This is a genomic window from Escherichia sp. MOD1-EC6021 (genome assembly GCF_002965245.1).
Lineage (GTDB): Bacteria > Pseudomonadota > Gammaproteobacteria > Enterobacterales > Enterobacteriaceae > Escherichia > Escherichia coli_F.
This window is the reverse complement of record NZ_PTRU01000025.1, coordinates 1-55,874: the sequence shown is the minus strand read 5'-3', so window position 1 is coordinate 55,874 and position 55,874 is coordinate 1. Positions and strand designations below refer to the sequence as shown.

General features: G+C 48.7%; 45 protein-coding genes and 8 pseudogenes. 27 read left to right on the top strand and 26 right to left on the bottom strand.

Annotation, left to right across the window (positions count from 1 at the left end; translation table 11 throughout):
- Window positions 1–140, bottom strand: a pseudogene (locus tag BEB54_RS22055) (IS4 family transposase); the annotation flags it as partial.
- A gap of 34 nt (window positions 141–174) precedes the next feature.
- A complete protein-coding gene (locus tag BEB54_RS22050; RefSeq protein ID WP_001143760.1) occupies window positions 175–3,180 on the bottom strand; it encodes a Tn3-like element Tn3 family transposase in 3,006 nt (1,001 codons plus the stop codon).
- A 163-nt stretch (window positions 3,181–3,343) separates the two neighbouring features.
- Here BEB54_RS22050 and BEB54_RS22045 point away from each other — a divergent pair, with 163 nt between their 5' ends.
- Both BEB54_RS22045 and BEB54_RS22040 read left to right on the top strand, forming a co-directional pair.
- On the top strand, window positions 3,344–3,901 hold the full coding sequence (locus tag BEB54_RS22045) for a recombinase family protein (RefSeq protein ID WP_001235713.1): 558 nt from the start codon (window positions 3,344–3,346) through the stop codon (window positions 3,899–3,901).
- Between the two features lie 182 nt (window positions 3,902–4,083).
- Entirely contained in the window at window positions 4,084–4,944 is an 861-nt protein-coding gene (locus tag BEB54_RS22040) for a broad-spectrum class A beta-lactamase TEM-1 (protein ID WP_000027057.1), read from the top strand.
- Between the two features lie 133 nt (window positions 4,945–5,077).
- Here the strand turns inward: BEB54_RS22040 and BEB54_RS22035 are convergent.
- Both BEB54_RS22035 and BEB54_RS22025 read right to left on the bottom strand, forming a co-directional pair.
- A pseudogene (locus BEB54_RS22035) lies at window positions 5,078–5,350 on the bottom strand (IS4 family transposase); the annotation flags it as partial.
- Between the two features lie 69 nt (window positions 5,351–5,419).
- A pseudogene (locus BEB54_RS22025) lies at window positions 5,420–6,351 on the bottom strand (IS3 family transposase); the annotation flags it as partial.
- A 77-nt stretch (window positions 6,352–6,428) separates the two neighbouring features.
- On the opposite strand from BEB54_RS22025, the gene BEB54_RS22020 reads away from it, so the two are divergent.
- On the top strand, window positions 6,429–7,352 hold the full coding sequence (locus BEB54_RS22020; protein ID WP_001118619.1) for an IS5-like element IS903B family transposase: 924 nt from the start codon (window positions 6,429–6,431) through the stop codon (window positions 7,350–7,352).
- A 56-nt stretch (window positions 7,353–7,408) separates the two neighbouring features.
- Here the strand turns inward: BEB54_RS22020 and BEB54_RS22015 are convergent.
- Both BEB54_RS22015 and BEB54_RS22010 read right to left on the bottom strand, forming a co-directional pair.
- Window positions 7,409–7,615: pseudogene (locus tag BEB54_RS22015) on the bottom strand (transposase); the annotation flags it as partial.
- A 30-nt stretch (window positions 7,616–7,645) separates the two neighbouring features.
- The gene (locus tag BEB54_RS22010) at window positions 7,646–8,269 is read right to left on the bottom strand and encodes a recombinase family protein (protein ID WP_000904897.1); all 624 of its coding nucleotides are present in this window, start codon (window positions 8,267–8,269) and stop codon (window positions 7,646–7,648) included.
- A gap of 125 nt (window positions 8,270–8,394) precedes the next feature.
- Here BEB54_RS22010 and BEB54_RS22005 point away from each other — a divergent pair, with 125 nt between their 5' ends.
- Window positions 8,395–11,280 carry a Tn3 family transposase gene (locus tag BEB54_RS22005; RefSeq protein ID WP_001138082.1) on the top strand — a complete coding sequence of 962 codons (2,886 nt, stop codon included), beginning with the start codon at window positions 8,395–8,397 and terminating at the stop codon, window positions 11,278–11,280.
- A 223-nt stretch (window positions 11,281–11,503) separates the two neighbouring features.
- On the opposite strand, the pseudogene BEB54_RS22000 reads toward BEB54_RS22005, so the two are convergent.
- Window positions 11,504–11,889 (bottom strand): annotated as a pseudogene (locus BEB54_RS22000) (hypothetical protein).
- A gap of 230 nt (window positions 11,890–12,119) precedes the next feature.
- Here BEB54_RS22000 and BEB54_RS21995 point away from each other — a divergent pair.
- Together BEB54_RS21995 and BEB54_RS21990 are read left to right on the top strand one after the other, a co-directional pair.
- Window positions 12,120–13,520, top strand: a complete 1,401-nt coding sequence (locus BEB54_RS21995; protein WP_105277013.1) for an ISNCY family transposase — start codon at window positions 12,120–12,122, stop codon at window positions 13,518–13,520.
- A 206-nt stretch (window positions 13,521–13,726) separates the two neighbouring features.
- The gene (locus tag BEB54_RS21990; protein ID WP_001544475.1) at window positions 13,727–15,079 is read left to right on the top strand and encodes an SIR2 family NAD-dependent protein deacylase; all 1,353 of its coding nucleotides are present in this window, start codon (window positions 13,727–13,729) and stop codon (window positions 15,077–15,079) included.
- A 198-nt stretch (window positions 15,080–15,277) separates the two neighbouring features.
- On the opposite strand, the gene hipA is transcribed toward BEB54_RS21990, so the two are convergent.
- The 5 genes and pseudogenes from hipA to BEB54_RS21965 form a co-directional block, all read right to left on the bottom strand.
- On the bottom strand, window positions 15,278–16,600 hold the full coding sequence (gene hipA / locus BEB54_RS21985) for a type II toxin-antitoxin system serine/threonine protein kinase toxin HipA (protein WP_105277012.1): 1,323 nt from the start codon (window positions 16,598–16,600) through the stop codon (window positions 15,278–15,280).
- On the bottom strand, window positions 16,600–16,866 hold the full coding sequence (hipB, locus tag BEB54_RS21980) for a type II toxin-antitoxin system antitoxin HipB (protein WP_001296726.1): 267 nt from the start codon (window positions 16,864–16,866) through the stop codon (window positions 16,600–16,602). Before hipB ends, hipA begins: the two co-directional genes overlap by 1 nt.
- Window positions 16,867–17,080: 214 nt before the next feature.
- Entirely contained in the window at window positions 17,081–22,501 is a 5,421-nt protein-coding gene (locus BEB54_RS21975) for an ECSE_1600 family autotransporter (RefSeq protein ID WP_105282281.1), read from the bottom strand.
- A 529-nt stretch (window positions 22,502–23,030) separates the two neighbouring features.
- Window positions 23,031–24,623, bottom strand: a complete 1,593-nt coding sequence (lsrK, locus tag BEB54_RS21970) for an autoinducer-2 kinase (RefSeq protein WP_105277011.1) — start codon at window positions 24,621–24,623, stop codon at window positions 23,031–23,033.
- A 78-nt stretch (window positions 24,624–24,701) separates the two neighbouring features.
- Window positions 24,702–25,085 (bottom strand): annotated as a pseudogene (locus BEB54_RS21965) (sugar-binding domain-containing protein); the annotation flags it as partial.
- A gap of 1 nt (window position 25,086) precedes the next feature.
- Between BEB54_RS21965 and lsrD the strand changes: the two are divergent.
- From lsrD to tam, 5 genes and pseudogenes are all read left to right on the top strand, one after another.
- Window positions 25,087–26,007 (top strand): annotated as a pseudogene (gene lsrD, locus BEB54_RS21960) (autoinducer 2 ABC transporter permease LsrD); the annotation flags it as partial.
- Between the two features lie 11 nt (window positions 26,008–26,018).
- Window positions 26,019–27,041, top strand: a complete 1,023-nt coding sequence (lsrB, locus tag BEB54_RS21955; protein WP_088541886.1) for an autoinducer 2 ABC transporter substrate-binding protein LsrB — start codon at window positions 26,019–26,021, stop codon at window positions 27,039–27,041.
- A 26-nt stretch (window positions 27,042–27,067) separates the two neighbouring features.
- Window positions 27,068–27,943, top strand: a complete 876-nt coding sequence (gene lsrF / locus BEB54_RS21950; RefSeq protein ID WP_000774178.1) for a 3-hydroxy-5-phosphonooxypentane-2,4-dione thiolase — start codon at window positions 27,068–27,070, stop codon at window positions 27,941–27,943.
- Between the two features lie 23 nt (window positions 27,944–27,966).
- Entirely contained in the window at window positions 27,967–28,257 is a 291-nt protein-coding gene (gene lsrG / locus BEB54_RS21945; protein WP_000558527.1) for a (4S)-4-hydroxy-5-phosphonooxypentane-2,3-dione isomerase, read from the top strand.
- A gap of 56 nt (window positions 28,258–28,313) precedes the next feature.
- A complete protein-coding gene (gene tam, locus BEB54_RS21940) occupies window positions 28,314–29,072 on the top strand; it encodes a trans-aconitate 2-methyltransferase (RefSeq protein WP_001286550.1) in 759 nt (252 codons plus the stop codon).
- Window positions 29,073–29,075: 3 nt separating this feature from the next.
- On the opposite strand, the gene BEB54_RS21935 is transcribed toward tam, so the two are convergent.
- From BEB54_RS21935 to sad, 6 genes are all read right to left on the bottom strand, one after another.
- On the bottom strand, window positions 29,076–29,990 hold the full coding sequence (locus tag BEB54_RS21935; RefSeq protein ID WP_039021838.1) for a bestrophin family protein: 915 nt from the start codon (window positions 29,988–29,990) through the stop codon (window positions 29,076–29,078).
- Window positions 29,991–30,186: 196 nt separating this feature from the next.
- A complete protein-coding gene (gene uxaB / locus BEB54_RS21925; RefSeq protein ID WP_105282279.1) occupies window positions 30,187–31,638 on the bottom strand; it encodes a tagaturonate reductase in 1,452 nt (483 codons plus the stop codon).
- A gap of 227 nt (window positions 31,639–31,865) precedes the next feature.
- Window positions 31,866–33,284: a sensor domain-containing diguanylate cyclase gene (locus tag BEB54_RS21920; protein ID WP_123057639.1), complete on the bottom strand. Its 1,419-nt coding sequence runs from the start codon at window positions 33,282–33,284 to the stop codon at window positions 31,866–31,868.
- 138 nt (window positions 33,285–33,422) lie between these two features.
- A complete protein-coding gene (locus BEB54_RS21910; protein WP_105272076.1) occupies window positions 33,423–33,782 on the bottom strand; it encodes a DUF4186 domain-containing protein in 360 nt (119 codons plus the stop codon).
- The gene (gene glsB, locus BEB54_RS21905; protein ID WP_000257402.1) at window positions 33,782–34,708 is read right to left on the bottom strand and encodes a glutaminase B; all 927 of its coding nucleotides are present in this window, start codon (window positions 34,706–34,708) and stop codon (window positions 33,782–33,784) included. The genes BEB54_RS21910 and glsB overlap by 1 nt, the downstream gene beginning before the upstream one ends.
- 63 nt (window positions 34,709–34,771) lie before the next feature.
- Window positions 34,772–36,160, bottom strand: coding sequence for a succinate-semialdehyde dehydrogenase (gene sad, locus BEB54_RS21900; RefSeq protein ID WP_105277009.1), 1,389 nt, complete (start codon window positions 36,158–36,160; stop codon window positions 34,772–34,774).
- A 100-nt stretch (window positions 36,161–36,260) separates the two neighbouring features.
- On the opposite strand from sad, the gene ptrR reads away from it, so the two are divergent.
- The 3 genes from ptrR (at window position 36,261) to ydeA (ending at window position 39,673) form a co-directional block, all read left to right on the top strand.
- On the top strand, window positions 36,261–37,142 hold the full coding sequence (gene ptrR / locus BEB54_RS21895) for a putrescine utilization regulator PtrR (RefSeq protein WP_105282278.1): 882 nt from the start codon (window positions 36,261–36,263) through the stop codon (window positions 37,140–37,142).
- Between the two features lie 77 nt (window positions 37,143–37,219).
- Window positions 37,220–38,335 carry a putative protein YneK gene (gene yneK / locus BEB54_RS21890; protein WP_105277007.1) on the top strand — a complete coding sequence of 372 codons (1,116 nt, stop codon included), beginning with the start codon at window positions 37,220–37,222 and terminating at the stop codon, window positions 38,333–38,335.
- Window positions 38,336–38,482: 147 nt separating this feature from the next.
- Window positions 38,483–39,673 carry an L-arabinose MFS transporter gene (gene ydeA, locus BEB54_RS21885; RefSeq protein ID WP_000210785.1) on the top strand — a complete coding sequence of 397 codons (1,191 nt, stop codon included), beginning with the start codon at window positions 38,483–38,485 and terminating at the stop codon, window positions 39,671–39,673.
- 24 nt (window positions 39,674–39,697) lie between these two features.
- Here ydeA and marC read toward each other — a convergent pair whose 3' ends face one another.
- Window positions 39,698–40,363: an NAAT family transporter MarC gene (gene marC, locus BEB54_RS21880; protein ID WP_000885028.1), complete on the bottom strand. Its 666-nt coding sequence runs from the start codon at window positions 40,361–40,363 to the stop codon at window positions 39,698–39,700.
- Window positions 40,364–40,574: 211 nt separating this feature from the next.
- Between marC and marR the strand changes: the two genes are divergently transcribed.
- The 3 genes from marR to marB are packed head-to-tail and all read left to right on the top strand — an operon-like array spanning window position 40,575 to window position 41,663.
- On the top strand, window positions 40,575–41,009 hold the full coding sequence (gene marR, locus BEB54_RS21875) for a multiple antibiotic resistance transcriptional regulator MarR (RefSeq protein WP_000843424.1): 435 nt from the start codon (window positions 40,575–40,577) through the stop codon (window positions 41,007–41,009).
- A 20-nt stretch (window positions 41,010–41,029) separates the two neighbouring features.
- Window positions 41,030–41,413 (top strand): MDR efflux pump AcrAB transcriptional activator MarA, encoded by a 384-nt coding sequence (gene marA, locus BEB54_RS21870; protein WP_000091199.1) that lies wholly within the window; start codon window positions 41,030–41,032, stop codon window positions 41,411–41,413.
- A gap of 31 nt (window positions 41,414–41,444) precedes the next feature.
- Window positions 41,445–41,663 carry a multiple antibiotic resistance protein MarB gene (marB, locus tag BEB54_RS21865; RefSeq protein WP_000803539.1) on the top strand — a complete coding sequence of 73 codons (219 nt, stop codon included), beginning with the start codon at window positions 41,445–41,447 and terminating at the stop codon, window positions 41,661–41,663.
- Window positions 41,664–41,693: 30 nt separating this feature from the next.
- On the opposite strand, the gene eamA is transcribed toward marB, so the two are convergent.
- Window positions 41,694–42,593, bottom strand: a complete 900-nt coding sequence (eamA, locus tag BEB54_RS21860; protein WP_105277006.1) for an O-acetylserine/cysteine exporter — start codon at window positions 42,591–42,593, stop codon at window positions 41,694–41,696.
- Window positions 42,594–42,787: 194 nt separating this feature from the next.
- Between eamA and ydeE the strand changes: the two genes are divergently transcribed.
- From ydeE to mgtT, 3 genes are all read left to right on the top strand, one after another.
- Window positions 42,788–43,975, top strand: coding sequence for an efflux MFS transporter YdeE (gene ydeE / locus BEB54_RS21855; RefSeq protein ID WP_103253598.1), 1,188 nt, complete (start codon window positions 42,788–42,790; stop codon window positions 43,973–43,975).
- Between the two features lie 126 nt (window positions 43,976–44,101).
- The gene (gene mgtS / locus BEB54_RS21850; RefSeq protein ID WP_000901367.1) at window positions 44,102–44,197 is read left to right on the top strand and encodes a protein MgtS; all 96 of its coding nucleotides are present in this window, start codon (window positions 44,102–44,104) and stop codon (window positions 44,195–44,197) included.
- The gene (gene mgtT / locus BEB54_RS29440; protein WP_212734532.1) at window positions 44,197–44,301 is read left to right on the top strand and encodes a hypothetical protein; all 105 of its coding nucleotides are present in this window, start codon (window positions 44,197–44,199) and stop codon (window positions 44,299–44,301) included. Before mgtS ends, mgtT begins: the two co-directional genes overlap by 1 nt.
- A 114-nt stretch (window positions 44,302–44,415) precedes the next feature.
- Here mgtT and dgcZ read toward each other — a convergent pair whose 3' ends face one another.
- Entirely contained in the window at window positions 44,416–45,306 is an 891-nt protein-coding gene (gene dgcZ, locus BEB54_RS21845; RefSeq protein WP_000592808.1) for a diguanylate cyclase DgcZ, read from the bottom strand.
- Window positions 45,307–45,560: 254 nt separating this feature from the next.
- Window positions 45,561–45,953, bottom strand: a complete 393-nt coding sequence (ydeI, locus tag BEB54_RS21840) for a YdeI family stress tolerance OB fold protein (RefSeq protein ID WP_000671737.1) — start codon at window positions 45,951–45,953, stop codon at window positions 45,561–45,563.
- Between the two features lie 275 nt (window positions 45,954–46,228).
- On the opposite strand from ydeI, the gene BEB54_RS21835 reads away from it, so the two are divergent.
- Complete coding sequence (locus BEB54_RS21835) at window positions 46,229–46,747, top strand: 2-oxo-tetronate isomerase (protein WP_001024558.1); 519 nt, start codon at window positions 46,229–46,231, stop codon at window positions 46,745–46,747.
- Window positions 46,748–46,791: 44 nt separating this feature from the next.
- On the opposite strand, the gene dcp is transcribed toward BEB54_RS21835, so the two are convergent.
- Entirely contained in the window at window positions 46,792–48,837 is a 2,046-nt protein-coding gene (gene dcp / locus BEB54_RS21825; protein WP_105277031.1) for a peptidyl-dipeptidase Dcp, read from the bottom strand.
- Window positions 48,838–48,973: 136 nt separating this feature from the next.
- Between dcp and ydfG the strand changes: the two genes are divergently transcribed.
- The 3 genes from ydfG (at window position 48,974) to ydfZ (ending at window position 50,875) form a co-directional block, all read left to right on the top strand.
- Complete coding sequence (gene ydfG / locus BEB54_RS21815; RefSeq protein ID WP_000636571.1) at window positions 48,974–49,720, top strand: bifunctional NADP-dependent 3-hydroxy acid dehydrogenase/3-hydroxypropionate dehydrogenase YdfG; 747 nt, start codon at window positions 48,974–48,976, stop codon at window positions 49,718–49,720.
- 88 nt (window positions 49,721–49,808) lie between these two features.
- On the top strand, window positions 49,809–50,495 hold the full coding sequence (gene rspR, locus BEB54_RS21810) for a DNA-binding transcriptional regulator rspR (protein ID WP_000215540.1): 687 nt from the start codon (window positions 49,809–49,811) through the stop codon (window positions 50,493–50,495).
- A gap of 176 nt (window positions 50,496–50,671) precedes the next feature.
- Window positions 50,672–50,875 carry a putative selenium delivery protein YdfZ gene (gene ydfZ, locus BEB54_RS21805; protein ID WP_000214712.1) on the top strand — a complete coding sequence of 68 codons (204 nt, stop codon included), beginning with the start codon at window positions 50,672–50,674 and terminating at the stop codon, window positions 50,873–50,875.
- 35 nt (window positions 50,876–50,910) lie between these two features.
- Here the strand turns inward: ydfZ and BEB54_RS21800 are convergent, their stop codons facing one another.
- A complete protein-coding gene (locus BEB54_RS21800; protein ID WP_105277004.1) occupies window positions 50,911–52,371 on the bottom strand; it encodes a mannitol dehydrogenase family protein in 1,461 nt (486 codons plus the stop codon).
- Window positions 52,372–52,460: 89 nt separating this feature from the next.
- A pseudogene (ydfJ, locus tag BEB54_RS21790) lies at window positions 52,461–53,744 on the bottom strand (MHS family MFS transporter YdfJ); the annotation flags it as partial.
- A gap of 603 nt (window positions 53,745–54,347) precedes the next feature.
- Between ydfJ and BEB54_RS28675 the strand changes: the two are divergent.
- The 3 genes from BEB54_RS28675 (at window position 54,348) to BEB54_RS21775 (ending at window position 55,672) form a co-directional block, all read left to right on the top strand.
- A complete protein-coding gene (locus BEB54_RS28675; protein ID WP_120795384.1) occupies window positions 54,348–54,461 on the top strand; it encodes a YnaM/YnfT family protein in 114 nt (37 codons plus the stop codon).
- 68 nt (window positions 54,462–54,529) lie between these two features.
- Window positions 54,530–54,763, top strand: a complete 234-nt coding sequence (ydfK, locus tag BEB54_RS21780; protein WP_000836765.1) for a cold shock protein YdfK — start codon at window positions 54,530–54,532, stop codon at window positions 54,761–54,763.
- A 318-nt stretch (window positions 54,764–55,081) separates the two neighbouring features.
- Window positions 55,082–55,672, top strand: a complete 591-nt coding sequence (locus BEB54_RS21775) for a recombinase family protein (protein WP_000087133.1) — start codon at window positions 55,082–55,084, stop codon at window positions 55,670–55,672.
- 97 nt (window positions 55,673–55,769) lie between these two features.
- Here the strand turns inward: BEB54_RS21775 and BEB54_RS21770 are convergent.
- On the bottom strand, window positions 55,770–55,874 hold a 105-nt coding region (locus tag BEB54_RS21770; protein WP_172953787.1), incomplete at its 5' end, for a tail fiber assembly protein.

Below are 55,874 nucleotides of genomic sequence, written 5' to 3'. Positions count from 1 at the left end.
TCTGAAAGCGGGAACGCTTTCTCATAAAGAGTAACAGAACGACCGTGTAGTGCGACTGAAGCTCGCAATACCATAAGTCGTTTTTGCTCACGAATATCAGACCAGTCAACAAGTACAATGGGCATCGTATTGCCCGAACAGGGGGTCTGACGCTCAGTGGAACGAAAACTCACGTTAAGCAACGTTTTCTGCCTCTGACGCCTCTTTTAATGGTCTCAGATGTCCTTTGGTCACCAGTTCTGCCAGCGTGAAGGAATAATGGCCGAGCATATTGATATGTCCGTGGCAAAGCGGGGAGAGGCGTGCGATATCTTCATCATTCAGTGTTTCACCCTGCGCCCGGAGATGATCCAGGGCTGCCTGCATATAAATAGTGTTCCATAACACGACGGCGTTAGTGACCAGCCCCAGTGTGCCCAGTTGATCTTCCTGACCGTCGGTATATCGTTTTCTTATCTCACCTTTTTGACCGTGACAGATGGCTCTGGCAACGGCATGGCGACTTTCTCCCCGATTAAGCTGGGTCAGAATGCGCCGGCGGTAATCTTCATCATCAATATAATTAAGCAGATACAGCGTTTTGTTGATGCGCCCCACTTCAATGATTGCCTGAGTCAGTCCGGAAGGACGTTCACTTTTCAGCAATGAACGGACCAGCACTGAAACCTGTACTTTGCCCAGCTTCAGGGAGCCAGCGGTCCGGATCATTTCGTCCCACTGAAGGACTATTTTTCGGGGATCTGATTGCCCTCTGGCAATATCATTCAGCACGCCATAGTCGGCATCATGGTCCATTCGCCAGAAAACCGAAGCACCGGCATCAGCCAGGCGTGGAGAAAACTGGTATCCCAGCAGCCAGAAAAGGCCAAAGACAAGTTCGCTGGCACCTGCTGTATCGGTCATAATTTCGGTTGGATTCAGCCCGGTCTCCTGTTCCAGAAGACCTTCCAGCACAAAGATAGAGTCCCTCAGCGTCCCCGGTATAACGATGCCATGAAAGCCGGAATACTGATCGGACACAAAGTTGTACCAGGTGATCCCTCTGTTATTACCAAAGTATTTGCGGTTCGGTCCGGCATTGATTGTTCTGACTGGCGTAACAAAGCGCATTCCATCTGCAGATGCCACTTCTCCTCCACCCCATATCTGTGCCAGTGGCAGCGTTGCCTGAAAATCAACCAGTCTGGCATTAGCGCTGGTGATAGTTTCAGCCCGCAGATAGTTCGCTTTTGTCCAGTTCAGCCGGTGTCGGGTCAGTGCAGGAACATTTGATCTGATCAGTGGTTCCAGACCGATATTGCAGGCTTCAGCCATCAGCACGGCGCTGATGCTGACGGGCAGATCATCAACTCTGGCACTGGCTTCACTAGCATGGAAAAACTCATCAGCAAATCCGGTATGGGCGTTAATTTCGAGCAGCAACTCCGTTAAATCCACCGGAGGGAGTAGATCACTGATCATTTTGCTCAGTCGTTTCAGACTGTCCGGCTCATCAAGACTGGCGAGGGGAGAAATTGTCAACCGGGGCTTCGGGCCAGAAACATCGAGTTCGACAGCCTCATTTTCGCAAAGACGTGCAGCAACCTGTCTGTAACGACTATCAAGCTGATGACCCAGAGATTTTATTGCTTCCTGCGGGTCTGTCGGGTGCCCCAAAGAACGATAAACCTTAATCCGGTTTGCCTGCCAGTCAGCACCCTGTAGTAATCTTGCACGAGGATCTCCCCACCGGTTACTGCCGGTAACGTAGACATCCCTCCGCCTCAGACTATCCTGCAGTTTACTGAGAAAGCAGAGCGTGTATCCCCTGCGGGTGATATGTTTTTCCTTGTTAATCACCAGCCGTTTCCATGACCGACTGATAATTTCCGTTGGTGCGTCGTCAAAAAACTGCCGCCGTGAGCTGAACTCCCGGCTGAGGTAGTCACAGGCATTCAGAGTGGTAACCCCGGCAGGTGCGGATGAAAATTTAACGGTATTCAGCAGATGGGGCAGGAAACGACGAACGCGCCCGTACTGCTCCACCATTTCTTCATGAAAATTATCGTCTGAGGGCCGGGCAATTTCACGGACAAGCGTGATGATTTCAGCCAGCTTTTGCCTTGGGATGTAGCTGAACACCTCAGCACGAATCGATTCGTCCGGTGTTTCTTCTTTCAGCAGGTACGAACATGCGCTGGCGAGCGCCAATGCAGATTTATCCAGATCCTTCAGCGAGCGGAGCCGTTTTTTCTGCCCAATCTTTCTGGCGTCACGGATGATAACGGCCAGCATGGCGTCCAGAACGTCCAATGCATCATCCAGCGCCAGCGTTTCCCATGCAAGGACAAAGGCAACCAGAACCGCCATCCTTTTCTGCGGTGACATCCTGGCAATATTGAACACCGAAGTCATACCAGCATAACGTGCGAGATTTTTCAGGCGCACAGCCGGGAGTGTACTCAGGTTTTCAGCATGCAGGCCAAAATCGTTCAGAGTTTTCCAGCGTTCAATTGCTTCATTAAACGCCGGACCACTGATGGTCACAGGGCCCTTTTTCAGTGATTCCAGTAAAGACAGGCGGCTGCAATCAGTTGGCCCCAGCAGCATCTCCAGCTGTGAACGCTGTTCGGCTGACGGTATCAGTGCCAGTTTGTTCCACAGGCGCAACGTCGCCTTTTCCCTTACCTCTGAAATCAACCGGGTCAGCGTAGTGGCTCCGGGGAGAATAATACGATGTTGCATAAGCCACCCTGTCGCCAGATCGAAAAGCAGGCCAGGACGTTCGTTGCTTATCCAGCTCCGGGTATATAAAAGACGGGTAAGGCGAAATGTCCAGGGCCAGGCAAATTCACGATACTGATAGTGCTGACGTATCAGCGCTGCATGCTCACGGCGGGTATTTTCCCTCTGACCGTATTCTGCAAGAACGGTGATATCACGAATCCCGAGCTGTCTGGCGGTAAAATGCCGGACGCCGGAAGGAATATGATTCATATCGGTGAGGAAGGTGCCCAGAAAACGGACACATCCAATTTGCAGGGCAATGCCCAGACGGTTGTGATCACCTCTGCTTTTTCCGATAAATTCCTTGTCTGCTTCATCAAGGTGAAAATATCGTGCCAGCTGAAGCTCATCCGGTTCACCGGTGAATCTGCCATAGCTTTCAGTCTGCTCAGTGGTCAGAAAGTCAACGGGCATATCGGCCTCCCTGCCTGACGGGCATTTAGTAACATTTTTCCAACCGTACGAAATGTTATAAATTATCGGACATCGTAAAACTGTTACATTAATATGTCTATTAAATCGTAAATTTGTAATAATAGACATGAGTTGTCCGATATTCGATTTAAGGTACATTTTTATGCGACTTTTTGGTTACGCTCGGGTCTCAACCAGTCAGCAGTCTCTTGATCTTCAGGTCAGAGCACTCAAAGACGCAGGTGTGAAAGCAAACCGTATATTTACCGATAAGGCATCCGGCAGTTCAACAGACCGGGAAGGGCTGGATTTGCTGAGGATGAAGGTGGAGGAAGGTGATGTCATTCTGGTTAAGAAGCTCGACCGTCTTGGCCGCGACACTGCCGATATGATCCAACTGATAAAGGAATTTGACGCTCAGGGCGTGGCAGTCCGGTTCATTGATGACGGGATCAGTACCGACGGTGATATGGGGCAAATGGTGGTCACCATCCTGTCGGCTGTGGCACAGGCTGAACGCCGGAGGATCCTAGAACGCACGAATGAGGGCCGACAGGAAGCAAAGCTGAAAGGAATCAAATTTGGCCGCAGGCGTACCGTGGACAGGAACGTCGTGCTGACGCTTCATCAGAAGGGCACTGGTGCAACGGAAATTGCTCATCAGCTCAGTATTGCCCGCTCCACGGTTTATAAAATTCTTGAAGACGAAAGGGCCTCGTGATACGCCTATTTTTATAGGTTAATGTCATGATAATAATGGTTTCTTAGACGTCAGGTGGCACTTTTCGGGGAAATGTGCGCGGAACCCCTATTTGTTTATTTTTCTAAATACATTCAAATATGTATCCGCTCATGAGACAATAACCCTGGTAAATGCTTCAATAATATTGAAAAAGGAAGAGTATGAGTATTCAACATTTTCGTGTCGCCCTTATTCCCTTTTTTGCGGCATTTTGCCTTCCTGTTTTTGCTCACCCAGAAACGCTGGTGAAAGTAAAAGATGCTGAAGATCAGTTGGGTGCACGAGTGGGTTACATCGAACTGGATCTCAACAGCGGTAAGATCCTTGAGAGTTTTCGCCCCGAAGAACGTTTTCCAATGATGAGCACTTTTAAAGTTCTGCTATGTGGTGCGGTATTATCCCGTGTTGACGCCGGGCAAGAGCAACTCGGTCGCCGCATACACTATTCTCAGAATGACTTGGTTGAGTACTCACCAGTCACAGAAAAGCATCTTACGGATGGCATGACAGTAAGAGAATTATGCAGTGCTGCCATAACCATGAGTGATAACACTGCTGCCAACTTACTTCTGACAACGATCGGAGGACCGAAGGAGCTAACCGCTTTTTTGCACAACATGGGGGATCATGTAACTCGCCTTGATCGTTGGGAACCGGAGCTGAATGAAGCCATACCAAACGACGAGCGTGACACCACGATGCCTGCAGCAATGGCAACAACGTTGCGCAAACTATTAACTGGCGAACTACTTACTCTAGCTTCCCGGCAACAATTAATAGACTGGATGGAGGCGGATAAAGTTGCAGGACCACTTCTGCGCTCGGCCCTTCCGGCTGGCTGGTTTATTGCTGATAAATCTGGAGCCGGTGAGCGTGGGTCTCGCGGTATCATTGCAGCACTGGGGCCAGATGGTAAGCCCTCCCGTATCGTAGTTATCTACACGACGGGGAGTCAGGCAACTATGGATGAACGAAATAGACAGATCGCTGAGATAGGTGCCTCACTGATTAAGCATTGGTAACTGTCAGACCAAGTTTACTCATATATACTTTAGATTGATTTAAAACTTCATTTTTAATTTAAAAGGATCTAGGTGAAGATCCTTTTTGATAATCTCATGACCAAAATCCCTTAACGTGAGTTTTCGTTCCACTGAGCGTCAGACCCCAACAGATAAAGCTAGCATGCCAACGGTATACAGCGAGTCGCTCTTTGTGGAGGTGACGATTACCTAACAATCGGTCGATTCGTTTGATGTTATGTTTTGTTCTCGCTTTGGTTGGCAGGTTACGGCCAAGTTCGGTAAGAGTGAGAGTTTTACAGTCAAGTAATGCGTGGCAAGCCAACGTTAAGCTGTTGAGTCGTTTTAAGTGTAATTCGGGGCAGAATTGGTAAAGAGAGTCGTGTAAAATATCGAGTTCGCACATCTTGTTGTCTGATTATTGATTTTTCGCGAAACCATTTGATCATATGACAAGATGTGTATCCACCTTAACTTAATGATTTTTACCAAAATCATTAGGGGATTCATCAGAGCCGAGTGTTGAATGTCTTCGGCGTGGATTATAAAAGCCATTTATATATTCGAAGATTGCAATCTCAATATCTCGCCTTGTTTGCCAGTGTCTGCGCCAAATCAACTCAGCCTTTAATGATTTAAAGAAGCTTTCTACTGCGGAGTTATCAAAACAATTGCCTTTCCCGCTCATGGACGGCAGCAATTGATGTTTGAGCAGTAGCTTTTGATATTCATGAGCGCAATATTGGCTCCCACGGTCTGTGTGTTGAATACAACCCGGTGGTGGTTTGCGTAAAGCCAACGCCATATTCAGTGCCCTTAATGCAAGATCCTGCTTTAATCGATCACCTGTTGCCCAGCCAATCACGCGACGGGAATACAGGTCAAGGATAACAGCAAGATAGACCCATCCTTCTCTGGTCCAAACATAAGTGATATCGCCTGCCCATTTCTGGTTGGGTGCGCTTGCGCTAAAGTCTTGTTTTAATAGGTTCGGTGCAATGTTGAAGGTATGATGACTATCCGTTGTCCGTTTGAATTTACGCGTTCGAACAACTGTAATGTTATTCTGGCGCATCAAACGTCCAACCCGACGCTGCCCAACCTGCAGGCCCAGCGCTTTCAACTCTTCTGTCATACGCGGCCTACCATAGCTCCCCAAACACAACCGATGCTGCTCACGTATATGCGCTAGAAGTATAAGATCACGACGCTGGCGCAGTGATGGAGGACGGCGTTTCCATGCGCGTAAACCACGATCTGTTACGCCCATCAAACGACATATGCGTGAACGTGAGAGAGAGCCACGGTAATCCGTAATAAACTGAAATCTCACAGCTTTTGTACTGCGAAAAATATTGCTGCCTTTTTTAATATCTCCCTCTCCTCCCGAAGGATACGGTTCTCTTTGGCTTTGTTGAATAAATCGAACTTTTGCTGAGTTGAAGGATCAGATCACGCATCTTCCCGACAACGCAGACCGTTCCGTGGCAAAGCAAAAGTTCAAAATCACCAACTGGCCCACCTACAATAAAGCCCTCATCAACCGTGGCTCCATAACTTTCTGGCTGGATGATGAAGCTATTCAGGCCTGGTATGAGTCAGCAACACCTTCTTCACGAGGCAGACCTCAGCGCTATTCTGACCTTGCCATCACGACTGTGCTGGTCATTAAACGCGTATTCAGGCTGACCCTGCGCGCTGCGCAGGGCTTTATTGATTCCATTTTTTCTCTGATGAACGTTCCGCTACGCTGCCCGGATTACAGCTGTGTCAGCAGGCGGGCAAAGTCGGTTAATGTCAGTTTCAAAACGCCCACCCGGGGTGAAATCGCACACCTGGTAATTGATTCCACCGGGCTGAAGGTCTTCGGTGAAGGCGAGTGGAAAGTCAAAAAGCATGGCCAGGAACGCCGCCGTATCTGGCGTAAGCTGCATCTCGCCGTTGACAGTAAAACACATGAAATCATCTGCGCTGACCTGTCGCTGAACAACGTTACGGACTCAGAGGCCTTCCCCGGGTTAATCCGGCAAACCCACCGGAAAATCAGGTCAGCCGCCGCCGATGGCGCTTACGATACCCGGCTATGTCACGATGAACTGCGGCGTAAGAAAATCAGCGCGCTTATCCCTCCCCGAAAAGGTGCGGGTTACTGGCCCGGTGAATATGCAGACCGTAACCGTGCAGTGGCTAATCAGCGAATGACCGGGAGTAATGCGCGGTGGAAATGGACAACAGATTACAACCGTCGCTCGATAGCGGAAACGGCGATGTACCGGGTAAAACAGCTGTTCGGGGGTTCACTGACGCTGCGTGACTACGATGGTCAGGTTGCGGAGGCTATGGCCCTGGTACGAGCGCTGAACAAAATGACGAAAGCAGGTATGCCTGAAAGCGTGCGTATTGCCTGAAAACACAACCCGCTACGGGGGAGACTTACCCGAAATCTGATTTATTCAACAAAGCCGTTCTCTTTGCGTAAACGTTCATTCTCACGCAGAAGATCAGTGTCTTGGGTAGGAATTTTAGTTTCATCGGAAATTGATGCGATCCATTTCCCAAGCGTGGAAAGCCCAATACTTAAATCTGACGCAACTTGACGGCGTGTTAAGCCACTAGTGAGTGCTATGCGAACTGCATCACGCTTAAATTCATCACTATGCTTTAATGACATATATGGTCTCCTTGATAACAAATAATGCTCTCAAAAAGACCGGAACGAAACCGAGGCAAGACCACCATGGTCTCTGAGCTCGCCTTTGGGACCGACATATCGGTAGAGAGTGACGCGCTCGATGCCGAGTTCCTTGCAGAGATCGGAAACTGAAGTATCGCGCTGGGCCATGGCGGCTTGCGCGAGACGCACCTGAGCTTTGGTGAGCGCGAATTTTCGTCCGCCCTTGCGACCGCGCGCTCTCGCGGAGGCGAGACCCGCCATGGTGCGCTCTCGGATCAGATCCCGCTCGAACTCGGCCAAGGTGGCGAAGATTCCGAACACCATGCGACCGGACGCAGTCGTGGTGTCGATCTGAGCGCCCTTTCCAGTCAGAACCCGCAGGCCGATCTTGCGGTCTGACAGCTCCTTCACCGTGTTGACCAGATGGGCAAGCGATCGTCCGAGGCGATCGAGCTTCCAGACCACCAGCACATCGCCGTCACGCAATGACTTGAGGCAGGCAGTCAAGCCAGGGCGATCATCACGACCGCCGGAAGCAAGATCATCATAGATATTGTCCCGTTCGACACCTGCGGCGCGCAAGGCGTCGTGCTGCAGGTCGAGAGACTGCGAGCCATCGGCTTTGGAGACGCGGGCATATCCGATCAGCATGTATCACAAACGTTGGTTTGAGGCGGCGCTTCGGCCACGATTGCATTGACCTCTGGAAATGTATCTCAACCAGCTTCATAAACAAAGCGTCTTGAACGCTATCAGATTTTGAAAAAGGAACATGTATGCCGCGTCGCGTCACTCTAACCGATCGGCAGAAAGACGCGCTGTTGCGCTTGCCGACTTCACAGACGGATTTGCTCAAGCACTATACGCTGAGTGATGAAGACCTTGGGCATATCAGGCTGCGTCGGCGCGCTCACAACAGGTTCGGCTTCGCCCTGCAATTGTGTGTCCTGCGCTATCCCGGCCGGGTGCTGGCTCCAGGCGAACTGATCCCTGCAGAGGTCATCGAATTTATCGGAGCGCAGCTTGGCCTGGGTGCCGACGATCTCGTAGACTATGCTGCCCGCGAGGAAACACGGCACGAGCATCTTGCCGAGTTACGGGGGCTCTACGGCTTCCGCACCTTCTCCGGACGTGGTGCGAGCGAGCTGAAGGAATGGTTGTTCCGAGAAGCCGAGATGGCGGTGTCGAACGAGGATATCGCCCGTCGCTTCGTAGCCGAGTGCCGACGCACCCGCACTGTCCTTCCCGCGACATCCACGATCGAGCGGCTTTGTGCCGCGGCTCTCGTCGATGCCGAGCGACGCATCGAGACGAGGATCGCCAGTCGGCTGCCTATGTCGATCCGAGAACAGTTGCTGGCATTGCTCGAGGAGACGGCTGATGATCGGGTGACCCGTTTTGTGTGGCTGCGCCAGTTCGAGCCTGGCTCGAACTCTTCGTCGGCCAACCGGCTGCTCGACCGGCTCGAATATCTGCAACGCATCGATCTCCCCGAGGATCTGCTTGCCGGCGTTCCTGCCCATCGGGTGACTCGTCTGCGCAGGCAGGGTGAACGGTATTATGCCGACGGCATGCGCGATCTCCCGGAGGACAGGCGGCTTGCGATCTTGGCTGTTTGCGTCTCGGAATGGCAGGCGATGTTGGCCGACGCAGTGGTCGAAACCCACGACCGGATCGTCGGCCGTCTCTACCGTGCTTCGGAGCGTATTTGCCATGCAAAGGTCGCAGACGAAGCGGGGGTGGTGCGTGACACCCTGAAATCCTTCGCCGAGATCGGGGGCGCCCTGGTCGATGCACAGGATGATGGCCAGCCGCTGGGCGATGTCATCGCGAGTGGGTCAGGGTGGGACGGCTTAAAAACCCTTGTTGCAATGGCAACCAGGCTGACCGCCACCATGGCCGACGATCCGCTCAATCATGTGCTCGACGGTTATCACCGCTTCCGCCGATACGCTCCACGCATGTTGCGCCTGCTCGATCTGCGAGCTGCGCCCGTTGCACTGCCGCTTCTGGAAGCGGTGACGGCCCTTCGTACCGGTTTGAACGATGCCGCGATGACCAGCTTCTTGCGGCCCAGCTCGAAATGGCATCGCCACCTTCGGGCCCAGAGGGCTGGCGACGCTCGCCTATGGGAGATCGCGGTGCTGTTCCATCTGCGCGATGCGTTCCGCTCCGGAGATGTCTGGCTTACTAGGTCCCGGCGCTATGGCGATCTGAAACACGCACTCGTTCCGGCACAATCCATCGCGGAAGGCGGTCGTCTCGCTGTGCCATTGCGGCCGGAGGAATGGCTGGCAGACCGGCAAGCTCGCCTCGACATGCGGTTGCGCGAGCTTGGCCGTGCCGCTCGCGCAGGCACGATCCCGGGCGGGTCGATTGAAAACGGCGTTCTGCATATCGAGAAACTCGAAGCCGCCGCGCCGACAGGCGCCGAAGATCTGGTGCTCGATCTCTACAAGCAGATCCCGCCCACGCGCATCACCGATCTCCTGCTGGAGGTGGATGCGGCGACCGGCTTCACCGAAGCGTTCACCCATCTGCGCACAGGAGCACCCTGCGCTGACCGGATCGGGCTAATGAACGTTATCTTGGCGGAAGGGATCAACCTCGGCTTGCGCAAAATGGCGGATGCGACAAACACCCACACCTTCTGGGAATTGATCCGCATTGGACGGTGGCATGTCGAGGGCGAAGCCTATGACCGGGCGCTGGCCATGGTGGTCGAGGCACAGGCAGCGTTACCCATGGCCCGGTTCTGGGGCATGGGCACGTCGGCTTCGAGCGACGGACAGTTCTTCGTCGCTACAGAGCAAGGTGAGGCCATGAACCTGGTCAACGCGAAATATGGCAATACCCCGGGCCTGAAAGCCTATAGCCACGTCTCCGACCAATATGCGCCGTTCGCAACCCAGGTGATTCCTGCAACGGCAAGCGAAGCGCCTTACATCCTCGATGGCCTGCTGATGAACGATGCTGGACGCCATATCCGCGAGCAGTTCACCGACACGGGCGGCTTCACCGATCACGTCTTTGCCGCATGTGCCATTCTCGGCTACCGGTTCGCTCCGCGCATCCGCGACCTGCCATCCAAACGGCTCTACGCGTTCAATCCGTCGGCCGCCCCGGCGCACCTGCGAGCGTTGATCGGCGGAAAGGTCAACCAAGCCATGATCGAGCGCAATTGGCCCGACATCCTGCGCATCGCCGCCACCATTGCTGCCGGGACCGTCGCGCCAAGCCAGATTCTGCGGAAACTCGCCTCCTATCCGCGGCAGAACGAGCTCGCGACAGCCCTGCGGGAAGTCGGTCGCGTCGAGCGCACCCTGTTCATGATCGACTGGATTCTGGATGCCGAACTCCAACGGCGTGCCCAGATCGGGCTCAACAAAGGCGAAGCTCATCATGCGCTGAAGCGGGCAATCAGCTTCCACCGCCGCGGTGAAATCCGCGACCGTTCCGCCGAAGGCCAGCATTACCGCATCGCCGGCATGAATCTGCTCGCCGCCATCATCATCTTCTGGAACACCATGAAGCTCGGCGAGGTCGTTGCAAACCAGAAACGCGATGGAAAGCTGCTATCGCCCGATCTCTTGGCCCATGTTTCGCCGCTCGGATGGGAACACATCAATCTCACCGGAGAATATCGCTGGCCAAAGCCTTAGCGTAGGATTCCGCCCCCTCCCGCAAACGACCCCATAATGGACTCAGAAGAGGGGGTGTTGAAAGTTGCCATGCTCATTTTTCGAATAGAGCAAGGGGTTTATTCATGATTTACGACTCATCTAATTTCTCCAACTAACGGTTGGAGAAATTTGGGAAGGTAAGCAATATACAGAATGACGGAAATAAATCGTCCATGCCCTTTGCCGAAAATTATAACCAGCATTATGACGACTTGTGTAACTCCCGAATTACATGTTTGGCAACAGACTTTCCACCGGAATAACCGTATTGATTTTTACCGCTTTGACAATTTCTATCAACGATAGGGTATTCTGCGCCAGTTGGTCTTGCAGTTCACTGACTTCCGCCTGCAACTGCTGGTTTCTGGCCAGCAAGGCCTGACGGGTTTTGCGGTTGACGTATTGCTGTTTTTCTTTTGGGCGTAGATTCAACGGGCCAAGTTGCTGATCAACATAGGCAGCAATTAGGCGTTTTCGCTCAAGGCTGCTCAGCGTACTTAAACCACCGTTAACGATACCTTTTGCCTTGAGCCGAATATGCAGGGCCTTGGCGGAAATAGGGGACTTGTCAAAGCCTTCAGCCAGCATCAGTTGTAATTCGTGCTCGATCAGTGTGTCCAGTTCCTTTCGTGAGAGGCAATGGAGAGATATGAAGTTGTTTACCATCGTAGGCTATTTAACATAATATACATTATGCGCACCAACATTGTAGAGGCTCAATGCTAATGTCTATTTGTGGCTCATTGGAATGTCCAGGCTATAGTTCTCAGACCTGTATGTCTAGACAACGACTCACTTTTCCTGATGAGGAGTTTTCTATGGCTATACATGACGCCGGGATGTTCAACGTGAAAGAAATCAACCGCCTCAAAATCCTTCAGGATGTCATCGATCGCAATCTGCGTCCTGGCCAAGCTGCGGAGATGCTCGGCATTACACCACGTCATTGCAGCCGACTGCTGAAACGCTATCGTCAACTCGGACCGCTTGGCATGAACAACCAGAGTCGTGGCCGCACTGGTAACCGTCTGTTGCCAGCGTCACTGACAGATCAGGCTCTCAGTATAATCAGGGAGCAATACCGTGATTTTGGCCCCACGCTGGCGCGGGAAAAACTGGAGGAAGTTCACGGTCTGGTCCTTGGCAAAGAAACCATCCGACGTCTCATGATAAAAGCCGGACTCTGGATCCCACGCAGACAGCGCGCACCTAAAATTCATCAGCCTCGTTACCGGCGGCCTTGTACTGGCGAGCTGATACAAATTGATGGCTGTGACCACCACTGGTTTGAAAACCGGGGTCGACCCTGTACAGCTCTTGTCTATGTTGACGATGCCACCAGTCGCCTGATGCACTTGCTGTTTGTGAAATCTGAATCCACATTTACCTATTTTGAAGCAACTCTTGGCTATATCGAAAAACATGGTAAGCCCATGATCCTCTACAGCGACAAAGCCAATGTCTTCCGGGTAAACAATAAGCATGCTACCCTCGGTCCCGGTGAAACTCAGTTTGCCAGGGCCATGCGCTCCCTCAATATCACACCGCTGTGCGCAGAAACCAGTCAGGCAAAAGGCCGTGTGGAACGTGCTCATCTAACCCTTCAGGACCGGCTGGTTAAGGAACTCAGGCTTAGGGGAATCTGTACTATAGAAGCGGCCAATGGATTTGCAGAAGAATACATTGCGGATTACAACCGACGCTTTGCCAAAGCGCCCTTGCATGATTTTAACGCGCACCGGCCACTGGCACTAGACGATGACCTTGATGCGGAATTTACCTGGCGAGAGCCCCGGCGTGTATCAAAAAGTCTGACTGTACAATACGATAAAATCCTCTATCTGATTGAGGACAGCGAATACAGTCGAAGAGCCATCGGCAAGTACATTGATGTCTGGCATTATCCTGACGGACATAAGGAGCTGCGACTAAATGGCATGCTGCTGCCCTACTCCACCTATGACCGGCTTTCTGAGGTTGAGAGCGTCGCCATTGTAGATAACAAGAGACTTGGCCATGTGTTGGATGTTGCCCGTCAGATCCAGACAAAACGGGACAATAATCGCTCACAATCGTTACCTTGTTCTGGTGATGAGCCTTCCCGCAGACGGCACGCCCCTAGCATCAACAAATCTCAGCGCTCACTGAACGAAGATGACCTACTTGAAGCCATGATAAAGCTTCAGGGAAGCTCTGAAGCCATCTTTGGTAAAAGGTGAACTTGGCGGAAACCTCGTACTAACTGACCAACGGCGATGTGTGCGCTATCTTTCGGCTATAGCAATTAAAGCCAGAGAAGATTTCTGAGAAATGCAAATAACTTCAATGATATTATATAACCGAGGTAAAATTCGAGTGTCACAGAACCCCGAACCGCTCCGCGGCGATTTACTACTCCAGCATCTCACATCCTAAAGGCTAAAGTATGGACTTCTCTGAATATCAGACAGAAATAATTGAAGATATCAAATCATGTCTTGAAGGTTTACAGGTACAGCCAATTCTCTTTATGGGTGCAGGGGTATCTCAACGCTACTTGAAAGCTCCTGATTGGGAAAACCTGTTAAAGTATCTCGCTGAAACTTGCCCATTAATCACTCGCCCGTATGGTTACTACAGTCAAACAAGAAATGACAATAAACCATTGATAGCAAGTGATTTTTCTGAGTCATACGCTGAGTGGGCTTGGGATGTGGGGACATCTCGTTATCCTGAACAGTATTTCAATGGAAAAAGCTCTAAAGATATTTATATCAAGCATGAGATTGCAACATTGTTGAATAACCTTTCAGACTCGGTTGATTTTTCAGCAATGGAGTACACTGAAGAAATTGAAAAGTTAAAAAAAGTAAGGCCCCATGCCATTATTACAACAAACTATGACGATCTGCTTGAAAAGATATTTGATAACTACCAACCGATAGTTGGCCATAATGTTGTGACTGTTAACTATACTACATACGGTGAAATCATGAAGATTCACGGCAGTAGTAAAGAACCAGAAAGCATCATTATAACAAATGAAGATTATGTTGAGTTTTATAAGCGTAAAAAGTATATCAGTGCAAAACTTTTAACATATTTCGTCGAGCATCCGTTGTTCTTCATTGGCTATAGTATTAATGATGAGAATATTAAAGCCATCCTGTCTGATATTGATGAGATAATTGCGCCGAATAACGCTTTGATTCCGAATATTTATTTGGTTTCCTTTAGTCCAGAATGTGAAGGTACAGGTTCACACCAGAAAGAGATTTTGATTGGTGTTGGTGAAAATAAAAGCATCCGAATCAAAGTGATCTATGCCAATGATTTCGGTTGGATTTATGATGCCCTATCGTCAAATACGCCAGAAATCAGTGTTAACCCAAAATTAGTCAGGGCGCTATTAGCCAGAACCTATACATTTGCCTCTCAATCTCTTGTAAAACAAGAGCTTCCATATGATTTTGAAATGCTTAAGAACATTGCTGAGCAAGATAACGTGTTAGCGAAACTTTATGGAATTGCAGAGTTAAATAATGGTCAAGCACTTAACGCAAGCTATCCCTACACCATATCTGAACTTGCAAAATTACTTGATATGGGATCTTGGCATTACGTCCATAAAGTATTAGAAAGAATACACAAGGAAACTGGTTTTAATATTAAATCCTCAGATAATAACTATCATGTGCTAGTGAAAACGGGGAAGGAAGGTGTTCATAAATATTCCCCCGCTGCATTAGAGTTAATCAAAAAAATCATTAATGGTCAGAAGTATAAACTCAAACCATAATTGGTTCGCATAATGACGTTATGCTAAAGAGGCCGCTGCGGGAGGGTTTTTCGCAGCGGCCTTTTCAACATATGGACATTTCTAATGAGCCAGTGATTAGACATTTTCACTGAGCTTTGACAAACATAAACCAAGGGAGAATCCAGTCGTTGGCGGTCATGATTGTCCTGCTCATTAACAACGGCCAAACCCCATATCTTACTTAATACCGTATTCTCGGCTTAACCGACGGTGCAACCTTAACACATTGGTTTCAACTGCCGTCACCACGTTCTCCGGAAAATCTGTCGGTAATGAAGTCTTCACGTTATCCAGTGCTGCCGGAATTATTCTGGCAAAGTCACTCAGGATTTCATGCATCTGCACTTCCGGAAATTTCAGCACCTTTGCTGTCGCCAGAAAATGTCGCGGATAAATTTTATCGATTGCCGTTTTTTTGCCTTTGGATGCGTTAAGCCCCATTGCCAGTTTGAGATCGCTGATGTGTATTCCTGCGCCACCCAATACCGGAAATGCTGAAATGATGTCGTAAAATGGCGTGAGTCGATAACTGCCGCCAGCCTGAATAAATACGGAGAAGTTTTTTGCATGGCCATCCGTTGCGCCAATCAACCACTGGAATACCTGAAACTTCATAAAATCATAGCGATCTTTCAGAGCCCCGCTGGACCCCATCAAAAAAGCCATGATCCGCGCGATGCCTGGGCCTCCATCTGATTCATATTTCACCGATGAAGGTAAACCGAATGTCTGACACATATCCTCCTGTGGCAAGCGAAGTAAAACCGTTCGCTCAGCATTCCAACGCCTGTCAAAACGTTCGACCGCTAACGCGCGCACATTTCCCGCTTTAATGATTTCTGCGTCCGGCACATTCAACCCAAGTTCTTTCGCCAGCAGCAGACAGTAATACTCATTATCAACGCTTTGGCTGAGATCGAGCGTCGCATTGGGCTGCCTGATTTCGCCAATCGGTAATTTAATGATGTGCGTCGTCGGCGTTATTCCTTTCGGAATGCACCAGTCATTGCCTATTCTGAGCAGCGCTGTCTTCTCCTGCGCGCCAGCAACCGAGATGCGAAAGTCATTTTCTTCTCTAATCATGCCTAGAGGGATATCTGCTTTATAAGCCGTTAATACTTCTTCAAGCCTGGCTTCAGTGAGCTGTTCCCATGCCATTAGCGGGCGCGTTATGGTTTCATTTTCGGGTAATAACGTTACGGCACCAACGCTATCTCGCCCTATTTCTGACAATAAATCAAACGGTTGTCTGGATTTAGCATGATAACGTTTAACGATCCGGTCACGTACAATCGGGCTATCGGGTAACAGGTTATCGAAGAAGTTAAATACGGCATCAGAGGTGATATTCCCCCTCTGCAATGGCAGCGAAAGTGATAACGGTCTGGCATAACGGTTGGCTAACCACTCCGGTGCATACTTAAAGGTGTGCGCGCCATTGGCTAACTTCGTTAACTCGCCTACCCGCTGGTTGTTCATCCAAGTGACAAGTTTAGGCATTACCACTCCAGATCTTGCTGTTCTGTTGATTCTGGCGAGGCATTTTTCGTGTCGCATAGCGTCATTGAGAGTTCAAGCGACTGTAAAATCTTAAAAAATGTCGTGAGCGTGGTATTGTCAGGATTGTTTTCGAAATTGGAAATTGTCGCCTGCTTAATACCGATTTTTTTCGCCAGCTCGCTCTGCGTCCAGCCATTTTGCTGTCGAACCAGTTTCATTGCATTCGCTAATTGCGTTGGGCTATAGATCTTCTGAAAGCTCATCATGTCATACGTCCACAGCATATTTATCCGTTCAAGGGGATATTATCAGTTTTATCCTTTAGTGGGGATAAAGTCAATCAGGAAACACATCTTATCCGCTCTACGGGATAAACACTGTGATATCCGCGATCGCGGATAAAAAGGAGGATTTAAAAGTCGTTTGAAGTCGGCAATATTAAGCAGCCGCATGCCATCTTCGACATGCGGCTTATACGGTTTACCAGCTATATTTCACACCCAGCATGCCCTGAGTATCGCTATAGCCTTTATCACCTAGTTGCACACCGACATTCCCCCACAGGCTAAGGTTGTTATTTACTTTCGCCTCAACCCCGGTACGTACTTCACCGAGATTACGCGCACCATCACGGCTTACGGTTTGACCATTCATCTTCACGGCGTAGACTTTGCTGTTGTTGATCCAGTTCGCTTCAATGTAAGGCTGGAACTCACGCTGTTTACCATTGTCACGCTGGTGATGACTGTTCAAGTAGGTTTTCACCCCAAGTCGCGTTTGCACGTTTCCGTCACCTTCCGTTTCAATGCGTGTTCCGTCTTTCCGGGTATGGTCAGAATCTTTCACACCCATCCAGGTGATTTGCACCTGTGGCTGGACGTACCAGGTATTCAGCGTCCCTTCGCTGCCGCTAAATGTTCCCGCTTCAAAGGTATATCCACCCTCAACAGAGGCCGTCACACCGCGAGAATCATAGTCGTCAGCAGAACGGTTATCGGAACTGACGCTGTTATCAAACCAGTTATACAGCGCCCAGCTGTCAACATAAGCGCCGGTCTTATTCGCATCGTTCTGATACCAGGTCGCGTACATCCCAGCGCTGTAACCGCTGATGCGCCCATCCGATTTATAACCCACACGATTACTCTGAGTATTACTGTGCTGATTGGCATAGCCTGCCATGACGCCGAGATGCCAGCGATCCTGCGCGTTGCTACTCCACTGCGCCAAATCGCCGCCTAGCTGCAATACATAGCGGTTAGCCTGAGTATTTAGCTGACCGTCACCGGCCCTTGAACGTTCGTGCCCTCCGACATGACGCATCCACATACTGCTTGCCGAATCCTGAGAATGCAGTGAATCTGTATACTGCGGCTCACCCAGACGGTCGTGTAAACGATGGCTAAACAGCGAGTTGGCTGCGGCAATGTTGCTGATATAGCTTCCGGCCTCCGGGCGATAAACTGATGGGCCTTCCGGATCCACAGCAGGAGGATTATTGATGGGATCGGGTGTATCCGGTGGCGTTACGCCTTCCCATTTACTGGTTAGATACCAGTTTTTCTCGTCATTCCCCTTCCCTTTAGCCAGCGTGTAGACGTAAGCCCCAGCTTCGACAGTTCCGGTGGTCAGCGCGAAGTTACCTGCAGAATTACCGCCAACCTCAATGAGTTCAATACCGTTGACCGTTTGTGCACCGACGCCGCCAATGTTATCAACCCGAACGCGAGTGTTCCCTTGGGTATCGCCTTTCACGTTCATTTTATCCGTGGGTGAATTATCGCCGCCCAGCGTCGCGTTGAACGTCATCAGGCCATTGTTTCCGGTATAGTTGCCGTTAACGGTCAGTACATTCCCCGGTTTCCCCCCTTCGCTATTCATTTGAACCGTGCCACCATTCTCCAGATTGCCGCCGATAGTGGTTTTGGCGACACGCAGTGTCCCCCCAGGCATAACGTTCACATCACCTGCAGTGGTGACATTTTCCGACATCACACCGCTGTTATGGATATTAATGTGCTGACTTGCCATATTAATGGCAGAGTCGGAACCGAAAGCAATTTCACCACCCACGATATCCGTCGTACCCTGATACGCCGCGGAATCGTTGTTAAGAGTCAGGATCCCGGTCCCCAGTTTTGTCACATCGCCGCTACCGGTGATACTGTGCGTCATCGCCCAGCTACGCTCAGTGGCGATGGTGAGCAGGCCATTATTGATAACGGAAGCATCACCCAGGTTTTTCTGCTCGTTGACGCTGAGCGCGCTGCCTACATCGATGTTGAATTGCCCCACAAAGCGGCTATTATCGCCATCCAGCTCTACGTCTGTGCTGGCGGTTGCGCTCACGATACCTTTACCGCTTATGCTATTGCGCAGTTCGCCGGTCACGTTTTTTAGCGTTAACAGACCGTCATTGGCAATATTCCCTCTGCCTAACCCCTGCGTATTGTCGAGGCTGACTTCCGCATTTGGGCTAATGCTGGTTAACGCATTGTAGCGTGCATTAAGCCCCTCGATAGCCAGTGTTCCCCCTGTAACATTCAGGTTTCCGCCACCTGTCAGTTCGCCCTGACTGATCCCACCTTTATTCACCGTCAGCGAACCTTCTTTGAACAAAATAGTCGAACCCATCAGCCCGGTGAATGTCTCTACCGTCTGCTCCGATCCATTAAGATCGACGATGGCCGCGTTGCTGATGTTCAGTTCCCGAGTATTGCCCAGCGCGCCATCCGCATCGGTACGTAATGTCCCCATCTGAACATAGGTTGCCCCCTGATAGTCGTTCTGACCGTTGGAAAGCGAAACCTGTCGCACCGTATTGATTGCCAGATCCCCTTCACCACCGATTTTTGCCGACATATCGGCCGTTGCGCCATAGGCTCCGCCATGTTCGGCTAACGTCAGCTTTTGCCCACCATGGATGTTCAGCGCTTTCAGCCCATAGTTAACATACAAACCATCACCAGGTGCGGTCGTGAGTCGGAATCCATAATCACCCTCGGCGACCACTGTTCCGTTTTGTGCAATGTGTAACGTTTTGTCCGCTTCCACCTCGTCGCCCTGTAAATCACGTAACGTTAATGAGCCACCCGACCCAATAACCGTTTGCGCCTTCACCAGTTGAACGCCGACATGGCTATCATCGTGTTCCAGCAAATTGAGCGTAGTCAGAGGGTTATTCGCCATGGGATCATTCCACGGTTTAGGCACGTCGATAAGCACGTCGCCCGTCCCGTTTACCTGATAGTTACGGCCTTTCCAGGTGTAGTCACCCGCGCCGACAACCAGTGTATCGACGCTGATATATCCCTCCGCAAGCGTCGAAGCAGGTATATCCGTATCGAAAGTGAGCGTACCGCCATTCATGGCTAGTCCACCAATGGATTGCTCTCCCACTTTTACCGATGTGGTATTTTCACTGTCAGACTGAAGCATCGCGTGAGTAAGCGCAGCGGTGTTGTCGCGTTCCAGTGTGAAGGTACTGTCTTTCAGTTGGGCAACACCGGCGAATTCAGTTCCTGTTGCATGGGTAAAGCCAAACATTTTGTCGGAGGATGACAGCTGCACTCGCATCAAGCCATCGCCTTTGAGCGCATTGGTCAGCGTGTAATCTCCTGCGCTGTTCGTTGATGCGAGAATGTCGAGCGTACCGGGGCTTGCAATGGTTACTTCACTCGAACCCATGCCTGTTACCCCATCTGCCGTATGTGACGCAATAGTCAGGAGGCCGTCATTGACCAGCGTTTTGCCGCTATAAGTATTCCCTGCAGTGAACACCGTATGGCCTGCATCATGCATCACTTTTCCGTCTTTATCGTCACCCGTAATCAGCATATCGACCTGGTAGCCGGCATCACTGTTATTGGTATGATTAAAGACAAAAACGCCTTCGCCAAGACCGAACTCCACCTTCGTCGCATTGGTGATAAACCCGGCATCTGCCGCAGCCTCACCGTGGGCAGCACCAATGTTTAGCGTTCCTACAGCAGGCTCAAAAACACCTAAGTAAACTTCTCCACCTTCGACATTCAGCGTGCCGTTATTCGTCAGGGTTAACGTACCTGTGCCAGTCGTCCCTACGTTCATATTGAATGTTTCAAGAAGAGAGTTCTGCCCATCCACCCGCACGTCGCCCTTACTTTTGTCATTGAGAGCTATCTGTGTATCACGCGCTTTAACTATACCTCCGGTGGTAATATTCAGTTCACCCGTGCCTAATACACCGACCTGTAGCAATTGGGCGTTAGTAGATGACGTTTTTAAATTCCAGAGACTATCCGTTGAAATATTAACTATCCCCTTACCGGAGGCATTTCCTCCGATAAATCCATAGCCCGTTGAATTAAGAGTGGCACCATTACTGACATTTACGATGCCGCTACCAAAATTACCGATATTGATACCTACAGTATCGAACGATGATGTCGCATCCATCAGGTTCAGTGTGCCGATACCGCTTGCTTTATCGCCCAAAAAAGTAATATTTTGCGATACGAACTTACCGCCATCGCTGATATTGAGGTTTCCGACGCCCGCAACACCAATAGTGGTATAGACATTCTTATTGACCTCCCACATCCCCCCCGTGGTGATGCTAACCTTCCCGACGCCGGTTTCTCCATAACCGAGTGAGCTTCCTCCGTTGCTGACAACAAGCCCCTCATTACTGATATTCATTTCGCCGTGGCCGTCATAACCAAGATTAGTTCCGAGATTAGTGATAACGGAGTTCTTATCCTTAACAGTAATGTTGCCTGTGCCTGTTTCTTTCATCCCCGCAGTGATAATTCCCGAATCTACTTTGCCTTCACTCGAGACATTAAGTTCACCGTCGCCAGCATCACCGATATAGATATAGCGGAAAGCTTCGCCCGTTCCGAGGAAATTCCAATGCCCTTTATCGGTCACGTTGACGACACCGTGGGACCCGTCCTGAACGCCCACCAATGAATATTCTTTATTATTAATCAGTCCATTATTGGAAATGTTGACTGTGCCATTACCGAAATATCCATTATAGAGTCTGCGTACCGTGATGACAGAGTCTTGATCCTGCACATTCAGGGTTCCGATACCGGTGAGGTTGCCACCGATAATCGTATTTTCAGCCGTAATCAGCCCCCCATCGCGAATAGTTGCTTCGCCCGTCCCTTGATTACCAATTTGAAATTCAATTGAGGAATCATTATTTTTTATTAGCCACTCGCCACCCTTTTCAACGACAACCTTACCATTACTGTTCGCCTGATATCCTACAATGGCGACTATTGAACTCGTGACGTAACCCTTATCCGTAATATTTAATGAGCCTGTACCGTAACTCCCTATTTCGAATAATTCGGTCGTCAGAACCGAGTCCTCTCCTTCAACATTGACCGTCCCGACGCCTCCTGTCGAAGAACCTATCCTTAAATATCCTCCGTCAACGTGACCCTTCTGTTTAATATTCAGCGTCCCCGTTCCGGATTGACCCACATTTAAAGGCCTTGCATTATTTCCGCTATCATACAATCGCCAGGTGCCACCCAAAACGTTAACGGTGCCCTCTGAGTCCTCATTACCACCAATGACGCTGGTAGTAATAGTGGTTAAGGAGGCATTACCGCCAGCCAAAATATTAAGCACTCCAGTGCCATACCACCCAACCAGGTAGGCATCGTAAGCAACATCAGTATTAATATTGGTAATCTGACCATTATCAACTTCCAGACTCGCACCAGACGCTGAACCGCTTAGTGCCAGCAAAACACCCAGCGTCAATCTACTGAATTTCGTTGTCAATCCAGAGGATTTACGCAAATTAACCGTTGATGTTTTACCTACCCTGCGAGTTAATTCCGAGCAGGCCTGAAATACCTGTAGGGTGCAATTCCATATCACGCGATAGATTCTATTCATATAAACGCTCCATATACAAACAATACAGCCACGAAAGAGATGAGTCATCAGACGTTAAAAATGAAACTTATTAAGTTGTCAGAGGTCTGTATTGAGTGTTGGTTGGAGGTGGGAAGGTGTCAATTTGGCTAATTTGCTAATACTTTCGAATCGATAGATTAAAAATTGCATAGTTCTTATTTTATTTAAAAATGAACCATGAGTTATTGTTGCTTAATAAGAAAACTGTTTCTTTCAATAAGAAGATTATCATCATCATATTTAACAAAGAATAGCACTAATTGCTAAAAACAGAAGTTTATTAAAACCCTTTTTCATCCATTAATGCCTTTAGGAATATTTGCTATAAAATAAGGGTTATGCTTAATGCTTTAAGAAAAATAGCAATTTTCCCTTGAATATAGTACTGGTGATGGAACGATGAATCTGCAAGCTGGCATTTAACAAGCCAGCTCCAAAGAAGGGAAATAAGAATACCAATACTCAAAAACTAACAGCCACAGTCATCATGATGTGGCTGTCAATGAAACTATAACCCAGGCGCTTTCCATAACGACGTCGTCAGTCCATGATCAACCAGCCCCAGCTGATCCTGATAAACTGCCTGCCACTTATCGCGTGAATCCTGATAAAGTTCATGCTTTTCCGGGTCTGGTGTGTGCGTCCGTTCCCAGCGAACCAGGCGTTCTCCGGTTTCTGCCATTGATGAAAAAATTCCGGCACCGACGCCAGCTGCAATGGCACATCCTAATGCGGTGGCTTCTTTGACCACTGGAATATTGACGGGTAATCCCGAGACATCAGCGAGAATTTGACTCCATAATTTCCCTTTTGAACCTCCGCCGGCAAAGACTAACGATGAAGGATGAATATTCGAGAAATCAGCGATTTGCTGCAAGTTACACGCTGATACAATCGCCGCATTTTCTTCCAGCGCACGGAACAATGTCGCTTTGTTACATTTATCCGGGTCAATAGACAAATTAATAAAGGAAGGCGCAGCGTGATACCAGGTTTTAAAGCGCATTCTGTCGGAGAATATCGGCATTACGCCCCACGACCCAGGCGGCACACGACTTGCCATCTCTTCAAGCAACGTATAGGTGTCGATGCCTAAACGTTCGGCAATCAGTTTTTCTTCGGCACAGAAAGCATCGCGGAACCAGCGCATGGTGAGTCCGGTAAAAAAGCTTATAGATTCAGCTTGTACCATGCCAGGAATAACATGAGGATTAACGCGCACGTTCATTTCTGGGTCTGTCACCGGCGCGGCTAAGTTTACAACTTGCTGCCAGAATGTACCGCCAAGTACGGCAGTTTGTGTCGGACGGACAACGCCTAACCCCAGGCAACCAAGTTGCACGTCGCCTCCTCCAACGACCACCGGAGTGCCCGCCTTCAGACCGCAGAGTTCCGCCGCTTGTGAACTTACCACGCCCAGCAATGTGCCGGTTTCTTTGACAGGAGAAAGAATATCGGCCCGCAGTCCGGCCATATCCAGCAATGCAGGTTTCCAGTCACGGGTGGTTAGATCAAGAAGTCCCGTGGTGCCAGCGTTAGAGGGATCCACCGCCAGTTCACCGCTGAGCATATAGGCCAGCCAGTCGCTGATCATGGTGATGGTCGACGCCTGTCGGTAGATATCAGAACGATGGTGCGCCAGCCAAAGTAATCTGGGAATAGCGCTTAAAGCCAGCGTTTGTCCGGTGGCGCGATAAACTTCGTTTTCAAAGGTATTGTTGTGCAGTTCTTTAAGTTCGCTAACTTCGCGCGCCGCTCTGGCATCCACATTGGCGCAGGCCCAGATCGGTGTTCCTTCATTGTTATATAAAACAATGCCTTCGCGCATCGAACATGCCGAAACGGCAGCGATATACTCCGGGGCTATGCCGGCGTTGTGCAGCGCCTGGCGCATACACTCACACGCCAGTTGCCAGTTTTTGTTGAGATCAAATTCCATTGAACCAGGAACGTCCGGTACTGCCAGATGCCGCCACTCCGCCTGTCCCACTGCTATTTGATTGCCTTCCAGGTCGAATATCACAGCCCGAATACTTCCGGTGCCTGCATCCAGCGCCATCAGGTAGTACTTTGATTCTGAAGGGGTAAAGAGTCGAGCCATTAGATTATCCTCGGCTTATGCGTTCTGTCTGTTCCTCTATACGTTCTCCATCATTCCCGGTAATAAGGTCATGCAAATTTAACTACGTAAAATCGCCGCTGCTGTGTCCTGATCGGTAACCAGTGCGTTGATATAGCCGCCTTTAATTGCAGCGGCAATGGCTTCGGCTTTATTTTCTCCCCCTGCCACGCCAACCCGGACGGGAATGGTCTTCAGCGCGCTTAAAGGTAAGCCAATCAGTTCGTTATGTATTTTAATATCCGTGACAACGTCACCTTTTGCATCAAAAAAGTAGCCTAAAATGTCGCCAACCGCCCCTTTTCGGCCAATCATTAACTGTTCGCCCTGACTGATATAACCGGAGCGAATGATCGTCGCGTCGTCTTGTTGACTCACGGCCCCAATGCCGACAATCGCCACATCCGCAGCTTGTGCGGCTAACAGAACATCTTTGACGCAATTAATTAACCCGCGGATGTTAGATCTCAATATGTTGCTGTTCAGCACCAGTGACTTTATCTGCATTGGCATTGTCGCCCTACCGCTGACGATGGTGATTGTCAGTGGCGGGATCGATATTTCGTTTGGCTCGACCATCGGCTTGTGCGCCATTGCATTAGGCGTACTGTTTCAAAGCGGCGTGCCGATGCCGCTGGCGATTCTTCTGACCTTTCTGCTCGGCGCATTGTGCGGGCTGATTAACGCCGGATTAATTATCTATACCAAAGTTAACCCGCTGGTGATTACGCTTGGCACGCTGTATCTGTTTGCCGGAAGCGCTCTGCTGCTTTCCGGGATGGCCGGAGCGACGGGGTACGAAGGTATTGGTGGATTCCCGATGGCGTTTACAGATTTCGCTAACCTGGATGTGCTGGGACTCCCCGTTCCGCTGATTATCTTTCTGATATGTCTCCTCGTTTTCTGGCTCTGGCTGCATAAAACCCATGCCGGACGTAATGTGTTTTTGATTGGGCAAAGCCCGCGCGTGGCGCTTTATAGCGCGATTAAAGTTAACCGCACCTTATGTGCGCTCTATGCCATGACGGGGCTGGCGTCTGCGGTCGCCGCTGTGCTGCTGGTATCGTATTTTGGTTCAGCACGCTCCGATCTCGGTGCGTCGTTTTTGATGCCCGCCATCACCGCCGTGGTGCTTGGTGGTGCCAATATTTATGGTGGTTCCGGTTCGATTATCGGCACTGCCATTGCGGTTTTATTAGTGGGATATTTGCAACAAGGTTTGCAAATGGCAGGAGTGCCAAATCAGGTGTCCAGCGCCCTTTCCGGTGCGCTGCTTATCGTCGTTGTCGTAGGTCGTTCCGTTAGCCTGCATCGCCAGCAAATTAAAGAGTGGCTGGCGCGTCGGGCCAATAACCCATTGCCATAAAGGATATCTTCATGACACTTCATCGCTTTAAGAAAATCGCCTTACTTAGCGCTCTTGGCATTGCCGCAATCTCTATGAATGTGCAGGCCGCAGAGCGTATTGCTTTTATTCCCAAACTGGTTGGCGTGGGATTTTTTACCAGCGGTGGCAACGGCGCACAACAAGCGGGTAAAGAGCTGGGCGTTGATGTGACCTACGACGGGCCGACAGAACCCAGTGTTTCTGGTCAGGTACAGTTGATTAATAACTTCGTCAATCAGGGGTATAACGCCATTATCGTTTCTGCGGTTTCGCCTGATGGCTTGTGTCCGGCACTGAAACGCGCCATGCAACGTGGCGTGAGAGTGCTGACCTGGGACTCTGATACCAAACCGGAGTGCCGCTCTTACTACATTAATCAGGGAACGCCCGCCCAGTTGGGAGGTATGTTGGTGGATATGGCGGCGCGTCAGGTGAATAAAGACAAAGCCAAAGTCGCGTTTTTCTACTCAAGCCCCACCGTTACGGACCAAAACCAGTGGGTGAAAGAGGCGAAAGCGAAAATCGCCAAAGACCATCCAGGCTGGGAAATTGTCACTACGCAGTTTGGCTATAACGATGCCACTAAATCGTTACAAACCGCAGAAGGAATATTAAAAGCCTATAGCGATCTCGACGCCATTATCGCCCCGGACGCCAACGCCCTGCCCGCTGCCGCACAAGCCGCAGAAAACCTGAAAAATGACAAAGTTGCGATTGTCGGATTCAGTACGCCAAACGTGATGCGTCCGTATGTAGAGCGCGGCACGGTGAAAGAATTTGGCCTGTGGGATGTGGTTCAGCAAGGCAAAATTTCAGTTTATGTCGCGGATGCATTATTGAAAAAAGGATCAATGAAAACGGGCGACAAGCTGAATATTCAGGGCGTAGGTCAGGTTGAAGTCTCGCCAAACAGCGTTCAGGGCTATGACTACGAAGCGGATGGTAATGGCATCGTACTGTTACCGGAGCGCGTGATATTCAACAAAGAGAATATCGGCAAATACGATTTCTGATGTGCATTACTTAACCGGAGTACGTTATGGCAGATTTAGACGATATTAAAGATGGTAAAGATTTTCGCACCGATCAACCGCAACAAAATATCCCTTTTACCCTGAAAGGTTGCGGTGCGCTGGATTGGGGAATGCAGTCACGCTTATCACGGATATTTAATCCGAAAACGGGTAAAACCGTGATGCTGGCCTTTGACCATGGTTATTTTCAGGGGCCGACTACCGGACTTGAACGCATTGATATAAATATCGCCCCGCTGTTTGAACATGCCGATGTATTAATGTGTACGCGCGGCATTTTGCGCAGCGTAGTCCCCCCGGCGACCAATAAGCCGGTAGTACTGCGGGCGTCTGGTGCGAACTCTATTCTGGCGGAATTAAGTAATGAAGCCGTGGCGTTATCGATGGATGACGCCGTGCGCCTGAACAGTTGCGCGGTGGCAGCGCAGGTTTATATCGGCAGTGAATATGAACATCAGTCGATTAAAAATATTATTCAGCTGGTCGATGCCGGAATGAAAGTAGGAATGCCGACCATGGCAGTCACTGGCGTGGGCAAAGATATGGTGCGCGACCAACGTTATTTCTCGCTGGCTACCCGAATCGCCGCTGAAATGGGGGCGCAGATTATCAAAACTTATTATGTCGATAAAGGTTTTGAACGGATTGTTGCCGGATGTCCGGTACCCATTGTTATTGCTGGCGGTAAAAAATTACCGGAGCGCGAGGCGCTGGAAATGTGCTGGCAGGCTATCGATCAGGGCGCTTCTGGTGTGGATATGGGGCGTAATATTTTCCAGTCTGACCATCCGGTGGCGATGATGAAAGCCGTACAGGCGGTGGTACACCATAACGAAACGGCTGATCGGGCATATGAACTCTATCTGAGTGAAAAACAGTAACTGCGGATTTAAGGAGAAGAATTATGCACGTCACACTGGTTGAAATTAACGTTCATGAAGACAAGGTTGACGAGTTTATCGAAGTTTTTCGCCAGAACCACCTGGGCTCGGTACAGGAAGAAGGCAATTTGCGCTTCGATGTCTTACAGGACCCGGAAGTGAATTCGCGCTTTTATATCTACGAAGCCTATAAAGATGAAGACGCAGTGGCGTTCCATAAAACCACGCCCCACTACAAAACCTGTGTCGCAAAACTGGAATCTTTAATGACCGGGCCGCGTAAAAAACGTCTGTTCAATGGGTTGATGCCGTGAGGCGAATTTATCAGTTTTATCTACAATTGGGGTAACGCGCTGACGGGAGTAAAAATATGTCTGACTGGAACCCCTCTTTATATCTGCACTTTGCCGCTGAACGATCGCGTCCGGCGGTGGAGCTGCTTGCCAGAGTGCCGCTGGAGAATATCGAATACGTTGCCGATCTTGGCTGTGGCCCAGGTAACAGCACCGCCCTGCTGCATCAACGTTGGCCTGCGGCCAGGATAACAGGCATCGACTCGTCTCCGGCGATGATTGCTGAAGCGCGCAGTGCTTTGCCAGACTGCCAGTTCGTGGAAGCAGACATCCGCAACTGGCAACCGGAACAGGCACTCGATCTGATTTTTGCTAATGCCTCGCTGCAATGGCTGCCCGACCATTACGAACTGTTCCCTCATCTGGTTTCGTTACTCAGTCCGCAGGGCGTGCTGGCGGTACAGATGCCAGATAACTGGCTAGAGCCTACCCATGTGCTCATGCGCGAAGTCGCCTGGGAACAAAACTACCCGGATCGCGGGCGTGAGCCGCTGGCTGGCGTTCATGCTTACTACGATATTTTGAGCGAAGCCGGATGTGAGGTCGATATCTGGCGAACCACCTACTATCACCAGATGCCGTCGCACCAGGCGATTATCGATTGGGTGACCGCCACTGGATTACGTCCGTGGTTACAGGATCTGACCGAGAGCGAACAGCAGCATTTTCTTACGCGCTACCATCAGATGCTGGAAGAGCAGTATCCACTGCAAGAGAACGGAGAGATACTGCTGGCATTTCCGCGTCTGTTTATTGTTGCCCGGCGTACGGAGTAATTATTACGTCAGCTGGTAATGACGATCGGGAAGAATTTTCGCTGGAATTTCTGCTTCATCGTTCATCTGTAAAAGGTCAATTTCAATAGCGTTGCAGATGGCATCCAGCGGTAAATCATTGTTTTCAGTACCGAACGGATCTTCCAGCTCTTCCGCCAGACAATCCAGCGAAATAAAAGTGTAGGAAATCAGCACAGAGATAAATGGCGTCATGTAATGCAGGTCCACGACCAGCGCGAACGGCAGCATAATGCAAAACAGATACACGGTACGATGCAAAATCAGGGTGTAGGCAAAAGGAATTGGCGTATAGGCAATACGCTCACAGCCTGCCAGAACCGCCGAAATATCGTTGAGCCGATCGTTAAGACTAATAAACAGGATATCTGAAAGCTGTCCATTGCGTCGCTGAACCGCCAACCACTCCCCCATTATCAACAAAATACGGTTAGCTGGAGTGTTTGAAGCCAGTACACGCTGAAGATCTTCAGTCTTGAGATAATGTGCCAGCACTTCCGCCTGTGGTTGTTTGCGTAATGTCATGCGTAAACAGTGGGCGAAGGCGATTTGCAGCCGTGCAAACTCCCTTACACTTGCCGAATCCGGCAATGTCGTTTTTACCTCGCGCAGTAACGACCGTGAGGCAATCATCAACTGCCCCCAAAGTTTTCGCGCTTCAACGTAACGGGCGTACCCGGCATTATTACGAAAACCAAGAAAAATGGCGATGGCGACACCGAGAATGCTGAACGGTGCGAGGGTGAATTTGATTCCCAAATGCGTGTACCAGGGCAGCATGAAAATAACAGCGATAGAAAAGAGAAAATTGAGTAGTAAGCGCGAGGATATCTTGGATAATACTGAACCGTGCCAGACAAAAATACGGCGCAGCCAGTGTTGTTGTGGACGAACGATCATGGTTATCTTCAGGCGTGGAAAAGTCGCCCTATTAAACGTGATTACGATCACATTCTCAAGACACTACTTACAAATTACCTACAAGCTTACAACATTAACAGGTGCTGCATGTGGCACCTGTTAATGATAAAGGCACATAGGATGTTGTAACTAATATAGTGAAATAAGAAACCCGGTCGAAACCGGGTTCAGAGTATTAGCACAACGGACGTACAGCTTCGCGCATTCCTTTTTCGAGAATCGCATCCAGGTCATTAGCAACCTGCTCGACCAGACCAGGCACTTGCGTCAGGTCCTGCTCCCAGTGGTCTTTTTCAGCCAACACAATAGCAACCAGTTCCTGGGTGCCGATAACACCGTCACGATGCTGGCTCCAGAGTTGCTGATAACGTTCCAGCCAGTGGGCATCGTCCTGTACCGGATATGTTTCTCCGTTACGCTCACCGCGATAAAACGCAATCAATGCCGCTAATGCGAAAGTAAGGCGCGCCGGAAGTGTGCCGTTTGCCTTCTGCCCTGCCAGCAGCTGCGGCAGGATACGGGTGCGGAACTTGGTCATACCGTTAAGCGCGATAGACAGCAGCTGATGCTTGATGTACGGATTACGGAAACGTCCGGTGACTGCACTGGCGAAAGATTCCAGTTCATCACGAGGCAAATCCAGTACCGGAATAATCTCTTCGTAGATGGCTTTTTCAACGAATGCACAAATTTCAGCATCGTTCATCGCTTCACCTACAGTATCCAGCCCTGCCTGGAACGCCACCGGCACCAGCGCCGTGTGTGCACCGTTGAGGATTGCCACTTTGCGCTCTTTATACGGTTTAATATCGTCAACAATCAGCACGTTGAGCGGATATTTGTCCAGACGCAGCTCAGTCGCTAAGGATTTCGACCCCTGAATCACAAACAGGTAAAAGTGTTCAGCGGTGTCGAGGAAACCATCGTGATAACCCAGTTCTTCTTCCAGTTTAGCCACTTCATCACGCGGATAACCGGTAACGATACGGTCCACCAGCGTAGAACAGAAGCTGTTAGCCTGATCCAGCCATTGAATAAATGCTTCTGGTAGTGCCCACTCTTGCGCGTAGCGCAGCACCAGTTCACGCAGTGCATCGCCGTTATAGTCGATCAGTTCACATGGGATGATGATCCAACCTTTATCCTGCGCTCCGTTGAAATGGCTAAAACGTTCGAACAGCAGACGGGTCAGTTTTGCCGGATAACTTACCGCTGGCGCGTCATCGAATTTATCGCCCGCATGGTAGCTGATACCCGCTTCGGTGGTGTTAGAGAAAACAAAGCGCATTTCCGGGTTGTGCGCCAGTTTCAGGAATTCATCGTATTCACTGTAGACGCTGATTTCACGATTAACCGAGCGAATCAGACGCGCGTCGCTGACCGCCTCCCCCTTCTCATTCAAACCACGGATAATGGTGGTGTACAGACCATCCTGCGTGCTCAATGACGGCGGGAATGAAGTTTCAATCGGACGAACAACGACCACGCCAGAATTCAGATCGGTGTGCTCATTCAGGAGATCGATTTGCCAGTCAACAAAGGCGCGCAGGAAGTTACCTTCACCAAACTGAATGATACGTTCTGGATACTGTGCACCGGGAAAATCGCGACGATTTAGTGTTTTCACAATGGGTTCCCTTCTGATTAGTCATACAACCTGTTTGAATTGGTACGACAGGTTAGCAAACTTTAATACGCCGAACCCCTGTTTTGATCAACTCCTGATGATTAATGAGCAGTTTTATGAGAAAAGTGTGGCGCGGATCATGGTTTAATCGAGGAACTACGCCTTTTATTCGCTCAATAAAGTGGTAGAACACATTCCGTTAAAATCGCTCTGCATGAATAAAGATGTCAGACAACTTCCTCACCGTAACGCATAGTGCTGGTACGGTTGCGCCCATCTTTCTTCGAGCGATATAGACATGTATCGGCTTCGACCATCAATTTATTAAAGTCATCGGTCAGCGTTCGGTACGATGCGCAACCACTACCGACGCCAATACTTACCGTGAGATAAAGCGTTTTTTGTTGCCAGGTGAATGGTTGCAGTTCAACGCCTTTACGGATTTTTTCCGCCATTAACAGACCATCGACAGGATTCACCGATGGCACTGCAACAGCAAATTCTTCGCCGCCCATTCGCGCCACCAGCCCCTTATCACCGACAATCTTTTGAATATGCTGGGCAAACACGCTTAACACTTTATCGCCACATTCATGTCCATAGTTATCGTTAATGCTTTTGAAATAGTCGATATCAAGCAGCATGACAGTCAGATGTTGTGTCTGTTTCAGCGATGGACTTTTCAGCGCCTCATAAAGACCGGACCGTGAGTAAACCTGAGTCAGAAAATCAAAGTCGGCTCGCAGCGCAACTTGCTTCATTAGCGAATTGATCGCTGCCACGCTAAAAGAAACCATAATTGGGCATATCGCCATCGTGGCAATACCGAGACGTGCGGAGAACATTTGCGGAATGGAGAACGGCGAACCGACCGAGATATCAATCACCGAATTTGCCACCAGTACGATTTCCACCGCACCGGTGACAAAGGTCAACAGACATGTTACCTGCGGCGTATAGCGCACTGCACACCAGATTAATGCAGGCAGCGGGAACGCCAGACTCCCCGCTCCGCCAATGACTACCGAGGCAACAACCGACACAATAAGCGCGATAGCGGGCATCATCTGTTCTGCTTTAAAGCGCGGCAGCACTCCAGGAATTGCCAACGTCAGCATACAAGGCACGATCAACACGCCCGTTGAGAATTGCTCACTGAACCAGTCGGCAAGCAAAGGCCAGAAATCCAGACTATCAATACTGACCGAACCAATCGCCCCGACAATAGCGCATAATAATGCGGCAATCAGACAGTAATTAAATAGCCGTAAGGCACTTACTGGCTCGTACTTATTTTTCCCCAGACGCTTATCCCGCGCGACCAGTAAGGCGACGGTAACAATAAACATCATATTGGAGAAATTGATAGCCAGTGAAACCAGCCCCCATTCGGTGGTTATGGCATCATAAACCAGCATTGCCACATAACTGATCGCATAGTAATGCAGTCGATTAAGCCAGACATAGCGGGCAAACACCCCCGCCATTACGCCATTCAGCGGCCAGAAAAGAGAAAGTTCGTGAACCAGCCGTAACTCTGCACCAATAAAATAGAACAGCGTGGTTAGCACAAAAATAGCGATGCTATTACGTAGCAGATGACCTTCCTGGAACAAACGGAAAGTTGAAATGGGCTGTACATGCATTAATTATCTGTCCATACAATTGCGGGTGGCAATTATCTCAACGTAATAAGTAAATTCTCATAAAGGATAGCATGTTCGCTGACAGCGGCGGCAAATAAAGATATCCTGGGAATGCTATTTTATCGTTTTCCGCAATTATCATGGCTGATTCATCTGTATAACCAACCAGTGATAGATTACCGACACGATATAACGTTGTTGTTCCTCGCTTAACGAAACACCCTGCGGAATGTTATGCCACTTAGCCAGACAACCGCGACAACAGGTTGCAGTGGCGTGCTGAGCGATAAACACCGGATGCCCGCGCATGGGGGTTTGCTTACCGTCGTTAGCCGGTAATGCCGGAGCAAGACGTTTAGAGACAAAATCCGCCGCATGTTGTTCGATGACTAGCGCGCCTTTCTCCAGACAATACTGACGCTCTTTCACACCCAAACGAAAGCGAGAGCGAAATTTTGAACGGGATAAACGCGCGAAGAGTGGATCGAGAGACTGCATTAATAAACCGAACGCCCTAATTGTTTCGTCAATTGTTCAAGGACAGCAATGCCCGCAAGCGAGTTACCGGCATCATCCAGTTCCGGACTCCAGACAGCGATGGCCATTTCATGCGGAACAATCGCCACAATACCGCCGCCGACGCCAGATTTCGCTGGTAGTCCCACCCGCCAGGCAAACTCCCCCGCGTTCTGGTACATACCACTGGTCGCCATCAGCGCGTTAATTTGCCGCGCCTGCATTGGCGTCACCACAGGTTCATCAATATGAATAGCTTTCCCCTGATTAGCCAGAAAGACAAACGTCCGGGCCAGCTCTATACAGCTCATTTTCAGAGCGCAGTAATGAAAGTAGTTTTGCAGAACGGTTGTCACGTCATGATGGAAATTGCCAAACGACTTCATCAGCCAGGCGATAGCCGCATTTCGCGCGGAGTGTTCAAATTCGGAACGCGCTACCACCGTATCGTAGGAAATATCAGACACACCGCTTAAACCGCGCACGACTTCCAGCATACGTTGCCGAGGAGCGCTTAATCGCCCTTGCAACATATCGCAGACCACCAGCGCACCGGCATTAATAAACGGATTACGCGGAATACCCTGCTCCATTTCCAGTTGCACTAAAGAATTGAACGGTGATCCAGACGGATCTTTGCCGACGCGTTGCCAGATTTCCTCTTCGGAGTAATGACGCATGGCGACAACGAGACTCAGCACTTTGGAAATAGACTGAATGGAAAAACGTTCTTGTGCGTCTCCGGCCTGAAAAAGCTGTCCGTCAACGGTACAGATAGCAATGCCCAGCCGGGAACCGTCTACCGTAGCCAGCGCCGGAATATAATCCGCGACTTTACCCTGACCAATGAGCGGCCGCACTTGCCGCAAGATGTTTTCTAAAATTGCATTATCCATGGCGACTGCCACTTTCTACTCCTGGACCGCAGGTCTGAAAAGACCTGCGAGTATATCAGAGCTGAATATGTAGCGTCAGATCCGGTCTTTCCACACCGTCTGGATATTACAGAATTCGTGTAAGCCGAAATGGGAAAGCTCACGACCAAAGCCACTCTTCTTCACGCCACCAAAGGCGACTCGCGCGTCGCTGGCACAGTAACCATTGATAAACACCCCACCGCATTCCAGACGTGCCGCCATCTGTCTGGCCTGTGTTTCGTCGGTGGTGAAAATGGTCGCTGAAAGACCGAACTCGCTATCATTAGCCAGTTCCAGCGCATGTTCTGCATCCTTTGCAATAGTGATTGCCGCAACGGGGCCAAACATCTCTTCCCGAAATGCAGTCATTTCTGGTGTGACATTCGACAGAACCGTTGGCGGATAGTAGTTACCTGCCCCAGCCAGCTTTTCCCCGCCCAGTAACAAACGTGCACCTTGAGCCAGAGTTTTTTCTACCTGATGATGCAGCTCATCACGTAAATCAAAACGAGCCATTGGTCCGAGAGCGTTCTCTTCGTCACGGGGATCGCCCATTTTCAAGGCTGCCGCAGCTGCCACAAAACGTTCGGTAAATGCCGAAGCAATTCCCTCTTCGATAATAAAGCGTTTTGCCGCTGCACAAACCTGTCCAGTATTCTGATAACGTCCGGCTACCGCCGCTTTCACCGCAAGTTCCAGATCGGCATCGTTAAGTACAATAAACGGATCCGAACCGCCCAGTTCAAGTACGCATTTTTTCAGTGCTGCCCCTGCCTGTGCGCCAATAGCCGCTCCCGCACGAACACTTCCGGTCACCGTGACTGCAGCAATGCGCGAATCTTTAATCATCTGACTCACACCGTCATTGTCGGCATTCAGCCAGCCATATACGCCTTGCGGGATCCCCGCATCTTTAAACACCTGGGCAATGAGCTGTGCACAGCCCGTCACATTCGGCGCATGTTTAAGTAAGTAGCCGTTACCTGCAAGAATGATGGGAACAGCGCCACGCATCACCTGCCATAACGGAAAATTCCACGGCATAATCGCCAGAATCGTCCCCAACGGTCGATACTCAATAACCGCCTGCTGATTTTCCACCAGCGTAGGTTCCGCCTTCAGCATCGCCGGACCATGTTCTGCATACCAGTCACACAAATTCGCCGATTTCGCCACTTCAGCACGCGCCTGGTTGATCGGTTTGCCCATTTCACGGGTGATCATTTGCGCCATTTCTTCGCTACGGGCGCGCAGAGCCTTACCGATATCACGCAGTTTTTCAGCACGATAATCTATATTTGTCTCGCGCCAGTCGCGAAAGCCTGCTGCCGCCAGCTGAAGTGCGTTTTCTATATCGTCAGCGCCAGCCCACGGCAGCACAGAAAGTTGTTCACCAGTGGCAGGATTTATCGAAATTGCATGGGTTGCCGGAGTAATGGTCATCGGGGTATCTCCTTTATGGGTTATGGTAAAAAGATACGCAGATTTACTCTTGCTTGAAAATGAATAATATTAAGCCACTTATTCACGAATTGAGAATGCCATGGATCTGACCCAACTGGAGATGTTCAACGCGGTTGCCGAAGCTGGCAGCATTACCCAGGCTGCAGCAAAAGTGCATCGCGTCCCGTCGAATCTCACTACCCGTCTACGCCAGCTGGAAACAGAACTGGGGTTTGATCTGTTTATTCGCGAGAATCAGCGTTTACGTCTCTCGCCTGCCGGGCATAACTTTTTACGCTATAGCCAACAAATTCTCGCGTTAGTGGATGAAGCGCGGAGCGTTGTCGCTGGCGATGAGCCGCAAGGTTTATTTTCTCTTGGTTCGCTGGAAAGCACCGCAGCAGTGCGCATTCCGCCCACGCTGGCGGAGTTTAACCGTCGTTATCCCAAAATTCAGTTTTCGCTTTCCACCGGTCCTTCCGGCACCATGCTGGAAGGTGTGTTGGAGGGAAAACTGAATGCGGCATTTATTGATGGGCCCATTAACCATACTGCTATTGATGGAATACCGGTCTACCGCGAGGAGTTGATGATTGTCACGCCTCAAGGACATGCGCCAGTAACCCGTGCCTGTCAGGTTAATGGCGGTAACATTTATGCATTCCGTGCCAATTGTTCATATCGTCGCCACTTTGAAAGCTGGTTTCATGCCGACGGTGCAGCGCCGGGGACCATCCATGAAATGGAGTCGTATCACGGTATGTTAGCCTGTGTGGTTGCGGGTGCGGGCATTGCACTTATCCCACGCTCAATGCTGGAAAGTATGCCGGGGCATCACCAGGTTGAAGCGTGGCCGTTGGCTGAGCAATGGCGTTGGTTAACAACCTGGCTGGTCTGGCGTCGCGGTGCGAAAACGCGTCCTCTTGAAGCGTTTATTCAACTGCTCGATGTGTCTGACTCAGCAAAACCGTCTTCCCAATGAGCTATTTTTGATAGTTCTTGCAGCTCATATGCTCTATATAGTGATGTTCCGATGACTTATGACTATATGGGGCAAATATGGTTACGCCAGTAAGCATCAGCAATTTCATCTCACTTCCTGATGATTTTCCCGTTCGCAATATTGCACCTCAGGTAAAAGAAGTTTTGAAGGATTTTATTGATGCGCTCAGCATTATAATATGTGATGAGGAGTGGCGTACGTCTTTAAACATCAATTCAAACACCAAAAAGATATTCAATAATCTTGATAACCTATCTTATATACAGAGGACAACTTTCCGAGATAACGACACGCTATACAATGAAAAGGTTCAATTTAAACTCACTTATCCTGTTAAGAATGGAAGACATAAAGAAAACATTGAATTTCAGGTAGTAATAAATTTAAGCCCTATTTATTTAGATAATTTTCGCCACGATGGGGAAATTAATATTTATTGTGCTCCCGACCCAAAGCCTGTCACTATGGGTCGGGCCTTTCAGACCGGCGTCGAGCGTGTGCTCTTTCTGTTTCTTAATGACTTTATTGAACAATTTCCAATGATCAGCCCCGGCGTCCCCATCAAAAGGTCTCATACTCCACATATTGAACCTCTTCCTCCTGAGCATCATACCGCTGCAGATTACTTACGTCAGTTTGATTTATTCGTACTGAACTTTATCTCTCGTGGTAATTTTGTCATACTCCCCCGACTATGGAATAAGCCGCAGGTCCACAGGTGGTTCGCGAATAAAAACCCAAACTTAATCACCGCCATCTACGACATACAGGATAGCCCATTAAAAGAGGAGTTATTACAAAACCTCATGGATTCATTAGGTTCTAACAAACAAGTACTACCTGAAGTTTGTATCTGCTTTTTATCGCTTTTATCAAACAAAGAAATACCTCACTTTCAGAGTCTATTCTTATTTTTTACAAATATGTTATTGCACTTTCAAATTTTTATGAAACCTAATGAAAATGACCTGAATGATGTGTTGATACCGGCATTATTAAGTGAAGATAAAAGTATCCATCGTATGGCACGCAAGATTTTAAAACTTTTTGTAAAAAATGAAATTCCGCCCAAAATTAGTAACGAAGAACTACTGGACAACAGGCCTCGTTCCCCTGTGAGGCCATCTTTACCATCAGCCACCAAAACGCCAGACCTTCCTGATCGTCATTAAAATGTGATGTTAACAACTCTCTGACGCGTGACAGAACAACCGTCAGAGAGATGGAAATGCGATCTAGATCACAAATGCATTGTATTCACATCATTAACCGTTTTAAGATCATTTCATTACTTTTCGCAACTCACCCGATAATCTGTTATGACAACAAACACTGTTTCCCGCAAAGTGGCGTGGCTACGGGTAGTTACGCTGGCAGTCGCCGCTTTCATCTTCAATACTACCGAATTTGTCCCTGTTGGCCTGCTTTCTGACATCGCACAAAGTTTCCATATGCAAACCGCTCAAGTCGGTATCATGTTAACCATTTATGCATGGGTAGTGGCGCTAATGTCATTGCCTTTTATGCTAATGACAAGCCAGGTTGAACGCCGCAAATTACTGATCTGCCTGTTTGTGGTGTTTATTGCCAGCCATGTACTGTCTTTTTTGTCGTGGAGCTTTACCGTTCTGGTGATCAGTCGCATTGGTGTAGCTTTTGCACATGCGATTTTCTGGTCGATTACGGCGTCTCTGGCGATCCGTATGGCTCCGGCCGGAAAGCGAGCACAGGCATTGAGTTTAATTGCCACCGGTACAGCTCTGGCGATGGTATTAGGTTTACCTCTCGGGCGCATTGTGGGGCAGTATTTCGGTTGGCGTATGACCTTCTTCGCGATCGGTATCGGGGCATTTATCACCCTTCTGTGCCTGATTAAGTTACTTCCCTTACTCCCCAGCGAGCATTCAGGGTCGTTGAAAAGCCTTCCGCTATTGTTCCGCCGCCCGGCATTGATGAGCATTTATTTGTTAACTGTGGTGGTTGTCACCGCCCATTACACGGCATACAGCTATATCGAGCCTTTTGTGCAAAACATTGCGGGATTCAGCGCTAACTTTGCCACGGCATTACTGTTATTACTCGGTGGTGCGGGCATTATTGGCAGCGTGATTTTCGGTAAACTGGGTAATCAGTATGCGTCTGCGTTGGTGAGTACGGCGATTGCGTTGTTGCTGGTGTGCCTCGCACTGCTGCTACCTGCGGCGAACAGTGAAATACACCTCGGGGTGCTGAGTATTTTCTGGGGGATCGCGATGATGATCATCGGGCTTGGTATGCAGGTTAAAGTGCTGGCGCTGGCACCAGATGCCACCGACGTCGCGATGGCGCTATTCTCGGGAATATTTAATATTGGAATCGGCGCTGGCGCGTTGGTAGGTAATCAGGTCAGTCTGCACTGGTCAATGTCGATGATTGGTTATGTGGGCGCGGTGCCTGCTTTTGCCGCGTTAATATGGTCAATCATCATTTTTCGCCGCTGGCCAGTGACACTCGAAGAACAGACGCAATAGTTGAAAGGCCCATTCGGGCCTTTTTTAATGATACGTTTTAATGATTTCCAGGATGCCGTTAATAATAAACTGCACACCCATACATACCAGCAGGAATCCCATCAGACGGGAGATCGCTTCAATTCCCCCCTTGCCCACCAGCCGCATAATTGCGCCAGAGCTGCGTAGACTTCCCCACAAAATAACCGCCACCAGGAAAAAGATCAGCGGCGGCGCAGCCATCAGTACCCAATCAGCGAAGGTTGAACTCTGACGCACAGTGGACGCCGAGCTAATAATCATCGCAATGGTTCCCGGACCGGCAGTACTAGGCATTGCCAGAGGTACAAAGGCAATATTGGCGCTGGGTTCATCTTCCAGCTCTTCCGACTTGCTTTTCGCTTCCGGTGAATCAATCGCTTTCTGTTGCGGAAAGAGCATCCGAAAACCGATAAACGCGACGATTAAGCCGCCTGCAATTCGCAGACCGGGAATCGAAATGCCAAATGTATCCATCACCAGTTGCCCGGCGTAATACGCCACCATCATGATGGCAAAGACGTACACCGAGGCCATCAACGACTGACGATTACGTTCGGCACTGTTCATGTTGCCTGCCAGACCAAGAAATAACGCGACAGTTGTTAATGGGTTAGCTAACGGCAGTAACACCACCAGCCCCAGGCCTATTGCTTTAAACAAATCTAACATTAGTGGTTGTTATCCTGTGTATCTGGGTTATCAGCGAAAAGTATAAGGGGTAAACAACGATAAAGTGTCACTCTTTAGCTAGCCTTGAATCGCATTGACCAAAACTTGAACCGATTTAGCAAAACGTGGCATCGGTCAATTCATTCATTTGACTTATACTTGCCTGGGCAATATTATCCCCTGCAACTAATTACTTGCCAGGGCAACTAATGTGAAAAGTACCAGCGATCTGTTCAATGAAATTATTCCATTGGGTCGCTTAATCCATATGGTTAATCAGAAGAAAGATCGCCTGCTTAACGAGTATCTGTCTCCGCTGGATATTACCGCGGCACAGTTTAAGGTGCTCTGCTCTATCCGCTGCGCGTCGTGTATTACTCCGGTTGAACTGAAAAAAGTGTTGTCGGTCGACCTGGGAGCGCTGACCCGTATGCTGGATCGCCTGGTTTGTAAAGGCTGGGTGGAAAGGTTGCCGAACCCGAATGATAAGCGCGGCGTACTGGTAAAACTTACCACCAGCGGCGCGGCAATATGTGAACAATGCCATCAATTAGTTGGCCAGGACCTGCATCAAGAATTAACAAAAAACCTGACGGCGGACGAAGTGGCAACACTTGAGCATTTGCTTAAGAAAGTCCTGCCGTAAACAAAAAAAGAGGTATGACGATGTCCAGACGCAATACTGACGCTATTACCATTCATAGCATTTTGGACTGGATCGAGGATAACCTGGAATCGCCACTGTCACTGGAGAAAGTGTCAGAGCGTTCGGGTTACTCCAAATGGCACCTGCAACGGATGTTTAAAAAAGAAACCGGTCATTCATTAGGCCAATACATCCGCAGCCGTAAGATGACGGAAATCGCGCAAAAGCTGAAGGAAAGTAACGAGCCGATACTCTATCTGGCAGAACGATATGGCTTCGAGTCGCAACAAACTCTGACCCGAACCTTCAAAAATTACTTTGATGTTCCGCCACATAAATACCGGATGACCAATATGCAGGGCGAATCGCGCTTTTTACATCCATTAAATCATTACAACAGCTAGTTGATAACGTGACAACGTCACTGAGGCAATCATGAAACCACTTTTATCCGCAATGGTAACCGCGCTTATTCTCTTCTCTGCGCAGAGCTTTGCGGAACAAACCACGCAGCCGGTTGTTACTTCCTGTGGCAATGTGGTGGTTGTTCCCCCATCACCGGAACAATCACCATTTGATTTTAACCACATGAGCACAGGCAGTGATAAATCGGATGCGCTTGGCGTGCCCTATTATAATCAACACGCTATATAGTTTATTCTGGCCCCGACATCTCGGGGCTTTTTAGCCTCTCACTTTCACGGCTTTACGCCACCGCAAGCCAAACACATTGATATACAGCCCGGTCATAATGAGCACCGCACCGAAAAATTGCAGACCCGTTAAGCGTTCATCCAGCAATAGTGCCGCACTTGCCAGTCCTACTACGGGCACCAGTAACGATAACGGTGCAACCCGCCAGGTTTCATAGCGTCCCAGTAACGTCCCCCAGATCCCATAACCAACAATTGTCGCCACAAACGCCAGATACATCAGAGACAAGATGGTGGTCATATCGATAGTGACCAGACTGTGAATCATGGTTGCGGAACCATCGAGAATCAGCGAGGCAACAAAGAAAGGAATGATCGGGATTAATGCGCTCCAGATGACCAGCGACATCACTGCCGGACGCGTTGCGTGCGACATGATCTTTTTATTGAAGATATTGCCGCACGCCCAACTAAATGCTGCCGCCAGGGTCAACATAAAGCCGAGCATCGCTACATGCTGACCGTTAAAACTATCTTCGATTAACACCAGTACGCCAAAAATCGCTAACGCGATCCCCGCCAGTTGCTTACCGTGCAGCCGTTCGCCAAAAGTAAACGCACCGAGCACAATAGTAAAAAACGCCTGTGCCTGTAACACAAGCGAGGCCAGCCCAGCTGGCATACCAAAGTTAATGGCACAGAACAGAAAGGCAAACTGCGCAAAACTGATGGTTAATCCATACCCCAGCAGCAAATTCAGTGGTACTTTCGGTCGTGCGACAAAAAAGATGGCCGGAAAAGCGACCAGCATAAAGCGCAAACCGGCCAGCATCAGCGGTGGCATGTTATGAAGCCCCACTTTGATGACCACAAAATTTAGCCCCCATACGACTACTACCAGTAGCGCCAACACCCCATCTTTTCGCGACATTCTACCGCCTCTGAATTTCATCTTTTGTAAGCAATCAACTTAGCTGAATTTACTTTTCTTTAACAGTTGATTCGTTAGTCGCCGGTTACGACGGCATTAATGCGCAAATAAGTCGCTATACTTCGGATTTTTGCCATGCTATTTCTTTACATCTCTAAAACAAAACATAACGAAACGCACTGCCGGACAGACAAATGAACTTATCCCTACGACGCTCTACCAGCGCCCTTCTTGCCTCGTCGTTGTTATTAACCATCGGACGCGGCGCTACGCTGCCATTTATGACCATTTACTTGAGTCGCCAGTACAGCCTGAGTGTCGATCTAATCGGTTATGCGATGACAATTGCGCTCACTATTGGCGTCGTTTTTAGCCTCGGTTTTGGTATCCTGGCGGATAAGTTCGACAAGAAACGCTATATGTTACTGGCAATTACCGCCTTCGCTAGCGGTTTTATTGCCATTCCTTTAGTGAATAACGTGACGCTGGTGGTGCTCTTTTTTGCCCTTATTAACTGCGCCTATTCCGTTTTTGCTACCGTGCTGAAAGCCTGGTTTGCCGACAATCTTTCGTCCACCAGCAAAACGAAGATTTTCTCAATCAACTACACCATGTTAAACATTGGCTGGACCATCGGTCCGCCGCTCGGCACGCTGTTGGTCATGCAGAGCATCAATCTGCCTTTTTGGCTGGCTGCTATCTGTTCCGCGTTTCCCATGCTTTTCATTCAAATTTGGGTAAAGCGCAGCGAGAAAATCATCGCCACGGAAACAGGCAGTGTCTGGTCGCCGAAAGTTTTATTACAAGATAAAGCACTGTTGTGGTTTACCTGCTCTGGCTTTCTGGCTTCTTTTGTTAGCGGCGCATTTGCTTCATGCATTTCACAATATGTGATGGTGATTGCTGATGGTGATTTTGCCGAAAAGGTGGTCGCGGTTGTTCTTCCGGTGAATGCTGCCATGGTGGTTACGTTGCAATATTCCGTGGGCCGCCGCCTTAACCCGGCTAACATCCGCGCGCTGATGACAGCAGGCACCCTCTGTTTCGTCATCGGTCTGGTTGGTTTTATTTTTTCCGGCAACAGCCTACTATTGTGGGGTATGTCAGCTGCGGTATTTACTGTCGGTGAAATCATTTATGCGCCGGGCGAGTATATGTTGATTGACCATATTGCGCCGGCAGGAATGAAAGCCAGCTATTTTTCCGCCCAGTCTTTAGGCTGGCTTGGTGCGGCGATTAACCCATTAGTGAGTGGCGTAGTGCTAACCAGCCTGCCGCCTTCCTCGCTGTTTATCATCTTAGCGTTGGTGATCATTGCTGCGTGGGTGCTGATGTTAAAAGGGATTCGTGCAAGACCGTGGGGGCAGCCCGCGCTTTGTTGATTTAAGTCGAACACAATAAAAATTTAATTCAGCCTTCGTTTAGGTTACCTCTGCTAATATCTTTCTCATTGAGATGAAAATTAAGGTAAGCGAGGAAACACACCACACCATAAACGGAGGCAAATAATGCTGGGTAATATGAATGTTTTTATGGCCGTACTGGGAATAATTTTATTTTCTGGTTTTCTGGCCGCGTATTTCAGCCACAAATGGGATGACTAATGAACGGAGATAATCCCTCACCTAACCGGCCCCTTGTTACAACTGTGTACAAGGGGCCTGATTTTTATGACGGCGAAAAAAAACCGCCAGTAAACCGGCGGTGAATGCTTGCATGGATAGATTTGTGTTTTGCTTTTACGCTAACAGGCATTTTCCTGCACTGATAACGGATCGTTGACACAGTAGCATCAGTTTTCTCAATGAATGTTAAACGGAGCTTAAACTCGGTTAATCACGTTTTGTTCGTCAATAAACATACAGCGATTTCTTCCGGTTTGCTTACCCTCATACATTGCCCGGTCCGCTCTTCCAATGACCACATCCAGAGGCTCTTCAGGAAATGCGCGACTCACACCTGCAGTCACGGTAATGTTGATATGCCCTTCAGAATGTGTGATGGCATGGTTATCGACTAACTGGCAAATTCTGATACCTGCACGACATGCTTCTTCATCATTAGCCGCTTTGACAATAATGATAAATTCTTCGCCCCCGTAGCGATAAACCGTTTCGTAATCGCGCGTCCAACTGGCTAAGTAAGTTGCCAGGGTGCGTAATACTACATCGCCGATTAAATGCCCGTAGGTATCATTAACCAATTTAAATCGGTCAATATCCAACAACATTAAATAAAGATTCAGAGGCTCAGCGTTGCGTAACTGATGATCAAAGGATTCATCAAGAACCCGACGACCCGGCAAACCCGTCAAAACATCCATATTGCTACGGATCGTCAGCAAATAAATTTTGTAATCGGTTAATGCCGCAGTAAAAGAAAGCAACCCTTCCTGAAAGGCGTCGAAATGCGCGTCCTGCCAGTGATTTTCAACAATAGCCAGCATTAATTCCCGACCACAGTTATGCATATGTTGATGGGCAGAATCCATTAGCCGAACGTAAGGTAATTCATCGTTATCGAGTGGCCCCAGATGATCAATCCACCGACCAAACTGGCACAGTCCATAAGAATGGTTATCCGTTATTTCTGGCTTACTGGCATCTCTCGCGACCACGCTGTGAAACATACTTACCAGCCACTGGTAGTGGGCATCGATAGCCTTATTGAGATTTAACAAGATGGCATCAATTTCCGTTGTCTTCTTGATCATTGCCACTCCTTTTTCACAGTTCCTTGTGCGCGCTATTCTAACGAGAGAAAAGCAAAATTACGTCAATATTTTCATAGAAATCCGAAGTTATGAGCCATCTCTGAGATAACATTGTGATTTAAAACAAAATCAGCAGATAAAAAAGAGTTTAATTCTATAAATTAACTCTGCATTATCGCAATTAAAAGGATGACAAATAGCATAACCCAATACCCTAATGGCCCAGTAGTTCAGGCCATCAGGCTAATTTATTTTTATTTCTGCAAATGAGTGACCCGAACGACGGCCGGCGCGCTTTTCTTATCCAGACTGCCGCTAATGTTGATCATCTGGTCCGGCTGAACTTCTCGTCCATCAAAAACGGCCGCAGGAATAACAACATTAATTTCACCGCTCTTATCGCGAAAAACGTAACGGTCCTCTCCTTTGTGAGAAATCAAATTACCGCGTAGTGAAACCGAAGCGCCATCGTGCATGGTTTTTGCGAAATCAACGGTCATTTTTTTTGCATCATCGGTTCCGCGATAGCCATCTTCTATTGCATGAGGCGGCGGTGGCGCTGCATCCTGTTTTAAACCGCCCTGGTCATCTGCCAACGCATAAGGCATGACAAGAAAACTTGCTAATACAATGGCCTGAAATTTCATACTAACTCCTTAATTGCGTTTGGTTTGACTTATTAAGTCTGGTTGCTATTTTTATAATTGCCAAATAAGAATACTGCCAATTGTTATAAGGCATTTAAAATCAGCCAACTAGCTGTCAAATATTCAGAGAATTTAACTCACTAAAGTTAAGAAGATTGAAGAGTCTTAAACATATTTTCAGAATAATCGGATTTATATGTTTGAAAATTATTATATTGGACGAGCATACAGAAAAAGCAAATCACCTTTACATATAATAGCGTGGACAAAAAACAGTGAACATTAATAAAGATAAAATTGTACAACTCGCAGATACCGACACTATTGAAAACCTGACATCCGCGTTGAGTCAAAGACTCATCGCGGATCAATTACGCTTAACTACCGCCGAATCATGCACCGGCGGTAAGTTGGCTAGCGCCCTGTGTGCAGCTGAAGATACACCCAAATTTTACGGTGCAGGATTTGTTACTTTCACCGATCAGGCAAAGATGAAAATCCTCAGCGTAAGCCAGCAATCTCTTGAACGATATTCTGCGGTGAGTGAGAAAGTGGCAGCAGAAATGGCAACCGGTGCCATAGAGCGTGCGGATGCTGATGTCAGTATTGCCATTACCGGCTACGGCGGACCGGAGGGCGGTGAAGATGGTACGCCAGCGGGTACCGTCTGGTTCGCGTGGCATATTAAAGGCCAGAACTACACTGCGGTTATGCATTTTGCTGGCGACTGCGAAACGGTATTAGCTTTAGCGGTGAGGTTTGCCCTCGCCCAGCTGCTGCAATTACTGCTATAACCAGGCTGTCCTGGCGATATCTCCAGGACAGCCATTGGTGGTGTTTATATGTTCAAGCCACGATGTTGCAGCATCGGCATAATCTGAGGAGCCTTACCGCGCCATTGTCGATACAGGCGTTCCAGATCTTCGCTGTTACCTCTGGAAAGGATCGCCTCGCGAAAACGCAGCCCATTTTCACGCGTTAATCCGCCCTGCTCAACAAACCACTGGTAACCATCATCGGCCAACATTTGTGTCCACAGATAAGCGTAATAACCTGCGGCATATCCGCCACCAAAAATATGGGCGAAATAACTGCTGCGATAGCGTGGCGGTATAGCAGGAAGATCCATATTTTCCGCCACCAGCGCCCGCAATTCGAAATCATCTACCTCCTGCATTGCTTCGTTTTCTTCCAGGCAATGCCAGCGCATATCGAGAAACGCGGCGCTAAGCAGTTCGCTCATCTCATACCCTTTATTGAACAGGCTGGCATTACGCATTTTCTGTTGCAGTTCGTCAGGCATTGCTGCCCCGCTCTGATAATGCCGGGCGTAGCGAGCGAATACCTGCGGATACGTTGCCCAGTGTTCGTTGATTTGCGATGGAAATTCGACAAAATCACGCGGCGTGTTGGTACCGGAAAGCGTGGCATAACGCTGGCGGGCAAAAAGGCCGTGCAGCGTATGACCAAATTCATGGAATAAGGTTATCACATCATCCCAGAGTAACAACGCAGGTTCACCGGCAGCGGGTTTCTGATAATTGCAGACGTTATAAATTACCGGATGCGTTTCATTCAGCGTTGATTGCTCAACAAAATTGCCCATCCATGCACCGCCGCTTTTTGAATCACGGGCGAAGAAATCACCGTAAAATAACGCCAGCCCCACGCCATTATGATCAAAAATTTCCCACACACGAACGTCAGGATGGTAGACAGGAATATCAAAACGTTCGACAAACTTAATACCGAAGAGCTGATTCGCGGTCCAGAATACACCTTCATTCAACACCGTGTTTAATTCAAAATATGGCTTGAGCAGCGCCTCATCAAGATCAAATTTCTCCCGCCGTACCTGTTCGGCATAAAATGCCCAGTCCCACGGCTGCGCGCTAAACCCGCCCTGCTGCTTATCGATAACCGCCTGTATGGAGGCTAATTCATCGCTCGCACGTTGACGCGCCGCTGGAACAATTTCCCGCATAAAGTTGAGTGCTGCTTCTGGCGTTTTTGCCATCTGATCGGCGATTTTCCATGCAGCATAATGAGAGAAACCAAGCAGTTTTGCCTGCTGCGCGCGGATCTCCACAAGCCGTTGAATAATGGCACGGGTATCGTTAGCGTCATTTTTTTCTGCCCGCGTCCAGCCCGCAGTGAATAGTTTTTCACGCGTCGCGCGATCGCGAAGTTCAGCAAGCGCCGGTTGCTGGGTGGTATTCAGCAGCGGAATAAGCCATTTGTTATCCAGACCTTTCTCGCGAGCCGCCTCTGCCGCCAGCGCAATCTCCTGTTCGCTCATCCCAGCCAGTTGCGCAATATCGTCCAGAACCAGACCGCCGGATTTATTTGCCGCAAGTAACCGCTGATTAAACTGGCTGGTCAGGGTCGCAGCTTCTGTATTAAGAACTTTTAATTTTGCTTTATCAGCTTGTGCAAGTTTGGCTCCGGCAAGGACAAAACGTTGATGAATAACCTCCACCAGGCGAATGGATTCACTATCAAGCCCCTCGGATTCACGGCGCTGCCAGACAGCATCTACTCGCGCGAATAATTCACCGTTCAGATAGATATCATTAGCCAGTTCTGCCAGTTCAGCGGAAAACTGCTCATCAAGACGCTGTAATTCATCATTGGTATGCGCCGCAGTCATCGCAAAAAAAACGCTGGTGACGCGGGTCAGCAGTTCCCCACTCTGCTCCAGTGCCAGAATAGTATTGTTGAAATCAGGTGTTTGCGGGTTGAGCGCAATGGCGGCAATTTCGGCCCGCTTTTGCTGCATTCCCTCATCAAATGCCGGTCGATAGTGATGATTGGCAATTTGATCAAAATGGGGAGCCAGATACGGCAGTGTGCTTTGCACAAGGAAAGGATTCATTGTTGTCATTTTCTTCTCCTGAACGCGAGGTGTTCCATAGCGTAGGCTTACTGATAACGGAGTGCAATCTTGCAAACCAGTATTACCCGCTCTTAAGCATCACGTGCTATGTTATTGACACACAAAAGCGTTGAGGAACAGTGAGATGATCGTTTTAGTAACTGGAGCAACGGCAGGTTTTGGTGAATGCATTACTCGTCGTTTTATTCAACAAGGGCATAAAGTTATCGCCACTGGCCGTCGCCAGGAGCGGTTGCAGGAGTTAAAAGACGAACTGGGTGATAATCTGTATATCGCCCAACTGGACGTTCGTAATCGCGCCGCTATTGAAGAGATGCTGGCATCGCTTCCTGCCGAGTGGTGCAATATTGATATCCTGGTAAACAATGCCGGTCTGGCGCTGGGCATGGAGCCTGCGCATAAAGCCAGCGTTGAAGACTGGGAAACGATGATTGATACCAACAACAAAGGCCTGGTATATATGACGCGGGCCGTCTTACCGGGTATGGTTGAACGTAATCATGGTCATATCATTAACATTGGCTCCACGGCAGGCAGCTGGCCGTATGCTGGTGGTAACGTTTATGGTGCGACGAAAGCGTTTGTTCGTCAGTTCAGCCTTAATCTACGCACAGATCTGCACGGTACGGCAGTACGTGTCACAGACATCGAACCGGGACTGGTGGGTGGCACCGAGTTTTCTAATGTCCGCTTTAAAGGTGATGACGGTAAAGCCGAAAAAACCTATCAAAACACAGTTGCATTGACGCCAGAAGATGTCAGCGAAGCCGTCTGGTGGGTGTCAACGCTGCCTGCTCACGTCAATATCAATACCCTGGAAATGATGCCGGTTACCCAAAGCTATGCCGGACTGAATGTCCACCGTCAGTAATTTTTATACCCGGCGTAACTGCCGGGTTATTGCTTGTCACAAAAAAGTGGTAGACTCATGCAGTTAACTCACTCACAAGCAAGAACGAATGACCGTCGAAACGCAACTTAATCCCACACAGCCTGTCAATCAGCAGATTTATCGTATTCTTCGCCGCGACATTGTCCATTGCCTGATTGCACCAGGCACGCCGTTGTCGGAAAAAGAAGTTTCTGTTCGTTTCAATGTGTCACGCCAGCCGGTTCGTGAAGCCTTTATTAAACTGGCGGAAAACGGCCTGATTCAAATTCGTCCGCAGCGTGGCAGCTACGTCAACAAAATTTCCATGGCCCAGGTGCACAACGGCAGTTTTATCCGTCAGGCCATTGAGTGCGCGGTGGCGCGTCGGGCGGCGAGCATGATTACCGAAAGCCAGTGCTACCAACTGGAACAAAATCTTCACCAGCAACGCATTGCCATTGAGCGCAAGCAACTGGATGATTTTTTTGAACTTGATGACAACTTCCATCAACTCCTGACGCAGATTGCCGACTGTCAACTTGCGTGGGATACCATTGAGAACCTGAAAGCGACCGTTGATCGCGTGCGCTATATGAGTTTCGACCACGTTTCTCCACCAGAAATGCTGTTACGCCAGCATCTTGAGATTTTCTCTGCCCTGCAAAAACGTGATGGCGATGCGGTAGAACGTGCAATGACGCAACATTTGCAGGAAATCAGCGAATCCGTGCGCCAGATCCGCCAGGAAAACAGCGACTGGTTTAGCGAAGAGTAATTCATTTCCTCTCATCCCATCCGGGGTGAGAGTTTTTCCCTCCGTCATATGGCTCATGCATGCATCAAAAAAGATGTGAGCTTGATCAAAAACAAAAAATATTTCACTCGACAGGAGTATTTATATTGCGCCCGTTACGTGGGCTTCGACTGTAAATCAGAAAGGAGAAAACACCTATGACGACCTACGATCGTAACCGTAACGCAATCACCACTGGCAGCCGTGTTATGGTTAGCGGCACCGGTCACACTGGCAAGATCCTGTCGATTGATACTGAAGGTCTGACCGCTGAGCAAATCCGCCGCGGAAAAACCGTAGTTGTTGAAGGTTGTGAAGAGAAACTGGCACCACTGGACCTGATTCGTCTCGGCATGAACTAAGCGTGTGAATGCCGCCGATGGCGGCATTGCTTTTTTTACTTCACGGAATATTTCGCCACGGTCGCTTTCGCGCCATGCGCTAATAAAGACAAGTACGCTTCCGTTACTTTTGTCGTAAACAAACTATTGCCTGGTAAATCATCACCAAAGATCGCCTTAATTGCCAGCAATGACTGGACGCGCGCTGTCCCTTCAGCACTACTTTGTACTGCCTTCTGAATAACAGGTAACAGTGGGTCACTGATTTCTATCTGATTTCCCTGTTCATCAACACCACCGACATAACGCATCCAACCCGCGACGCCCAGCGCCAGCAGATCGAACTTGCTGTCATGCGCCAGATGCCAGCGAACAGAATCCAACATCCGCTGTGGCAATTTCTGGCTGCCATCCATCGCAATCTGCCAGGTTCGATGGCGTAACGCTGGATTACTGTAGCGTTCAATTAGTCGATCCGCATAATTTTGCAGATCCACGCCCTGCACTTTCAGCGTCGGCGCTTGTTCCTGCAACATCAAGGCATGTGCCGCACGGCGATAATTTTCATCTTCCATGCAGTCATTAATGTGCTGATATCCCGCAAGATATCCCAGATACGCCAGGAATGAATGACTGCCGTTGAGCATGCGCAACTTCATCTCTTCATAAGGCAGCACATCACTCACCAGTTCGGCTCCCGCTTTTTCCCATTCCGGACGTCCGGCAACAAAGTTATCTTCTATTACCCACTGGCGGAAAGGTTCACAGGCAACGCCAGCAGGATCGCGCACACCGGTAAGTTGTTCGATTTTCGCCAGCGTATTCTCTGCCACTGCGGGCACAATACGGTCCACCATTGTTGATGGGAAAGTCACGTTTTCTTCGATCCATTGTGCCAGTTTTACATCAACAGCTTGCGCGTAGGAAGTGACAACGTCACGCATAACATGACCGTTTTCTGGCATGTTGTCACATGACATGACGGTAAATGCGGGAAGTCCTGCCGCTTTACGGCGAGCCAGCGCCTCAACAATCACCCCTGTTGCAGTTTTCGGCTGGTGGGGATTTTGCACGTCGGCAACGACCATCGGGTGATCGAGCATTAACTGTCCGGTCGCCGGAGAGTGGAAATACCCTTTTTCGGTGATTGTCAGAGAGACAATCGCGATTTGCGGTTCACACATCGCAGCCAGCACGGTTTCTAAGCCATCTATTTGTACGTGCAAGGCTTTTTTAACGACGCCAACGACGCGAGCCGTCCACGCATCGGCCGACATTTCCGCAACGGTATAAAGATTATCTTGCTGTTGTAAATCGGCAATTTGCTGTTCGCCGCCGATTAAGTTGACCTCATAATATCCCCAGTCACTGTAATGTTCCGAAGCAAGAATATCGGCATACACGCCCTGATGCGCACGGTGAAATGCACCAAAACCTAAATGAACAATTCTTGGGGCCAGGTTATTACGATCATAAACAGGGAGCGTCGCTTTTGCTGATAACAAATTATTTCCCATAACAATTCCTTAAATTTAAATATGGCAAGCTGCATGTTTTGTTATATGAATAAAAAATCCCCTCTCCGGTAAGAGAAGGGATGGAGGATTTACAGACTTCTTGAAGGTTGCGCAGCTGTTACAACACGCGGTTGATCTTCCGCGGCATCTTCCAGTGCACTTAAATCACGGTCTTTCACTTCTGGCATTTTCAGCGCAGAGATTAAACCAATCACTGAATATGCCATGATCATAATGGCGATCGGATACCAGGATTCCGTCATGGTGCAGAAAATACCCGCCAGGATAGGACCAAAACCGGAAGCGATAAGACCACCAATTTCTTTAGAAATGGCCATCCGGGTAAAGCGATTTTTACAGCCGAACATTTCTGCCATGGTAATGTTTTCCAGAGCAAATAATCCCAGCACCGCACAGTTATGAATCACAATCAGTGCAACCATAATGGTGCTCGGGGCATAGCTTTTATCTACGATGATAGAAAGCATTGGCCACGCCAGCACAATCGCAGAGGTATTCATAATAATATACGGGATCCGGCGACCAATTTTATCGGATAACCAACCAAGGAACGGAATGGTCATAAAGCCGAGAATCGAACTGATCATCAATGCATCTGTTGGAATTGCTTTGTTAAACAATAACGTCTGCACTAAATAGCCTGCAAGGAAAGTCTGAATTAAACCTGAGTTACCAGCCTGACCAAAACGCAGCCCTGTTGCCAGCCAGAAGGATTTGCTCTGGAACATGCTACCAGCAGGTGCAGGTTTTGCTGTCGGTTGGTTGCTGTCGTTAACCTTCTCAAAGACCGGGCTTTCTTTCAGATTCATACGCAACCAGATAGCAAAGACCATCACGACAACGCTCGCCAGGAACGGTATACGCCATCCCCATGCCAACAGTTCCTCTTTACTGAGAATGAAGAACATAAAGGCCCAGATTGCCGTTGCGCTCAAGGTTCCGCAGTTAGTACCCATAGCAACAAATGAGGAGATAATTCCGCGCTTACCTTTTGGCGCATATTCCGCCAGCATCGTACCGGCACCGGAAATTTCCGCGCCTGCCCCCAGCCCCTGAATAATACGCAGCGTCACCAGCAAAATTGGCGCAAACACACCAATTTGTGCATAGGTCGGCAGCACACCAATTAAGGTGGTACAGATCCCCATCATAGTGATGGTAATAAAGAGCACTTTTTTACGCCCGATTCTGTCGCCCATTTTGCCGAAAATAAATGCTCCGACAATACGCGCCACATAACCTGCACCGTAGGTTCCCATTGCCAGAATTAACGCCATTGCCGTTGATGATTCAGGAAAAAATATTTCATGAAACACTAACGCTGCGCCGAGCGAATATAACTGGAAATCCATGATTCACAGGTGTTTTTTCCCATCCTGTGGTTTCCTTGGCGTTTTCTAGGTTTTTTCAGATAGTTGCATTTTTTAAAAAGCATCCTAAGTTCGATCTCAGTGTCTATCTGGGGCCTATTTCTGTCCCATATATGCCCCAAAAAAACTCCCCAACAGATAAGTAGTTTTTTCATGGATTTACGCGTAAAATCAATAACGGCTGGAAATCATTCAATACTCGCACTATCGAAAAATTTACCAGCCAACCGCAGCACGTTCTTGCATAAGGCGTGTCTGCGGTTTTTCAACTATTCAGATACATCACTCCCATCACATTCATTCCTCCGCATCAAAGGCATATAGGCTATATCACCTTGATATTTTTCTTCTTCAGATAAAAACTGTTATCTATGTATACTTTTAAACCCAATCCGTGTAGAGTCTCTGCATAAGATAGTTTGCAGTTGCCACTTCAGCTTGCGCCATAAACCGCCTGATTTTTGCCGCCACCTGTTAGCATTCCTGTATACCTGAAACGACAATGTTTATCTACGAACTTTAAGAACACCCAGGATAAAAATTGTCAACTATATCATATATAACACATTACTAATTCGAGGCTATATGAACAGCATACTGATAATCACTTCGCTCCTTATCATATTCAGCATTTTTAGTCATGCTCTAATAAAATTAGGGATTGGCATATCCAATAACCCAGACAAAACCGATGTATAAGTCAACATATCCTGAATCAGACATACAATATCGCAATGAAAATCAATAATATTTTAAGGAATATCTTCATGAAATCAAAAGACACCCTAAAGTGGTTCCCTGCGCAGCTTCCTGAAGTAAGAATTATCCTAGGGGATGCTGTAGTGGAAGTAGCAAAACAGGGAAGACCTATCAATACCAGAACATTGCTTGATTACATTGAAGGAAACATAAAGAAAAAGTCATGGCTGGATAACAAAGAATTATTACAAACAGCGATATCAGTTCTTAAAGACAACAAAAATTTAAATGGTAAAATGTAATATAATAAACTTACTTTTTTATCATTTTTCCACTTTAACAACATTTTGCTCCACTTTTCCACGACCAAACAACTTGAAATCTGGTTAAAATAACACGCAACACTATTCTTCTTCCTTGAGTCCGCCCGGAACTCGAAAAACAAACCGAGTTAAGGCCATTTTTCACAAAATCGATTTTGGGTCTCACCAAAATTACGGGGTTGCATACGCATTCGTTTATTTTCGAACGTGTACATACAAATATGTACAAAAATAATCAAAATTATTTTCTGAGATGCATTATGATATGTACACCAATTTCGTATAGAAGATCTCACTATGTCTCGAATTTATGCTTACTGTCGGGTATCAACTCTGGAACAGACAACCAAAAATCAACGTCGGGAAATCGAAAGTGCAGGTTTTAACATCAAATCTCAGCAAATAATTGAAGAACAAATTAGCGGCTCAGCAGCAACCAGTGAGCGTCCTGGTTTTAACCAGTTGCTTGATCGACTGAAAAGAGGTGATGCATTGATTGTCACAAAACTGGATCGCCTCGGTTGTAATCCAATGGATATCAGTAAAACGGTGGAACAACTGACCAAAGCAGGTATCAAAGTGCATTGCTTAGCATTGGGGGGCGTTGACCTGACCAGTCCACCTGGAAAAATGATGATGCAAGTAATTTCAGCAGTCGCTGAATTTGAGCGAGACCTTTTACTTGAGCGTACTCATTCAGGGATATTAAGAGCACGGGGCGCAGGAAAGCGATTTGGTCGCCCACCTGTGTTAAATGATGAACAAATACAGAGGGTACTAGAGCAAATTAAGTCAGGTATAAATATAAGTGACATTGCCCAAGAATTCAAAACCTCGCGGCAAACCATTTTAAGAGCTAAAGCAAAAAATCAGACACCTGATATATAAAAATAATCTCGGTGTGAGATTCCTTACGTTTTCCAAGCCCCCCTTCCTAGCCTTAAATGGAAAGATACTTCTAATTATAGAATTTATATATCTTACCCTACGGTAGGGCTGGCCATTCAATATCCGGTGCAGTTGATGTATCAACACGGTTCAGCAACACCCGATACTTTTTCCAGGCTTCCAGCAATGAGGTTTCTTCCTC

Coding starts and splice junctions, on each gene's coding strand:
- BEB54_RS22050 (WP_001143760.1), bottom strand. CDS start 3,180: ATGCCCGTTGACTTTCTGACCACTGAGCAGACTGAAAGCTATGGCAGA.
- BEB54_RS22045 (WP_001235713.1), top strand. CDS start 3,344: ATGCGACTTTTTGGTTACGCTCGGGTCTCAACCAGTCAGCAGTCTCTT.
- BEB54_RS22040 (WP_000027057.1), top strand. CDS start 4,084: ATGAGTATTCAACATTTTCGTGTCGCCCTTATTCCCTTTTTTGCGGCA.
- BEB54_RS22010 (WP_000904897.1), bottom strand. CDS start 8,269: ATGCTGATCGGATATGCCCGCGTCTCCAAAGCCGATGGCTCGCAGTCT.
- BEB54_RS22005 (WP_001138082.1), top strand. CDS start 8,395: ATGCCGCGTCGCGTCACTCTAACCGATCGGCAGAAAGACGCGCTGTTG.
- BEB54_RS21995 (WP_105277013.1), top strand. CDS start 12,120: ATGGCTATACATGACGCCGGGATGTTCAACGTGAAAGAAATCAACCGC.
- BEB54_RS21990 (WP_001544475.1), top strand. CDS start 13,727: ATGGACTTCTCTGAATATCAGACAGAAATAATTGAAGATATCAAATCA.
- hipA (WP_105277012.1), bottom strand. CDS start 16,600: ATGCCTAAACTTGTCACTTGGATGAACAACCAGCGGGTAGGCGAGTTA.
- hipB (WP_001296726.1), bottom strand. CDS start 16,866: ATGATGAGCTTTCAGAAGATCTATAGCCCAACGCAATTAGCGAATGCA.
- BEB54_RS21975 (WP_105282281.1), bottom strand. CDS start 22,501: ATGAATAGAATCTATCGCGTGATATGGAATTGCACCCTACAGGTATTT.
- lsrK (WP_105277011.1), bottom strand. CDS start 24,623: ATGGCTCGACTCTTTACCCCTTCAGAATCAAAGTACTACCTGATGGCG.
- lsrB (WP_088541886.1), top strand. CDS start 26,019: ATGACACTTCATCGCTTTAAGAAAATCGCCTTACTTAGCGCTCTTGGC.
- lsrF (WP_000774178.1), top strand. CDS start 27,068: ATGGCAGATTTAGACGATATTAAAGATGGTAAAGATTTTCGCACCGAT.
- lsrG (WP_000558527.1), top strand. CDS start 27,967: ATGCACGTCACACTGGTTGAAATTAACGTTCATGAAGACAAGGTTGAC.
- tam (WP_001286550.1), top strand. CDS start 28,314: ATGTCTGACTGGAACCCCTCTTTATATCTGCACTTTGCCGCTGAACGA.
- BEB54_RS21935 (WP_039021838.1), bottom strand. CDS start 29,990: ATGATCGTTCGTCCACAACAACACTGGCTGCGCCGTATTTTTGTCTGG.
- BEB54_RS21920 (WP_123057639.1), bottom strand. CDS start 33,284: ATGCATGTACAGCCCATTTCAACTTTCCGTTTGTTCCAGGAAGGTCAT.
- BEB54_RS21910 (WP_105272076.1), bottom strand. CDS start 33,782: ATGCAGTCTCTCGATCCACTCTTCGCGCGTTTATCCCGTTCAAAATTT.
- sad (WP_105277009.1), bottom strand. CDS start 36,160: ATGACCATTACTCCGGCAACCCATGCAATTTCGATAAATCCTGCCACT.
- ptrR (WP_105282278.1), top strand. CDS start 36,261: ATGGATCTGACCCAACTGGAGATGTTCAACGCGGTTGCCGAAGCTGGC.
- yneK (WP_105277007.1), top strand. CDS start 37,220: ATGGTTACGCCAGTAAGCATCAGCAATTTCATCTCACTTCCTGATGAT.
- ydeA (WP_000210785.1), top strand. CDS start 38,483: ATGACAACAAACACTGTTTCCCGCAAAGTGGCGTGGCTACGGGTAGTT.
- marC (WP_000885028.1), bottom strand. CDS start 40,363: ATGTTAGATTTGTTTAAAGCAATAGGCCTGGGGCTGGTGGTGTTACTG.
- marA (WP_000091199.1), top strand. CDS start 41,030: ATGTCCAGACGCAATACTGACGCTATTACCATTCATAGCATTTTGGAC.
- marB (WP_000803539.1), top strand. CDS start 41,445: ATGAAACCACTTTTATCCGCAATGGTAACCGCGCTTATTCTCTTCTCT.
- eamA (WP_105277006.1), bottom strand. CDS start 42,593: ATGTCGCGAAAAGATGGGGTGTTGGCGCTACTGGTAGTAGTCGTATGG.
- ydeE (WP_103253598.1), top strand. CDS start 42,788: ATGAACTTATCCCTACGACGCTCTACCAGCGCCCTTCTTGCCTCGTCG.
- mgtS (WP_000901367.1), top strand. CDS start 44,102: ATGCTGGGTAATATGAATGTTTTTATGGCCGTACTGGGAATAATTTTA.
- mgtT (WP_212734532.1), top strand. CDS start 44,197: ATGAACGGAGATAATCCCTCACCTAACCGGCCCCTTGTTACAACTGTG.
- dgcZ (WP_000592808.1), bottom strand. CDS start 45,306: ATGATCAAGAAGACAACGGAAATTGATGCCATCTTGTTAAATCTCAAT.
- ydeI (WP_000671737.1), bottom strand. CDS start 45,953: ATGAAATTTCAGGCCATTGTATTAGCAAGTTTTCTTGTCATGCCTTAT.
- dcp (WP_105277031.1), bottom strand. CDS start 48,837: ATGACAACAATGAATCCTTTCCTTGTGCAAAGCACACTGCCGTATCTG.
- ydfG (WP_000636571.1), top strand. CDS start 48,974: ATGATCGTTTTAGTAACTGGAGCAACGGCAGGTTTTGGTGAATGCATT.
- rspR (WP_000215540.1), top strand. CDS start 49,809: ATGACCGTCGAAACGCAACTTAATCCCACACAGCCTGTCAATCAGCAG.
- ydfZ (WP_000214712.1), top strand. CDS start 50,672: ATGACGACCTACGATCGTAACCGTAACGCAATCACCACTGGCAGCCGT.
- BEB54_RS21800 (WP_105277004.1), bottom strand. CDS start 52,371: ATGGGAAATAATTTGTTATCAGCAAAAGCGACGCTCCCTGTTTATGAT.
- BEB54_RS28675 (WP_120795384.1), top strand. CDS start 54,348: ATGAACAGCATACTGATAATCACTTCGCTCCTTATCATATTCAGCATT.
- ydfK (WP_000836765.1), top strand. CDS start 54,530: ATGAAATCAAAAGACACCCTAAAGTGGTTCCCTGCGCAGCTTCCTGAA.
- BEB54_RS21775 (WP_000087133.1), top strand. CDS start 55,082: ATGTCTCGAATTTATGCTTACTGTCGGGTATCAACTCTGGAACAGACA.